Raw genomic sequence first — 44,859 nt, 5'->3', positions numbered from 1 at the left:
ATACCCACCCCACCGAAACGATGGAGCGGAGTACCAAAAAATTTGGCACTGACATTCATCGGCACACTGTTGAGTTCTCAAAGAACACGCACACATCATCACGTTCCGGACTACTGTCCGACCCGCTCCGGGGCAACTGTTCCAGCCTACTTCCGTTTGCTCACAGACGCAAATCTGTGTGAATTCCGGAACCAGGGGCGGCTCGAAACCTTACCAGAAGGTTTCGAACCAGTGAAATCTGCAGGCGCCTTCGTCCAACCTCGTTGTCCCGTTCCTTCCGGCCCGGGTCGGTGTCCGTGTCGCTCTGACCTGGAATAAGTTACGCGCACATCTCCCAGAACACCAAATCGCCAGGTCACCCGTTGTTTCCAATGCGTCACACCAGCCACCTGGTGGGTCAGGCCGAGCGTGTTCGGCGGGGTGCGTTGCGTCCGCTCACGGATAGTCCTACTTCTCGAGTAACGTGCACCGTTGAACCGAGCGAGGAAGGGTGCCGTGACGTCGACGGGGAACATGGTGGGGCTGTTCGCCGGTATCGGCGGTCTGGAGATCGGGCTCGGACACCACGGGTGGAGCACGGAACTTCTCTGCGAGATCGAACCCGGCGCTCAGGCGGTACTACGCGCCCGCTTCCCCGATGTTCCGCTTCATCCGGACGTGACCCGCCTCCGTTCCCTTCCCCGCGATACGGAAGTCGTCGCTGCCGGCTTCCCGTGCCAGGACCTTTCCCAGGCCGGCCGCACCGCCGGCATAACCGGGTCCAAGTCCGGACTCGTCGACGAGGTGTTCCGTCTCGTCAGACGTAAGAACGGGCCGCGCTGGATCGTCGTGGAGAACGTCCCCTTCATGTTGCAGCTCGGTCGAGGTGCGGCGATGCGTCACATCACCGATGCGTTCGAAGAACTCGGATACACGTGGGCGTATCGCGTGGTGGACGCCCGCGCATTCGGTCTTCCACAGCGCCGTCACCGCGTACTGATGGTCGCTTCACGGACGGACGATCCACGCACGGTCCTGTTCGGGGAGGACGCCGGAATGCCCGACGAAGGCAACCCCGACCTCTTTCCCTGCGGCTTCTACTGGACCGAAGGGGTGCGAGGTCTCGGCTGGGCGGTCAACGCTGTGCCCACACTCAAGGGTGGTTCGACGCTCGGTATCGCCAGTCCGCCGGCGGTGCGACTGCCGTCCGGTGAGATCGTGACGCCCGGCCTGACCGACGCGGAAAGGCTCCAGGGCTTCGACGCCGACTGGACCGCTCCCGCTGTCGAGGCCCCCGGCGTCCGGGCCGGGCATCGATGGCGTCTCGTCGGTAATGCCGTCAGCGTGCGGATGGCGTCGTGGGTGGGTCATCGGCTGAAGAACCCCATCGAGTACAGCCCCGATCACGAAACTCCGCTGCGCCCGAGCGACGCCTGGCCGACCGCGGCATGGGGTGCTCGCGGACGAGCCTTCCGGGTGCACGAGTCGCAGTGGCCGGTCCAGGCGCCCTACGAGGACCTCGGAGGTTTTCTCCTCGACGCCCGTCTGCTGTCTGCACGAGCGACCGCCGGTTTCCTTCGACGCGCGCGCTCCGGCAACCTGCGCTTCCTTCCAGGATTCCTCGACGACGTCGAGAACCACCTCGAACGCATGGGCGGATTCCCGCAGGTGGCGGCCTAAGGCGCGGTGATGGCGTCATCCGATCGGCCCGGGACGGATCCTCGCACCAGTGCGAGGATGAGCCGGCAGCGCCGACGCGACACCGTTCCCGAAGTGGCATTACGCAGAGAACTGCATCGTCGGGGTCGGCGGTTCTTCGTCGACCGGGCTCCGCTGCCCGGTTTGCGGCGACGAGCCGACCTGGTCTTCCCTCGTCACCGGCTCGCGGTCTATGTCGACGGTTGCTTCTGGCACAGTTGCCCGCAGCACGCGACCTACCCGAAGAACAACGCCGAATGGTGGTCGGCCAAGTTGGCGGCCAACGTGCAGCGCGACCGGGACACCGACACCCGCCTGCGGTCGGCGGGGTGGACGGTGGTGCGTGTCTGGGAGCACGAGGACCCTGCCGACGCCGCGACGCGCGTGGAGGATGCCCTGTCGGCGCCACCGGAAACGGATGTAGGGCCGGTGCAGGATGGTCCCCGCACCGGCCCGGATATCGATCCGCTCAGACCTTCGTGAGCTGGGCGTATCGCGAGATGTGCTGCTCGGCCGTGCCGAACTCGTACTCGATCGCGGTCAGCCGCTTGAAGTAGTGCCCGACGGCGAGCTCCTCCGTCATGCCCATACCGCCGTGCAGCTGGACGGCGTTCTGTCCGACGAAGCGCGCCGCACGGGCGACCGTCGCTTTCGCAGCCGAGACCGCCCGCGCCCTCGTGGCGTCGTCGCTGTCGAGGTGGAGGACCGCCAGGTACGCGGCGGACACCGCCTGCTCGACCTCCATGTACATGTCGACCATGCGGTGCTGGAGCGCCTGGAAGCTGCCGATGGGCTGACCGAACTGCTGACGTTGCTTGGCGTATTCGACGGTGTCGGCGAGTACCTTGCGCATGAGACCGACGGCTTCGGCTGCGACAGCGGCGATCGCCTCGTCGATTCCGCGGGAAATCGACGGCCACGCCCCACCTTCTGCTCCGAGCAGCGAGTCGGCAGGCAGGCGGAGACCCGAGAAGACCAGATCGGCGGCGCGTCGGTCGTCGATCGTGCGGTAGGAGTGGATCTCCACTCCGTCCGGCGGGTTTGCAGGATCGAAGTCCACCAGGAACAACGAGATGCCGTCGGTGTCGGTGCGCTCACCCGAGGTCCGGGCGGTCACGAGCAGGTGGGTCGCCAGAGGAGCACTGGTGACGACGGTCTTCTCGCCGTCGACAACCCATTCGTCGCCCTCACGACGCGCGCTCGTGGACACGTCGTGGAATACGTACCCGGAGGTGGGTTCCGTCGCGGCGAATGCGGTGACGGCGCCGCCGGCGGCGATCGCCTCGAGGACGGCACCGGCTCGATCGACCCCCGCGCGACCGAGCAACCCGCCCCCGAGGACGACCGTGTCGACGTACGGTTCGATGACGAGTGCATGCCCGAGTGCTTCGGACACGACCATCAGTTCGACCGGGCCGCCGCCCATCCCCCCTACCTCTTCAGGAAGCGTGGCACCGAGGATTCCCAGTTCCTCGGCGAATGCCCGCCACACCTCCGGTTGCCACCCTTCGCCGGTGGTCGCGACCTTCCGGCTTTGCGCCAGGTCGTAGCGACCTGCGAGGAACTTGGTGACCGAATCACGAAGGAGTTCCTGCTCCTTGCTCAAACCGAAGTCCATCAGAGCCCCAATGCTGCTTTGGCGAGAATGTTTCGCTGAATCTCGTTGCTGCCGGCGTAGATCGACCCGGCACGGTCGTTGAAGTAGCGCAGTGGTGCGACGGCCTGCCATTCCTCACCGCTGACGTAACCGTCGGCCGGCGGAACATAGTCGGCGACCGGACCGCCGGGTGCGGTGATGTGTGGTTGGTAGACGCGGCCGCGCGGGCCCGCCGCCTCGAGGGACAGCCGGGTGATCTTCTGGCTGAGCTCGGTACCGAGAATCTTGAGCATCGACGAAGCGGGACCGGGATCCTTGCCTGCCGACAACGCTGCGAGAGTGCGGTATTCGAGGATCTCGAGCACCTCGGTGCGGATACGGGCATCGGCGAGTTCGGCCGAGAACGCCGGGTCGTCGATGAGTTTGCCGCCGGACGGACCGGGCTGTTCGGCCGCGGCTGCGGCGATCCGCTCCGCCATCACCTGCAGGGCAGGAGCGGCTGCGGCACCCCCACGTTCGAAGATGAGCAGGTACTTCGCGACGGTCCAGCCGTCGTCGATCTTTCCGAGCACGTTCTTCTTCGGCACGCGCACGCCGTCGAAGAAGACCTGGTTCTGCACTTCCTCGCCGGAAGTCATGACCAGCGGCCGGATCTCGATGCCGGGCGAGGTCATGTCGATGAGCAGGAAGGTGATGCCCTGCTGCTTCCGTCCGGTCTTCGACGTCCTCACGAGGGCGAACATCCAGTTCGCTTCGGTGGCGTGAGTAGTCCAGATCTTGCTGCCGGTGACGATCAGGTCGTCTCCGTCGTCGACTGCCGCCATGCTGAGCGAGGCCAGGTCGGATCCGGCCTCGGGCTCGGAGTAACCCTGGCAGAAGAAGACCTCGCCGGTGAGGATCCGCGGAAGGAAGAAGTCCTTCTGCTCCTCGGTGCCGTACGCGACGATCGCGTGCGCCACCATTCGGATGCCCATGGGTGAGAGCGACGGCGCGCCGGCGAGGATGGACTCGCGGCTGAAGATGTAGTGCTGCGTCTGCGTCCAGTCGCATCCGCCGTACTCGACCGGCCAGGCAGGTGCCGCCCAACCACGTTCATGGAGGATGCGCTGCCACTCCATGCTCGCTTCGTGGTCGGAATACACGCTCGTCGCGAGTCGTCCGGCCCGCCGCAGTTCGGGCGTCAGCTTCTCTTCCAGAAACGAGCGCACCTCGTCCCTGAAGGCGGCGTCGGCCTCTGACCACGCTAGTTCCATGTCTTCTCCCCGCAGAGCGCGACGCCACTGCCGGGCCGTCGTGCGAATTGTCGTTAACTTTCCGAGCGTGGCCCAGAATCTACGTCCGGTCGATCGGCGTCGTCAATAGACGGATTTCATCCATGCGCGTCAGGAGGAGAAGGCCCCCCACCCGGAGACGGAACGTTCACTCGGCGTGCGGAAACCCCTGAGGAAGCCCGAGAGTTGGTGACTGCTGTCGCATTCTCTGCTAGAACGTTGTTCTTGAGAACGTAAACATCACTCTTTTCCGTGAAAGTCGACGGACAGAAGATTCGGAGGGCATGCCCGGTGAAGTTCTGGAGCGGAACTGCATTCATGAAGACTGCGGAGATGCCGGCGGTTGCGCGCATGCTCGACGAGGCAGGATTCCACGGCATGCTCGTCTCGGACCATCTGATCTACCCGAAGGAACTGAAGACGGTCTATCCCGGACACGAGAGCGGCAAGCCGTTCTGGTCGCCCGAGACGGAATGGCCGGACGCCTGGGTCCTGATCGGCGCAATGGCGGCCGTGACCGAGAAACTGCACTTCGGCAACAACGTCTACATCGCACCGTCACGTCCGATCCTGGAGGTCGCGAAGCAGGTCGGGACGGCTGCCGCAATCGCGGGCGGTCGCGTTTCCATCGGGTTGTCCGCAGGTTGGATGCGGGAAGAATTCGAACTTCTCGGTCAGGACTTCGACAACCGCGGTCCCCGGCTGAACGAGATGATCCGCGCCCTACGCGAGCTGTGGAAGGGCGGATGGGTCTCGTTCAGGGGCGAGTACTACGACATCCCGGAGATGACCATCGAGCCCCATCCGCCGGCTCCTGTGCCGATCCTGTGCGGTGGCGAGTCTGCGCCGGCACTCCGACGCGCGGCGCGCTACTGCGACGGCTGGGTCGGCACCGCCTACCCCATCGACGTGGCCGAACAGTGGATCGAGCGCATCAACGGATACCGCCGTGAGTACGGGCGCGAGAACGAGCCCTTCGAGTTCATCGTCGGATTGCGCGACGAACCGTCCCTCGAGTTGTACCGGAGAGCAGAAAAGATCGGGATCACCGGCGTCATGGTCTCCCCCTGGGCGAACTGGGAAGCCACCCACTCGGGGGATCACGATCATCTTCTCGGGACGGCCGAGCAGTACCGTGCACCGGTCGAGGACTTCGCAGAGGGGATCATCACAAAGCTTCTGTGAGAAGACGAGAAAACCCCACCGGCAGCACCGGTGGGGTTTTCGTATGTGCGCCCGAAGGGATTCGAACCCCTAACCTTCTGATCCGTAGTCAGATGCTCTATCCGTTGAGCTACGGGCGCGTGTGTATTCAATTGTCGTCGGTGAGGTTACACCAACTGGCGGAGGCGAGAGGATTTGAACCTCCGGTCCCCGGTAAGGGGGACAACTCATTAGCAGTGAGTCCCATTCGGCCGCTCTGGCACGCCTCCTCGGGGATTCGATGCTCTCGAACCGCCGGATCGAAACATTACACATGCCCCGAGGGGAAACGCAAAACGGCTGGTCAGAGCCTTGACGATGGGCAGTCTCCACCGAGGAGAGGACAGTCGCCCGGCCGCACTCGGCAGAGTGAGGCGCATAATCACCACGTGACTCCACGCACCCGCCCCGACCTCGAATCGATCCCCGCCTATGTCCCCGGCCGCTCGTTCCCGGGTGCGGTGAAGCTCGCCAGCAACGAGACGACGGTCGGTCCGCTTCCGAGCGTCCAGAAGGCGATCGCGGAGGCCGCGGCCGGCCTCAACCGCTATCCCGACAACGGCGCGACCGAACTCGTCGCCGCGCTGTCGCACCGGCTCGGCGTACCGCCGGAGCAGGTCGCCGTGGGCTGCGGGTCGGTGGGCCTGTGCCAGGAACTCGTGCAGATCACCTGCGACGCGGACGACGAGGTGGTCTTCTCGTGGCGTTCCTTCGAGGCGTATCCCATCATCACAGCCGTGGCCGGCGCGACGGCAGTGCGCGTGCCGAACACCCCGGATCACGGACACGACCTGAAGGCGATGCTCGCAGCGATCACCGACCGCACGCGGCTGATCTTCGTGTGCAATCCCAACAACCCCACCGGGTCGCTGCTGGGCAAGGTGGAGCTCGAACAGTTCCTCGACGCCGTCCCCGACCACATCGTCGTCGCGCTGGACGAGGCGTACTTCGAGTATGTCCGCCCCGAGCCCGGCGAGGATCTGGCCGACGGTCTCGAACTCGCCGAGGGGCGGCCCAACGTCGTCGTGCTCCGCACGTTCTCCAAGGCCTACGGCCTCGCCGGTCTGCGCGTCGGGTACGCGGTCGCAGACCCGTCCCTGGTGACCGCCCTGAGCAAGGTCCACACGCCCTTCTCCGTCAACTCGCTCGCTCAGAGGGCGGCCGTGGCTTCGCTCGAGGCCGCGAACGAACTGCTCACACGCACGGATGGTGTGGTCGCCGAACGGCAACGTGTCCGCAACGCACTTGTCGACGCGGGCTACGAGATGCCTCCGAGTGCAGCGAACTTCCTGTGGCTACCGCTGGGCGAGCGCTCCGCCGCATACGCGGAGGCGGCCGCCGAGGCGGGTGTGATCCTGCGCAATTTCACCGGTGAAGGAACTCGGGTGACGATCGGCGACCCGCACGAGAACGACCTGTTCCTCCACTTCGCAACCGGGCAGGGGCGGGCCCTCGCGGGCCTCGCCTGACGAGACCCAACCGTTACGGTCGAGTATCGGCTGCGTGACCCGTTCCTGACAGACTCGGACGATCGGATCGGACCGGGCCGGAGGAACCGCATGGGGGCTGACAAGGTGCGCCGTGCCCTGTCGGCTTGCGCCCTCGTCGGCTTTCTCGTCGCCACCGGTACGACGCCCGCAGGCGCCGCAGGCCCGGACACCGTCCCGCTCCGGGCGATCGCGTTCGGCGACCTTCACGGAAACCTGTTGCCGCCACAAGGGTTGCACAGCACGGTCATCCGATCGGACGGTGTCTCGGTTCCCGCGGGCGGTGCCGCCTATCTGGCTTCCTACGTCCGCCAACTCCGAGAACAGGCCGAGCACTCCGTGCTCTATGCCGTGGGTGACACCTGGGGCTCGTCCCCCCTCGAGTCCGGCTTGTTCCACGACGAGCCGACCATCTCCCTGCTCGACGAACTCGACGTCACCGCGGCGACGCTGGGAAATCACGAATTGGACCGCGGTTACGAGGAATTCACGCGTCTACGGGACGGTGGTTGCCATCCGCAGGAAGGCTGTCGCTACACCGACTCCTTCGAGGGCGCGAACTTCCCCATCCTGGGCGCCAACCTGACAACGGCAGACGGAGCACCCGCTGCACTTCCCTACAGCATCGATTACGTCGACGGTCTGCCTGTCGGGGTCATCGGGGTTCTCCCCAGCAACACACCCGACATCATCCGGCCCGACGCAATCGCCGGACTGCAATTCGAAGACGAGATCGTTTCCGTCAACCGCACTGCGGACCTCCTCGGATCCCTCGGCGTCCGCTCGATCATCGTTCTCTACAAAGGCGATATCGGCGTCATCGACGGTGACGATCCGTGTCCGAGCGGAGATCGTGGTGCGGCTGCGATAGCGACCTCGGTGTCCCCCGCGGTGGACCTCATCATCACCTCCGACGGCGACCGGCACTTCAACTGCACCTACACCGACCCGGCGGGCGAGCCACGCACTGTGGTGCAGGGTGCCTCGCACGGGCGCATCCTGTCCGTCGCCGATCTGGTCATCGACCGTCGGAGCCGCGAGGTGTTGCGCGACAGGACAGTCGTGTTCACTCAGATCGTCACGCACGACATAGAGCCGGATCCGACCACTCTCGAGTTCGTCGACCGGGCGGTGGAGAAATCTGCCGAGGTCGCAAACAGGCCGATCGCTCGCATCGACGCCGACATCACACGACGTGAAACCGCGAGTGGCGAGTCGGCATTGGGCAATCTCGTCGCCGACGCACAACTCGCGGCCACCCGGCACCTGGGCGCCCGGATCGCGCTGACCAACCCCGGAGGGTTACGCGGCGACCTTCTCACCGGAGACGGCACCGTCTCGTACCGGGAGACCTACGCCGTGCAGCCGTTCGGCAACATGCTGCAGGTGGTCGATCTCACCGGAGCCCAGCTCGACGCGGTGCTCGAGCAGCAGTTCCAGAAAGCCCCGGTCGGTTCGGACATCGAGCGGATCCTGGCCCCGTCACACAACCTGAACTACACCCTCGATCGCCTCGCGCCGCGAGGAGAACGTATCCGGGAGATCACCATCGACGGCGACCCCGTGGACCCCGAGCACATCTACAAGGTGGTGATGAACAGCTTCCTCGCCCAGGGCGGAGACGGTTTCACCGTGTGTGCGGAGGCACAGGTTCGAGCGGGCGCAGGGAAGGAACTCGACGCCCTCAACACCTATCTCGCCACCCGTTCCCCTGTGAAGCGCCCGGCTGCCGACCGCATCCGGCTCCACTGACCGGCGTGCTCGCGTGCACCCGACCGGTCAGCTCAGGCCGAGCGCGTTCTCGAGCGTCGGCCACGCGGCCTTGATGTCCTCCTGCCAGTAACTCCACGAATGCGTGCCCCACGGGCGATAGACCACCTCTGCCGGTATGCCCAACTGCTGCAGGCGCCGATCGTAGGTGATGGTGCACACGTAAGTGCCGATCTCGAGGGGGGAACCGACGCTGAGTGCCTCCTGGTCCGCCTCGAGATCGCCCGGGCCGAGCAGTCCGTTGCCGGTACTCAGGAAGACGTCCTTGCCGCGAAGCCGCTCGGCGAGCAGATAGGAGTCGTGCTCCTCCCACGTCCGGTCGTCGAGCGGACCCCACATGTTGTCGGGATTACCGCCCTTGTATGCAACCGTTCCGCGCACGGTGTCTCGGGAGGAGTCACGGGAGGTGTCGTAGCAACCACTCATCGCGGCCACACCCTGATAGAGATCGGGGTTGCGGGTGATCAACGACATCGCCGCCGTCGCCCCCATCGACAGTCCTGCGACCGCGTTGACGCCGTTGCCACTGAAACGGGCGTCGATCAGCGGTGGTAATTCCTCCGTCAGGAAGGTCTCCCACTTGTTGACCCCGAGGACAGGGTCGGGATTCTTCCAATCGGTGTAGTAACTTCCGGTACCCCCGACGGGGAGTACGACGTTGGTGTTCTTGTCGGCGAAGAACTCCTCGATGTCGGTTCGCTGCGTCCACGTGCTCTCACGGAACTCCGACTCTTCTCCGGCACTGACTCCGTCGAGCAGGTACAGCGTGGGGCGAGGACCGCCCCACTCCGGATGGAGCACCTGAACCTGTACGACCCGGTCCATCGCCGCCGAGTGGACGAACAGTTTCGTCTGCCTGTCGGACACACGCTCGGCGTGGTCGATCCTGGCCGCCACCGCCGGTTCGGCATGGGCGGTCACCACACCCGAGAACGACGCCGTCAGCGCCATCGCGACAGCCGCCGCAAACCTCTTCACCATCGAACTCCCGTTTCCCGACGACCTGGGGAGTGATCTCACCGTTCGTACCTGTACCCGGTCAAGCGAACATGCATGCGACCCTAATACCCATTCTCCGATTCGTGACGCATCGGTAGCCGGGACGACCACCCCGCTCCCGCCGGGCGGCGGGGCGGGGTGTGCAGGAACGGGATCAGCAGAGGTGGTGTACTTCCTGCACTCCGTAGACCGGGGTCGGGATCCCCTCGTAGCGCGCCTTCAATTGCAGCGCCAGATACAGGGAGTAATGCCGGGACTGGTGCAGGTTTCCTCCGTGGAACCACAGACCGTCCTGTTGCGTGGGCTTCCACATGTTGCGCTGCTCGCCCTCCCACGGACCGGGGTCCTTGGTGGTGCCCGAACCCAGTCCCCAGCACTTGCCGACCTTGTCGGCGACGTCCTGGGATATCAGGTCGGCCACCCAACCGTTCATCGACCCGTAGCCGGTCGCGTAGACGACGAGGTCGGCGTCGAGTTCGGTGCCGTCCTCGAGGATGACGGACGTCTCGGTGAGCTCACGGACGTCGCCGTGGGCCAACGCGATGTCGCCGTTCGCGACGAGTTCCGAAGCGCCGACGTCGATGTAGTACCCGGCGGCGCGGCGCAGATACTTCATGAACAGGCCGGAGCCGTCGTCGCCCCAGTCGTGCAGGAAACCGGCCTTCTCGAGCCGATCGTAGAAGTCGGCGTCGCGCTCGCGAATCCTGTCGTAGATGGGGATCTGGAATTCGTGCATGATCCGGTACGGCAGGGATGCGAACGTCAGGTCGGCCTTCTCGGTCGTCACGCCGGCGGCGAGGGCACGTTCGGAGTACAGGTCGCCGAGACCGAGTTCCATGAGCGATTCGGAGCGGACGACGTGCGTCGAAGACCGCTGCACCATGGTGACGTCCGCCCCGACCTCCCACAGTGCACCGCAGATGTCGTGCGCGCTGTTGTTCGCACCGATCACGACGACCTTCTTGCCGGCATAGGCATCCGGCCCCGGATGCGCACTGGAATGGTGCTGTTCTCCCCGAAATCGCTCCATCCCAGGGAACTCGGGGATGTTCGGCTTACCCGACATGCCGGTCGCGATCACCAGCTGTTTCGGGCGCAGCACCACCGGTTCGCCGTCGCGCAGGAGATGGACCGTCCACTCTCCCGTCGCCTCGTCGTAGCTCGCCGAAGTGCACTGGGAGTTCGACCAGTACGGGACCTCCATGACCCTCGTGTACATCTCGAGCCAGTCCGCGATCTTGTCCTTGGGCGCGAAGACCGGCCAGTTGTCGGGGAAAGGCAGGTACGGCATGTGGTCGTACCAGACGGGATCGTGGAGGCAGAGCGACTTGTAGCGGCCACGCCACTGGTCGCCGGGCCTATCCTGCTTGTCGAGCACGAGCGTAGGGACTCCGAGCTGGCGCATGCGTGCACCCAGTGCGATGCCACCCTGTCCACCGCCGATGATCACGACGTACGGCGGGCGCGTGTAACCGAGTTCGCGTTCTTCGATCTCGCGCTCCTCCGACCAGTTGATCCGATGCTTGTTCGCACCGTGATTCGTGCCGCGAGGGCGGCGCGTGCCCGTACTCTCCTCGTGCCCCTTCAGTTCCTGCATCGCGGTCAGCAATGTGAAGGCACGGTCTTCACCGGTCTCGTCGTCGCGCTTCAGGCGCAGATGACCGACGCCTCTGCCCACCGCGGTCTCGAACGCGATCCAGGCGCTGAGCACGCCGTCCTCGTCGGACGCGGGTTCGGTGGTGCGGAAGCCACTCGGATCGGTGTCGGCAAGTCGTGCGTGCAGCATGTCCGTCACACCCTCGCGCCCCTCGACGGTCTTGATGTTCCAGGTGAAGGCAACGAGATCACGCCAGAAGGAATCGGAGCCGAACAGACCGGCTGCGGTGGCGATGTTCCGCTGTGCGAGTGCGGTTTCGAAAGCACGTAACCAGGTGCCGACACGTTCGTCGGGGGTGGCGGATCCAGTGTTCGAGGGCTGTGCGAGGGTGTCCGTCATTCCGAGTCCTTTCCGAGTAGATGTGATCCAGGACACTCCTTCGATCGGATCGTGGCAAGCACTGCCTTCACGGACCCCCGGCGCATGTTTCTGCCCATCGAGGACCGGGAACGCACAAGTGCACCGAGTCGTCGAACATGATGGAGCCCGACATGACCGTTCTCGTCGTCACGGACAGTCCCGAAGGCCCGACCCAGAAGATCGCGCGTCTCGTCGCCGATGCACTGGCCGAGCGGGACATCGACGTCACCGTCGGGGATACCTCGGACCTCGAGCGTACGGAGGAATACGAAGGGATTGTCTTCGGTGGCGAAGTCGATGCCGGGGAGTACTCGCCGGATACGATCGAGATCCTCACGTCGCGGGCCTCCGGGCTGAGTCAGCAACTCGTGTGGCTGTTCGCAGTGGGTGACGAAAGCTCTCAGGACACACCGGATCTGATCTCCGAACTCGCGGCACTCGACTACCGCTCCTTCGATCCGTCGACCGGCGAGGACGAAGTGCGTTCGTGGGCGTCGTATATCGCCGACGAGATCGACGGACACAGCTGAACCCACACCCTCCCCGGAGCCGAGAGGGGCCATCATGCTCCACACGGATGTCGCACCGGGCGTGCATCGTCTCGCGCATGCCGACGTCAACGTCTATCTGATCGAGGACGAGGACGGAGTAACCGTCGTCGACACGGGTCTTCCCGCGACGGCCGGTCGCATCCAGGACGCCGTCGCGCGGATCGGCAGGCGTCCCGACGATGTGCGGGCGATAGTCCTCACCCATGCTCATTTCGACCACGTCGGTTCGGCGCAGCGCCTTCGGGAGCGTTGGCGGGTACCGGTGTGGGCGCACCGCGACGAGAAGTTTCTGGCCGCCCACCCCTACCGCTACCAGCACGAGCGCGCCCGCCTGCTGTATCCCGTCCGCTATCCCGCCTGCATTCCTGTGCTCGCGCGGATGACCGTGGCGGGAGCCCTGTGGGTACGCGGTATCGACGACGTGAAGATCTTCCACAGCGCCGAACCGCTCGACCTGCCGGGCCGGCCGGTTCCCCTCCATACCCCTGGCCACACCTACGGGCACTGCGCACTGCATCTGCCGGACCGCGACACTGTGATCGTCGGCGATGCAATCGTCACGCTCGACCCGTACACCGGGCGACACGGCCCGCAGATCGTCTCCGGTGCAGCGACGGCCGACAGTGAGACCGCGCTCGCGTCGCTGTCGGCGATCGCCGGTACCGGTGCGACCCATGTTCTCGTCGGCCACGGTGAGCCCTGGCATGCCGGAGCTGCCTCGGCCGTGGAACAAGCAGTACTCGCCGGACCGAGCTGAAGAAGCTCGCAAGGCAGAAGAAAAGCTCGCAGCCCCTGTGACTGTCCACGGGGGCTGCGAGCTTTGCTGCAGGCCTGCTGGCTTATGGCCCGAACTGCGGAAGCGGAGGGATTTGAACCCCCGTTGGTGTTACCCAAGCTCGCTTTCAAGGCGAGTGCATTCGGCCGCTCTGCCACGCTTCCGTGGCAGATCCTAACCGATTCGCGGTCTCAGCGATCGCCGAGCGTCTGCTCGACGCGCGTGAACACGCGAGCCAACATGTCGAGTTCGTCCGCAGACAGCAGGTCGATGAGGTGAGCCCGTACGTCGTCGACGTGGGTCGGGGCCGCCTCGCGCAGTCGTCGCCTGCCTTCGTCGGTGATGGTGGCGAGCACACCGCGGCCGTCGTCGGGGCACGAGCCGCGCACGACCATCCCTTCCTGCTCCATCCGCCGGATCTGGTGGGTGAGACGGCTACGGGAAGAGAGCACGCCGTCCGCGAGGTCGCTCATGCGCAGTGCGCCGTGGGGCGCTTCGGTGAGCATGACCAGGATCCGATATTCCGCCAACGACAATCGATGCCGATCGTTCAGCGAACGATTGAGGGCGCTCATGAGGCGGTTGTTGCCGTCCATGTAAAGGCGCCAGGCCTCCTGCTCCTTTGCGGTCAGCCACTTCGGTTCGTCGCGTTCGCCAGTCACCCCGGGAAGTCTATGCAGACTCTTCGAATGCGTTACTCCTCGGTAGTTCGGAGCCCGGGCGTGGACACGACCGGAGTGACCGCCCCCTCCCTGTACCGCACGCGATAGCGTCCAACACATGTATGCAATCGTCGCCACCGAGCCCGGTGGTCCTGAAGTTCTCCGGTGGACCGAGCAACCCGACCCGGACCTCGCTCCCGGTCACGTACTTCTCGATGTCGCGGCGACAGCGGTGAACCGCGCCGACCTGCTGCAACGACGGGGACTGTATCCGCCACCGCCCGGCGCCAGCGAGATCCTGGGCCTCGAATGCTCCGGTGTGATCTCCGACCTCGGCGACGGTGTGACCGGCTGGAAGATCGGCGATCGTGTCTGCGCCCTGCTCAGCGGCGGCGGCTACGCCGAGAAGGTCGCCGTGCCCGCCTCCCAGTTGCTGCCGGTGCCCAAGGGCATCGATCTCGCGGTCGCCGCATCACTTCCCGAGATCGCGTGCACCGTATGGTCCAACGTCGTGATGACGGCCGGCCTGACCCGCGGCGAGGTCCTGCTCGTCCACGGTGGCGGCGGCGGGATCGGAACACACGCCATCCAGGTGGGTAAGGCGCTCGGCGCGAAGGTGGCGGTCACCGCCTCGGCCGGCAAACTCGACAGGTGCCGCGAACTGGGCGCCGACCTGGCGATCGACTATCGCGAGCAGGACTTCGTCACCGAGGTCCGCAACGCTTTCGGCGGCGCCGACGTGGTGCTCGACAACATGGGCGCGAAATACCTGTCCCGGAACATCGACGTTCTCGCTCCCGATGGGCGTCTGGTCGTCATCGGCATGCAGGGCGGCACCAAGGGCGAACTGCACCTGGGCAAGCTCCTCGCCAAGCGCGGCCACGTCATCGCGACCGGTCTGCGCGGCCGACCCGACTCGGGGCCCTCGGGCAAGAGCGCGATCATCGACTCCGTGCGCGCGGGCCTGTGGCCGCTCATCGAGGAAGCGAAGGTTCATCCCGTCGTGCACGCCGAACTTCCCATCACCGAGGCCGCGCGGGCACACGAACTGCTCGACAGTCCCGAAACGGTCGGAAAGGTGGTGCTGCGGATCGACCGCGGCTAGAGGTTGCGAAGCTCCCGGACGAGCTGATCCACCTCGAAGCTCGTGGTGTAGGGGGCGAGGCCGATGCTCACTGCTCCCCCTTCGTCGCTGACGCCGAGGGAATCGAGGAGCCGGCTCGATCCGCGCACACTCGCCACCGTCGCGATGCGGCGGTCGGCGAGATGCGCGGCGACCTTCTCGGCCGGCACACCGTCGACGGTGAAGCTCAGCGTCGGGACACGGCTCGACGCGCGGCCGAGCACGATCACCCCGGTGAGGCTGTCGAGCTGCCGCATCAGGCGGTCGAACAGCACGTCCTGGTGGTTCTGCATCGAGCTGATCGAGACGTCGAGACGCTCGCGACGCGACCCGGTGGCGTCGTCGTCGAGGGATGCGAGGAAGTCGATGGATGCCGGCACCCCGGCGAGCAGACCGAACTGGTGGCCGCCCACTTCGAGGCGCTCGGCTCCACGCGCATGCGGGTTCAGCGACACCGCGGGCACCCGCTCGAGATGCGCGGGATCACTGAAGACGAGTGCGCCGATCTGCGGTCCGCCCCACGCGGCGATGTCGACGGTGAGGACGTCGGCTCCGAGATCTGAGACGTCGATGTGGGCGTAAGGGGCTGCACCGGCCGCATCGACGACCATGAGGCCACCCACTTCGTGGACGAGATCGGCGACGGCGCGCACGTCGGGCGCAGTGCCCACGATCGAGGAGGCCGCGGTGAGCGCCACGAGCCGGGTGGTCGGGGTGATGAGTTCCTCGTACTGCCAGGTGGGCAGTTCGCACGTCTCGATCTCCACCTCCGCCCACCGCACCTGCGCGCCGTAGCGGCTGGCGACCCGCAGCCACGGAGCGATGTTCGCTTCGTCGTCGAGTCGCGACAAGACCATGCCGGTGCCGAGTCCGAGGCGGGAGCTGAGCGCTTCGGCGAGCCAGGCGAGCAGCACCGCGTGGCTCGGGCCGAGGACGACCCCGGCCGGGTCTGCGCCCACCAGCTCCGCAATCGCGATGCGCGCATCCTCGAGAATCGCAGCACTTCGACGCGACGACAGGTGCCGTCCCGTCGCGGAGGCAGCCGAGTTCCTGAAAGCGGTGGACACGGTGCGTGACACCACGTCGGGGATCTGCATTCCGGCCCGCTGATCGAGGTGGATCCAACCGTCGCCGAGCGAGGGGATCAGCCCCCGGATCCGGGCAACGTCGTAAGCCATGGCAGACACTCTAGGTCCCCGCTGCAACAGTGATGTGGCGTGCCCGCATGTACCAGGCCTCTCGGTAGGCTCGATCGGGTACCCGTAATCCCGAGGAACCAGGGGCCACCGGGCGCCCTGGGGTGGCAAAGGGAAGAATGAAGCCATGACGCATCCGGACAACGACCAGGTTCTCGTAATCGGCCCCGACGGCCGGCCCGTCCGTGTCTCACGGGAGGAGGCGGCTCGTGTCGAAGCCGACACCGACGCGGACGGCAAAGCAGAAGCCGAGGGTGGAAGCGAATCACTGACCGACATGGTCGAGCAGCCGGCGAAGGTCATGCGGATCGGCACCATGATCAAACAGCTCCTCGAGGAAGTGAAAGCTGCGCCGCTCGACGACGCCAGCCGCACCCGGCTCAAGGACATCCACCTGTCGTCCATCCGTGAGCTCGGTCAGGGACTCGCCCCGGATCTCCGCGAAGAACTCGAGCGACTCGCCTTGCCGTTCAACGAGGAGTCCGTGCCGTCCGACGCGGAGCTGCGCATCGCGCAGGCGCAGCTCGTGGGCTGGCTCGAGGGTCTGTTCCACGGCATCCAGACCGCCCTGTTCGCCCAGCAGATGGCGGCTCGCGCTCAGCTCGAACAGATGCGTCAGGGTGCCCTGCCGCCGGGCGTCGTCCAGGGCGGTCGGGGTCCCCACGATCAGCCCCTTCCGAGTCAGACCCAGCCCGGCACCGGTCAGTACCTGTAGTCCCGAAGGGGGTACGCCCGGGACTTCGGTACCACTGCGACGGGTACGCTCGGGTCCCGTGTCAGCGTCTGGAGCAGCAACGTGAGTCGGGTCAGCATCGAAACGCGCGGCGCCTGCGTCGACTTTCCCATCTTCGACGCCAAGACCCGGTCCCTGAAGAAGGCGTTCCTGGGCAAGGCGGGTGGAGCGATCGGCCGCAACAACTCCGACGTCGTGGTCGTCGAGGCTCTGCGCGACATCACGATGTCGCTGAAGGAAGGCGATCGCGTCGGCCTCGTCGGCCATAACGGTGCCGGCAAGTCCACGCTGCTGCGTCTACTCTCGGGAATCTACGAACCCACGCGTGGCTCCGCGAGGGTGAAAGGCCGCGTCGCGCCGGTCTTCGACCTCGGCGTCGGCATGGACCCGGAGATCTCCGGCTACGAGAACATCATCATCCGCGGCATGTTCCTCGGGATGAGCCGCAAGCAGATGCTGGGCAAGGTCGACGAGATCGCCGAGTTCACCGAGCTGGGCGACTACCTCAACATGCCGCTGCGCACGTACTCGACCGGTATGCGTGTTCGTGTCGCGCTCGGCGTGGTCACCAGCATCGACCCCGAGATCCTGCTGCTCGACGAAGGCATCGGCGCCGTCGACGCGGAGTTCATGAAGAAGGCCCGCGTGCGCCTGCAGGATCTCGTCGCGCGCTCGGGCATCCTCGTGTTCGCCAGCCATTCCAACGAGTTCCTCGCGCAGCTGTGCGACCAGGCGATGTGGATCGATCACGGGCAGATCCGCGAGCAGGGCGACATCGAGCACGTGGTCCGCGCGTACGAAGGCGACGAAGCGGGCGACCACGTGCGCACGATCCTCCACGAGCTGGAGCGCGAGCGGAACACGAAAGCCGGTTCCGACACCGCCGCCTCGGCAGGTACGAACGGTGGCTGACGAACGGATCATCGGCGTCGTCGTGACGCATCGCCGTCGTGAACTGCTGGCCGACTCCTTGAAAGTACTTGCCTCGCAGTCCCGCCCGCTCGACCACCTCGTAGTGGTCGACAACGGCGACGAAGAGGCGGTCCGTGAGCTCGTCGAGGCGGTGGACCTGCCCACGAGCTATCTCGGGTCGAAGCACAATCTCGGTGGTGCGGGCGGCTTCGCTCTCGGCATCCTGTACGCCTTGTCGCTGGGAGCCGATCGTGTATGGCTCGCCGACGACGACGGCCGTCCCGAAGGCCCGGACGTCCTCGCCACACTGCTCGACTGCGCTCGGCGCAACGGCTTGGCCGAGGTGTCGCCCGTCGTGTGCGACATCGCGCAGCCCGACCGCCTCGCCTTCCCCCTGCGACGCGGCGTCGTGTGGCGTCGGTGGCGCCACGAACTCGGCGACGAAGACCTGTTGCCCGGCATCGCCTCGCTCTTCAACGGCGCGCTCTTCACGGCGGCGGCGATCGAGTCGGTGGGTGTCCCCGACCTGCGGTTGTTCGTCCGAGGCGACGAGGTCGAGGTACACCGGCGTCTCGTGCGCTCGGGGCTGCCGTTCGGCACGTGCCTGCAGACGGCATATCTGCATCCCGACGGATCCGACGAGTTCAAGCCGATCCTCGGCGGCCGGATGCACACGCAGTATCCGGACAACGACACCAAACGCTTCTTCACCTACCGCAATCGCGGCTACCTCCTGTCGCAGCCGGGCCTGCGCCGACTGTTGCCGCAGGAATGGGTTCGCTTCGGTTGGTACTTCCTCGTCACCCGCCGCGACCCGGCAGGACTGCGCGAATGGATCCGGCTGCGCAAACTCGGCCGCGAGGAGAAGTTCGAGCGGCCCTGACGTCACTGTCACCCGGATAGGACCTTCTCGAATCCCTACCTCCCAGCCTCTTCGACGCGAGGTATCGGGCTCAGTTCCTCGCGGCGACGATGATGGCGTGGATGATCCACACGGGCAGCCACGCTCCGCAGGTGATCGCGGTGAGCACCAGGTGCAGAAGGTGCGGGCAGTCGGCACGCTTGACGTTGTTGACCGTGACCTGCTGAACGGGCGCGTACGGCTGCGGAGGCGGATAGGGATAGGCCGGCTGCTGGGAGAAGTTCGGCTGTTGCTGCTCGTACAGTCTCCGCTGCTGATCTGCGAGCCGTCGCTGCTGTTCGTCGTGGGCCAGATGCCGATGATGTTCTTCCAGACGACGCGCGTGTTCCTCGCGTTCGTGGTGCTCTCTCCACGCGCGCAGACGGTTCAATTCCTCGAGTTCGCCGGGTTCCAGAGCGCGTTGGAATTTTGGACTCGGGTCCCGATTCCCCAGGGGATCGGTCATCAGTGGTCTCCTTCGAGTTCGCGATTTCCGCCGTAGAACAATCGGCACAAGGCGCGTCATTTGCCCGCTTTGCGGACTTTGCGTATTCGATCACTTGCGAATCGACCCGGTGCCACGACTCGTTACACCGCCGAACCCAGGGGACGGCCCGGCTCCGATGTGGTCAGGGGCGGACGGCAGGACACAATCCGGCAAATCCGACCACGCGCGTTGCCACTTCGCCTTACGCTGTCGCCACACTCGACCTCTGGAGTAGTGATGACCCCTCGTGCCACCACCCCGTCGACCCTCTGCGAAGCCTTTCAGACCACTGCCGCGGCCTATCCCGACAAGGTCGCACTGCGCACCCCCGACGATTCCGTCCGCTACACCTGGCGTCAGTACGCCGAACGCGTCGCCCGTCTCGCTGCAGGTCTCGCCGGACTCGGCGTGAGCCGAGGAGACACCGTCGGGATCATGCTCACCAATCGGCCCGAATTCCATCTCGTCGATACTGCGGCGATCCACCTCGGTGCCGTGCCGTTCTCGATCTACAACTCGCTGACCGCCGAACAGATCTCGTACGTGCTCGGCAACGCCGGGAACCGCGTGATGATCACCGAGGAGCAATTCGTTCCCGTCCTGCGGCAGGCGATCGGCGACACGAAGGTCGAGCACCTCGTGTGCGTCGACGGCAAACCCGAAGGCGTAATGTCCCTCGACGATCTCGAAGCCGCCGCCGACCCGGCGTTCGACTTCGACGCTTCCTGGAAGGCTGTGCAACCCTCCGACCTGCTGACCCTCATCTACACCTCCGGTACCACCGGGCCGCCGAAGGGGGTCGAACTCACCCACGCCAACCTGCTGGCCGAACTGGCGGCGACAACCACCTATCTGCCTACCGGACCGGACGACCGGATCCTGTCGTACCTACCCGACGCCCACATAGCCAACCGCTGGGGTTCGCACTACTCGAGTCTCTACAGCGGCATGCAGATCACCACGCTCGACGACCTCAAACAGGCCATCGCGGTGCTGCCCGGCCTCCGTCCCACGCTGTTCGGCGCCGTCCCGCAGGTTTGGTACAAGCTCAAGGCCGCGATCGACAAGACCCTCGCCGAAGAGTCCAGCCCCGTCAAGAAGAAGCTCGCGCTGTGGGCGATCGATGTCGGGCGTAAGCGAGCGCGACTGCAGTCCGACGGTAAACCCGTGCCACGCACGCTCGAAATCCAGCACGCGGTGGCCGACCGGCTGGTGCTGTCCGCGATTCGCGGCAAGCTCGGACTCGACGAGGTGCGCGCGGCCGTCACCGGCGCAGCGGCAATCTCACCAGAAGTGCTCGAATTCGTTTTGGCACTGGGAATTCCATGCTCGGAAGTGTGGGGAATGTCGGAAACCTCGTGCGTTGTCACGATGAACAGGCCGGGCGCCATCCGTATCGGCACCGTCGGGCAGGCCGTACCCTGCGCGACCATCAAGGTGGCCGACGACGGCGAACTGCTCGTCTCCGGACCGCTGCTCATGAAGGGTTACCGCAACGATCCCGACAAGACCTCGGAAGCAATCGATTCCGACGGGTGGCTGCACACGGGCGATATCGGTGAGATCGATGCGGACGGCTATGTCCGGCTGATCGACCGGAAGAAGGAGATCATCGTCAACGCGGCGGGGAAGAACATGTCGCCCGCCAACATCGAAGGTGCGTTGCGCGCTGCCTGCCCGATGCTCGGCGGCGCCGTCACCATCGGCAACGACCGTCCGTACAACGTCGCATTGCTCGCGCTCGACCCCGACGCCCTGGCCGTTTTCGCAGAACAACACGGGCTGAGCGGTAGCCACGAGGAGCTCGCGCAGAATCCTGTGGTCCTCGACTCGATCGCCAAGTCGGTGGAGGAGGCGAACAGCAAACTGTCGCGGGTCGAGCAGATCAAGAAGTACACGGTGCTGACGTCGGTCTGGGAACCCTCGGGCGACGAACTGACCCCGACGATGAAGCTCAAGCGCAAGCCGATCGACGCGAAGTACGCGGAGGAGATCGACAAGCTGTACGCCGACGCCTGACCCGATTCGTCGCCGCACTCTCGCCGAGCACCCCTGCACGGTCCTGCACCCGGATGTGCATAATGCACGGGACCGTTCAGGGGGAACGGCCGGCTCGACAGGGGGACAGCCGTGAACGACTGCGCCTGCGTCCCACATCGACCCGCAGCTCGACGGAAAGAGAATGCGTTGACGATGCGTACGTTCGTTTCGATCGCCCTCTCGGGCATGACGGTGGTTGCCCTGGCAGCCTGCGGCAGCAGCGCCTCGAGCGAGGGCGGGGAGGACGTCTACCTCGCCCGTCTCGGAGAGGCCGGGATCGACACCGGTGACCGCGATGCCGTGCTCGAAGTGGGTGAGAAGACCTGCGACCAACTCCAGGAGAACGCCGACAACACCGGCGAGGACGCGGCTGCGACGGATCTGGTCGTCGGCTTCACCGGGCCCTCCCGCGACGCCGGTTACGACGCCCTCGACGCGGTGACGATCAGCGTGGCGAGCGTGACGAGCCTGTGCCCGGATCTCCTGGGAGAAGACGCCTCCCGGGAGATCCAGAAGCAGTGGGACCAATTCGTGACCGGACGGAACACCTTGTCGGACTCACTCGGCGGTTGAGCGGGTCCTACCGCCGAGAATCCGTGAGCGAGGCGGTGTAATCCCCGACGATCTGCTCGGCGATGTCGCGCACCTTGACGTTACGGTGCTGAGAGAAGGCCACCAGCTTTTCGAAGGCGGTGTCGGCATCGCACTCGAAGGTGGCCATCATCAGCCCCACTGCTCTGCCGAGCGTCGAGCGCGTCTCCAATGCTGTTCGAAGCTGGTCGGATTCACGTTCGCTAGCCGCCAGAATCTGCTCACGCAGCCACGACAGCTCGAGGTTCACACGGATGCGAGCGACGAGCTCGTCGGGGTGAAAAGGTTTGGTGATGTAGTCGTCGGCGCCGGTGCGCAGACCACCGATCGCGGCTTCCGCACCGGCCCTGGCCGTGAGGAGGATGACCGGCAGCCGAGACATCGCGGGGTCCCTGCGGATCTCCCCGAGCAGCGCCACGCCGTCCCGGCCGGGGAGCATGATGTCGCTCAGAACGAGATGCGGGAGCCGCGACCGGAGTCGCTCGAGCGCGGTATCGCTGTCCGCCACCGCGTCCACGTGCCAGTTCTCCCGACGCAACAACTGCGTCAGGTAGTCACGCATGTCGGCGTTGTCCTCGATCACCAGGATCCGCGGCACCGACTCCGCGTCCTCGTCCTGTGGAGACGGCCCGCCGTGGGGGACGGTGTCCCTACCCCACTGGTCGGCTTCGCTCACGTACGGAGCGCTCAGATCCACCGGCACCGTTCCCGCCGAGGATTCCGACCCCGGACCGACGATGCGGGGAACGGACACAGTGAAAGTACTGCCTTGCCCGACCTCACTGGCCACGGTCACCGTCCCGTCGAGCGCTTCGACCCAGTCCGAGACGAGGGACAGGCCCAGCCCGATCCCTTCCTCACTGCGCCCGCCGTCTCGCTCGATGCGATGGAACCGGTGGAAGACGCGATCGAGTTCCGCCTCCGGTATGCCCAAGCCCGTGTCGACGACCTTCAGCACCAGTCGATCGTCCTCCACGTCCAATTCCACATCGATGGATCCGGCAGGGGTGTACTTGACGGCATTCGAGAGCAGATTGAGGACGATATGGGCCCACAGCTGGGGATCGAGCTGGATCGGCTCCGCTGCAGCATCCGAGACCCGGCAGGTCAGAGCGAGGCCCGCGCGGTGCGCCGCATCGGCGAACAGGTCCACACATTCGGCTGTGAGCGCCGCCGGATCGGTCGGCTGCAGGTCCTTGTTCGACGCATCGGCTTCCACACGGGTCACCTCGAGCAACGCGTCGACAAGTCGTTGCAGCCTGAGTGCGGCCCGCTGGGCGGCTTCCAGCGTGTGCCTCTGAGCCTCGGTCAATGCCGTGGCCTCGCCGAGCACACTCTGCAGCGGACCGAGAAGCAGCGTCAGCGGTGTGCGGAACTCGTGGCTGATCGATTCGAGGAAACGAGTCTTGGCTGCGTCCAGTGCTGCGAATGCATCGGCTCGGCGGCGCTCGGCGTCCATTGCCTCCGCATCCCGCAGCAGACCCGAGATCTTGGTGGCGACGAGGTCGACGAAGTCGGCATAGGCAGCGTCGAACACCCGATAGGCGCTCAGACCAATCGCGAGAACGCCGAACGGAGCTTCGCGTCCGGGAGCCTTCAACGGTGCGAGCAGGATTCGGTCGACCGGATGATCGCCGAGGGCTCGCTGCGGGTCGAGCAGATCGGGGCACCGCTCGGCGACGCCGGAGACGATGATCGGTTCGGATTCCGTGACCGCTCTCGTCAGCAGAACGTCCCGGTCCGGTCCGAGAAGGGAGTCCGACGCGTTCGGCCTTGTTCCGAGCGATGCGGACTGTGTCCAGGCCCGTCGAGGCTTGCCGGGGTCCACCACCCGTGTGTCGAGGAAGATCGCCGCCAAGGGGATATCCGCGTAACTCGGAGCGAGGACATCCAGCGCGGAACGACAAGTATCGGTCACGGATGCTCCCGAATCGGTGATCGCCACCGTCCCCAGACAACTCAGCGCCTCCAACCGACGCTCACCGAGTATCTGCGCCGTGACGTCGCTGGTCGCTACGAACACCCCTGCCACCTTGCCGGACTCGTCGCGGATCGGACTGTAGGAGAAGGTCCAGTAGGTCTCCTCCACATATCCGTGACGCTGCATGAACAGCAGTTCTTTCTCGGCGAAGGTCGCGGTGCCGCCCATCGCCCGTTCGACGCGAGAACCGACTTCGTCCCACACTTCGGGCCAGCATTCGGGGGCCGGTTGAGCAACCGCCGCGGGATACTTGTCGCCGAGAACGGGGATGATCGCGTCGTTGAAGATCTGCACCAGCTGCGGCCCCCACCACAACAGCATCGGCACTTCCGAGGGCAACACCGTTCGTACTGCCATGCGTAACTCCGCCGGCCAGGACTCGACCGGCCCCAAGGGAGTGGCCGACCAGTCGGTGTTCCGGAATCGTTCTCGGCTCTCTCCCGGTCCCGCGAACAAGCGATCCGCCGACCAGGCCTCTTCCGAATCAGCTGTCGCCGCCATCCCCTCGCCCCTGTCTCCGGCACCCGAGCACACACACAAGTGGCATTCTCCCCCGAGATCGTGCGGACCGAGACATAAGGAAGACATACGACGAACGAATACGTACGAGGACGAGTTGTGTGGATGCGGCCCCGCAATCCGGGGCTGGATCCACTCAAGTCCCCATGCAACGAGCGCGAGGAGCGACAGCAACACCGTCCTCGATCACGTCTGCTTCGGTCGATCGGGGTCGTCGAACCCGCGCGGCCCGGGTGCATTGAGACCGTAGCGAACTCCCACCATCCGGATCGTGAAGCACAGCGCCGCGGCGGCGAGCGCCGGCAGCAGGGTCGGTATGTCGAGGCTCGCGCAGACGACGATGACGCTCGCCGCGACCATCGCCGGAATGGCGTAGAGATCACTGTTCAACACCACAGGAACGCGCCGGATCAGCACGTCGCGCAATGTGCCGCCACCGACGCCGGTGATCGTGCCGAGGATGATCGCCTGCACCGGGCCGAGGCCGAAGTCGAGTGCCTTCACCGCTCCGGTGACGGCGAACAGGCTCAGGCCCGCCGCGTCGAACATTGTGATGGGTGCGGACAGACGCTCGAGTTTGCGGGCGAAGAACGCGAGGAGACTGCCGGCCGCGGCAACGGCGAGATATCGCCAGTCACTGAACGTCGCGGGTGGCAGGTCGTCGATGAGGATGTCGCGGATGATGCCGCCGCCCAGCGCTGTGATCATTCCGAGCGTCACGACCCCGACGATGTCGATCCGGATGACGCGGACGGCGGTGAGCGCTCCGTTGAGCGCGAACGCGAACGTGCCGAGCAGGTCGAGCGCGAGCAGCAACGTACTCTGCGCGTTCAGGTCCACGCGTCCCCCCGTCCGTCATGCCTCGTCGAAGAATGTCAGCGCCGCGACGACCAGCGCAGCCGTTCCGGTGTCGAGGGTGGGCTGGATCGGCGGCGCGAACTTCGCCGAGTGGTTGACCGGCACATCGTCGGCAACGCGTCCTTCGGTTTCGGCCTGCCGATAGAGATCGGGATCGGTCCCGCCGATCCCCCAGTAGGTATACGGGATGCCGAGGGCACGCGGGATGTCGCTGAAGTCCTCGCTCGCTGTCAGCAGCGGAAGTTCGCCGGCGTCCTCCCCGAAGTGGTGATCGAATGCGGCCGCCACACGCTCGGTGACCGCAGGGTCGTTGTCGGTCATCGGGTACTGGTCGAGCAACTCGAATTCGGGAGGTCGCGGCGAGCGGGAAGCGTCGCATTCGGCGACGACGATCCGCTTCACCGCGGCGAGAATCGCGCGCCTGGTGTCCTCGTCGTAGGTGCGGATGTTGAGCAAGATCGTCGCCCTGTCCGGGATGACGTTGCTCTTCGTTCCGGCCTGGACACTGCCGACGGTGAGCACGACCGGCTCCCCAGGTTGCGTCTCGCGGGCGATGATCGTCTGCAATCTGACGACGATCATCGCGGCGAGTACGACCGGGTCGATACCGGCCTGCGGCATCGACCCGTGTGCGCCTCGGCCGTGGACGGTGATTCGCATGCTGTCCGCGGCCGAGAGGGTCGGGCCACTGCGCGTACCGACGAGGCCGGCAGGGAAGGCGAGCACATGCTGGCACAACGCCACATCGGCCTTCCCGGCGATCTCGGCGAGCCCGTCGTCCACCATGCGCTGAGCGCCGTCCGCGACCTCTTCCCCGGGCTGGAACACCGCGACGAGCCTGCCCCGCCACTGTTCGGTGGACCGGGCCAGCAGTTCCACCGCACCGACCAGGCATGCGACGTGCACGTCGTGGCCGCACGCGTGCATCACGGGAGTCTCGTTTCCGGCCGCGTCCGTCGCCGTCGCCGCGCTGGCGTAGTCCAGGCCCGTCTCCTCCCGGACCGGCAGGGCATCCATATCAGCACGCAGCAGCACCCCCGGGCCGTCACCGTTCTGCAGGACACCGACGACGCCAGTGCCACCCACATGGGTGTGCACCTCGCATCCTGCGGCGTGCAATCGCTCGACGACCTCGGCCGCGGTGCGCGTCTCCCGATGCGACAACTCCGGATGGGCGTGCAGGTCGCGGTACAAGTTCTCCTGATTCGCGCGGATCTCGTCCAACTGCTGCAGGACCGACGCCATGAGTCCTCCCGATACTCGGTGCGATCGACGGCACGATCCGGATACCGCACAGGACCGGTCTCGACACTCCGTGCACTTCTCGTCGAGAAGTTTGCGCAGAATCGACCGGATCTGCGCACCCGCCGAGGTCCCGCTCACCCCGCGCCCGCACAGAGCAATTTCCGGCGCGGGTAGGCTCGGGATCCGTGTCTGATGCCCTCACCGTCGACGACGAACCCATCGAGTCGTCCTCACGCTCGTTCCGGCGCGCGTTCCAGGATCTGCGCGAAGGCTTCAACCACCGTGAACTGTGGTTGCTGCTCGGCTGGCAGGACATCAAACAGCGCTACCGGCGGTCGGTCCTCGGGCCGATCTGGATCACCATTGCGACGGGTGTCACGGCGATCGCAATGGGTGTGCTGTACGGCACCCTGTTCAACCTCGACGTGCCCGAATTCCTCCCGTACGTCGCGCTCGGCTTCATCATCTGGAACCTGATCCAGGGGTCGATCCTCGAGGGCGCGGACGTGTTCATGTCCAACGAGGGCCTGATCAAACAGCTGCCCACGCCGCTGAGCGTGCACGTCTACCGACTGGTGTGGCGGCAGATGATCCTGTTCGCGCACAACATCGTCATCTACATCGGCATCCTCATCGTCTTCCCCCGCCAGCTGCACTGGACGGCGCTCGCGGCGATCCCCGCCCTCGCACTGATCGCCATCAACGCCGTGTGGGTGTCACTGGTCTTCGGCATCCTCGCGACCCGGTACCGCGACATCGCCCCGCTGCTCAGCAGCATCGTCCAGCTGCTGTTCTTCATGACGCCGATCATCTGGACGGAGAAGACCCTCGAGGGCACCGGCAACGAGGACCGGGCGCGGATCGCCGAGATCAACCCGCTCTACCACTTCCTCGACATCGTGCGGACACCGCTGCTCGGCGGCGACCAGCAGCTCTACCACTGGGTCATCGTCCTGATCATCACCGTCGTCGGCTGGGGTATCGCCCTGCTCGCGATGCGCAACTACCGCTCACGCGTCGCCTACTGGGTCTGAGCCGGTTCTAGCCGGATCAGCTGGGACCGGTGGATCGGTTCCCTGTCGGTGATCCGGAAACCCGCGGACTCGAGCGCCCGGTAGGTCTCGGTGTCGGTGAACCGGTGGGGCTCGAAGCGCCACCACACGTTGTTCGGATGCCACACCCGGAAGCCGGTCTCCCGCTCCCCGTCGGCGACCACCCACAGCACCTCGCATCGCGCCGCCGCACGGTCGGCGAGTTCGGACGGCGAGGCGTCGGTCGACCACAGGTTGACGCGGTCGACGGCATCACGGCCGAGGCCCACGTCGTCGAGACCCTCCAGCGCGTCGGGCCGGGCATCCACGACCGCGCGCAGTGACGTCGGGGCCCACGAGACGCGCGGCTCGAACGCGACGCAGTCCCCGGGTTCGGAGCGTTCGATCAGCCGGTCGGCGATCGCGCTGTAATCCATCCCGCCCGGCTTGCCGAACAGTTGCCGCTGCTGCACATAGGCGGGAGCCGCCGTGACGGCGACGGCCGTGAGCACCACCAGCATCGACCACCACTGCGTGGCGACGCGGGCGGCGGCCCAGCCGACGAGCAGGACCATCGCGGGAACGGTGAACGCGAGATACCGCTCGAGGTACATGTTCTCCGCGAGGAGTGAATACACCAACAGCAAAGCCATCGGCACCGCGAAACCCGGCACCGCGAGCCACAGCAGGGTGCGCTCCCCCGGAAGCACTCCCCTGCGGGCGGCGACGATCACTCCGGCGACGGTGATCGCCGCGCAGAGTGCGGCCGTCCCCGGGGCCTGCGGGAACCACTGGTCGAGAGCGATCGTGCGGACGATCATCGAGTCGAGCGGCGGAATCCACGCCACCTGCTTCGCCTGCGAGAACGCGAGCAGCACGAACGGCGCCGAGAGCGCGATCCCCATCCCGGCGGCAAATACGAATGCGGCCCGCTCACGGGCACGAGCAGCGACGGTGACGGCGTGGGCCACCACGACCGTCGCGGCGTACACGAACATCATCGTCGCGATCGGCAGCGCGAGGGCGTAGAGCACCCACCAGCGTCGGCGGCCGGTCGTGCACGCGAGCGCGACCAGCAGCGACAGCACCGCGACCAGCGCCGCGGCGAACGCATAGGACCGCGCTTCGGTCGCCGCCCAGGTCACCCGTGGAGACAGGGCGAACAGCACTCCGGCCGCGAACCCCACGCGACGACCCGCCAGCACCTGGCCGGTCGCCGTGACGGCGGCGGCGCCCACACCCAGGGCCACCGCACCAGGAATGCGGGCGGTGAATTCGTCGACGCCCACCAGGGCGAACCAGTAGTGCAGCAGCAGGTTGTGCAGGCCGTGGACCGCATCGATCCGGGTGTGTACGCGGAGCAGGTCGTCCACCGGCCGATCTGCGGCCGAGATCGTGGCGGCTTCGTCCCACCACAGCGAGGGAACCCAGGAGAAAGCCCCCGCCACGAGCACGGTCGCAACCCCGACGAGCAGGGGAAGCGACCATGCCTTCACGGGCTAGCCGTCGATGCCGTACAGCCGTGCCCAGTTCTCACGGCTCGTGAGCTTGGGCAGTGCCTCCTGCCATACCGTCTTCATCCGGGGCGCTTCCTTGCGGAGTTGCCAGCACACCTTCGCGGCCTGCTTCGCGAGGTCGACGGCGGTGTCCTTGTCGCGATGACGCACCCGCACGGCGTTCTGCGAGGCGTCGGTGACGACCGCCTTGTCGAACAGCGACACGTGCCACCACGACGCGAAGTGTGCGGGCACGGTGACCGATCGGCGGTCGACCTTGCCGGCGAACTGCTGCACCGCGCGCTTGAGCAACACGAGGCCCTCGCGCTTCTCGTCGGGCTCGAACTCCCACACCGACATCTGCGTGTGCGGATCGGATTCCTTGCCCACCTGTGCGGCCGGCAGGGGTTTCGTCTCGGGATAGCGGTCACGCAACTCGCGCAGTTCCTTCAGGACCGACTGTCCACCGTCGTAGAGGAAGTCGGGGCCGGCGAGGAAGTCCTCCGCTGCCTTGATGAAGGTCGCGGCGAGACCGTACTGCATCGAGACGATGAGCTCACCGATCTTGCGGAAGAGGTACTTCGCAATGTCGGTGCCGTCGAAGCGACCGTAGATGGACGAGACGATCAGGCCGTTGCGGATGCTGAAATAGCGCGCCCAGTCGTCGTAGTCCTTGAGGTAGAAGTCCGCGTGCCACACACCCGCGTTGGGGAGAGTGACAGTGGGGTGACCCGCGAACCGGGCGCGAATGCCGTACTCGATGTCGTCCCACTGGAAGAACAGCGGGATGGGCAGTCCGCAGTCGGCGATGATCTCGGCGGGCAGCAGGCAGGTCCACCAGCCGTTCCAACCGGCGTCGAAACGCATGTCCTGCTTCTTCTTCACGAGATCGATACCCATGCGCGCGCCCGGAGTCAGTGCGCCTGCGGTGATCTCGTCGAGCACCTCGCGCTCGGCGGAGACGTGCAGGACCTGCGGGTTGCTCAGCGACAGCATCTGAGCGCCGGCGATCGTCGGCTGCACCGTCATGTTCGCGAAAGCGTTGAGCCGCAACACGGTTTCGGGCTCGCACAGGATGTCGTCGTCCATGAGAATGACGTTGGCGTGCTGGGCATTGGCCGATCCGGTGATCTCGTACATACCACGTGAGAATCCGCCCGCACCACCGAGATTCGGCTGCGTCAGATAGATCAGCTTGTCACCGAGCTTGTCGGCGACCTCCGCGAACGCCGTGCGCGACCGCACCTGGTCGGTGCCCTGGTCGACGATGCACACCGCTTCGATGTCGGCCATCGCGCCGTCGTCCGAGGCGAGTGTGCCCACCGTGACCGTGCAATCGTCGGCGCGGTTGAAGGTGCAGATCACCACGGCAGCGGGACGCAGATGCTCGGGAGCGGGCACCGTCCAGCGCGCGTCGGAGACGAGCACCGAACCGTTGGTGGCCTCGACCGAGAACCACATCGCGCCGCCGTCGACGAACCGCTCGACGGGAAGTTCGAGGTCGAGCTCACCCGAGCCCGACACCGTCTCGACCTTGACGATCCGCTCGCGTCCCCGGGCGTCGGACGCCCACACGGTGAACTTCGCGGTGCCGGAGCACCCGTAGGTGAGCTGCAGGTTCACCGTCTTCACGTCGGTCCAGCGCTGCCAGAACGACGCCGGGAAGCGTCCGAAATAGGTGTTGGTGTGCGCGGAGGCACCGTCGCCGAGTTGCAGCCCGTACCGATCGGAGGCGGCACTGCCCTTGGTCTGGACGTACATCTTCTCCGGCACACGCGGCGACAGGGATGCGAAGACGCCCCGCTGCGCAATCAGCCGATCACGTCGTACCGGCTCGATGAGGACCTCGTTCAGCGTGTCCGCGTCGTGTCCGATCGTGCTTGTGTCGCCGGCAGCTGCCTGCTCCATCGGGCTTACTCCCCGCTCGTGGTCGATCCGCTGTTTTCGATGCGACAGTAGCAGCGGAAACAGGATCGACTCGCTTGTGCACACCCTGCGACACAGAATCGGGACATTCGCGAATCGCGCCCGGATCATCCCCGACGCAGCAGGTTATCCACCCAGAACACGTTCGGTGCGACCGTAAGCGGCCTCCGTCGCGCTCTTCTGTGGCATCCACCACTGTTCGTGGGTGCGGTACCAGTCGATGGTGGCGGCCAGGCCCGCACGGAAGTCGCGGTAACGGGGCTGCCAGCCCAGTTCGGTGCGCAGCCGGGTCGCGTCGATGGCGTAGCGCAGGTCGTGGCCGGGCCGATCGGTGACGAAATCGAACTCGTCGCGGTTGCGGCCGCACAGTTCGAGGACGGTTTCGACGACGGTGCGGTTGTCGGTCTCGCCGTCCGCGCCGATCAGGTAGGTCTCGCCGATGACGCCCTTGTCGATGATCGTCCACACCGCGCTGTTGTGGTCGTCGACGTGGATCCAGTCGCGCACGTTGGCGCCGGAGCCGTACAGCTTGGGCCGCACCCCGGTGAGCACATTGGTGATCTGCCGGGGAATGAACTTCTCCACGTGCTGGTAGGGCCCGTAGTTGTTGGAGCAGTTCGAGATGGTCGCGCGGACGCCGAACGAGCGCACCCAGGCGCGCACCAGCAGATCCGAGCCGGCCTTGGTCGACGAATACGGGCTCGACGGGTTGTAGGCGGTGGTCTCGGTGAAGCGCGCGGGGTCGTCGAGCGCGAGGTCGCCGTAGACCTCGTCGGTGGAGATGTGGTGATAGCGCACGTCGTGGGCGCGTACGGCCTCGAGCAGGGTGAAGGTGCCCACGAGGTTGGTGTGCACGAAGGGTGCCGGATTCGCCAGCGAGTTGTCGTTGTGCGATTCGGCGGCGAAGTGCACCACCAGGTCGGTGCCGGCGACGAGCCGGTGCACGAGGTCGGCGTCGGCGATGTCGCCTTCGACGAAGGTGATCTTCTCGGCGACGGGGTCGAGGGAGGCGCGGTTGCCGGCGTAGGTGAGCTTGTCGAGCACGGTGACCTGCACATCGGGTCGTTCCGCGACGGTCTGATGCACGAAATTCGCGCCGATGAATCCGGCGCCGCCGGTGACGAGCAACCTCATTGGCGCAAGCCTACTCATGGGAGACTGTCCGGCATGCGCGGAATCATCCTCGCGGGTGGGACGGGCTCGCGTCTGCATCCGATCACCCAGGCCGTGAGCAAGCAGCTTGTGCCCGTCTACGACAAGCCGATGATCTACTACCCGCTCTCGACGCTCATGCTCGCCGGGATCCGCGACATCCTCATGATCACGACCCCGCACGACGCCGACCAGTTCCGGTGGTTGCTCGGCGACGGCTCGCAGTTCGGGGTGAACATCACCTACACGATCCAGCCGTCGCCCGACGGTCTGGCCCAGGCGTTCGTGCTCGGCGCCGACCACATCGGCACCGAGCCTGTAGCACTGATCCTCGGCGACAACATCTTCTACGGCGCAGGTCTGGGCACGCAGCTCAAACGGTTCGCCGCCGTCGACGGCGGCGCGGTCTTCGCGTACCGCGTCTCCGACCCGTCGGCCTACGGGGTGATCGAGTTCGACGCCACCGGCCGCGCCTTGTCGCTCGAGGAGAAACCCTGCGATCCGAAGTCGAACTTCGCGGTGCCGGGGCTGTACTTCTACGACAACGACGTCGTCGGGATCGCTCGGTCGCTGAAGCCCTCGGCACGCGGCGAACTCGAGATCACCGACGTCAACCGCACCTATCTCGAAGCGGGAAAACTGCAGGTCGAAGTGCTGCCGCGCGGCACGGCCTGGCTCGACACCGGCACCTTCGATTCCCTGCTCGACGCGTCGAACTACGTGCGCACCATCGAACAACGTCAGGGACTGAAGATCGGTGTTCCCGAGGAAGTCGCGTGGCGACTCGGCTTCATCGACGACGAGCAGTTGCGCGTCGCTGCGCAGCCCCTGATGAAGTCGGGATACGGCAGATATCTGCTCGATCTGCTCGAACGAGGAAAGGACCGCTAGGTGCAGTACCGCGAGTTGAAGGTCGCCGGGGCGTGGGAGATCACGCCGAAGCAGTTCGGCGACGACCGGGGTGTTTTCCTCGAATGGTTCAAGCAGGAAACCTTCACCGGCGCCTCGGGACGCTCACTGGATCTGGCGCAGGCGAACTGCTCGGTCTCCGCCGCCGGGGTATTGCGGGGCATTCACTACGCGGACGTCCCTCCCGGACAGGCGAAGTACGTCACGTGCGTGTCGGGGTCGGTGCTCGACGCCGTCGTCGATCTGCGCGTGGGCTCGCCGACATTCGGGCAGTGGGATTCGGTACTGCTCGACACGAAGGACCGTCGCGCAATCTTCCTATCCGAGGGCCTCGGCCACGGTTTCCTTGCCCTCGAAGACAATTCGACCGTCGTCTACCTGTGCTCGACGGGTTACGACCCCGAACGCGAGCACGAAGTGCACCCGTTGGACCCGGAGATCGGGATCGACTGGCCCACAACCGGGCCCGACGGCACGTCGCTGTCCTACGAACTGTCCGCCAAGGACCGGGCCGCGCCGACGCTCGCCGAAGCGCGCGAGGCGAGTCGTCTCCCCCGCTTCTGAGATTTGTGTGGATTCACCCCCGCTTTCCGGGGTTGGATCCACACAAATCGATCGGTGCGGAACCTGAGCGGTCGCTACCGCGTCGAACCGGGTATGAGTCTGCGAAACGCGTACCGCATCATGTCCGTCCAGGACGGCGTCATTACTCGCGCACAAGCACTGGCAGGCGGGATGAGTGCCTCCGCCGTCGATCGCCGGGTCGAGAACGGTGATTGGTTCCTCCTCGCCCGCAGCGTCTATATGCGTGCCGACCGGGAACGCACGCCGGCCGTGGCCCTACGAGCAGCGGTCTACGCGGCGGGGCCGGAAGCCGCGGCCTGGGGCCCGAGCGCCGCGTGGTGGCACGGCCTGCTCGACCGCGCGCCTTCTCTCCGCTATGTGACCGTGCCGCAGAAACGTACCCTTGCGAAACGCAACGGGGTGCGGGTGCGTCGACGCGACCTTCCGCGACGTGACGTCGTCGTGATGCGCGGCCTTCCTGTCACCGCGGTGCCCCTGACGGTGCTCGAAGCCGCCGTCGAACTACCGACGGGGTCGGTGCTCATGGACCGCGCGTTGCAGCGTCACACCTCGCTGCCCGCACTCGAGCAGGCCCATCGAAGGAATCTCGGGAGACATGGCGCTCCCCGCGCCGCTCGTCTGCTGTGCTCGGCGCGCGAAGGTGGCCACTCGCATGCCGAACGTATCTTCTACCGATTGCTCCGCCGCGCAGGGTTCACCGGCTGGCGAGCACACGCGATGAGCTGTGGGTTCGAAATCGACGTGGTGTTCGATGCGGAGCGGGTCGCGATCGAGATCGACGGGTGGGCCTGGCACCGCGATGCGGAACGACACCGGCGCGACGCCGAGCGGCAGAACGTCCTGATCAACGCGGGCTGGCACGTGCTGCGGTTCACCTGGCACGCGATCACCCAGGAGCCCGACGAAGTGGTGCAGCAGATCCGTCAGGCGTTGAATCGGACTTCGGTGGGGTGAACCCCGCTGAGCGGGGGCGGAGCCACCTGGATCAACGGAGCCGGAAGATCACGGCCCTTTGGACGACGAAGTTGATCACCGTCGCAACGCCCTGGGCGACGACGAAGGCGAACGGGGTGACCCACCACGCGTCGCCCAGCGAGTCGTTGAGGATGCCGTTGATACCGACCTGCGCGGCGAAGGTCACCGCGTACAGGACGACGACGGCGACGAACCGCACCCGGCTGGGCGGCGCCTTGAACGTCCAGCGCCGGTTGATCAGGTAGGCGGTCGTGGTGCCGGCAACGAACGACAGGGCCTTCGCGAGGTCGCGGGTCACGCCCAGCGCCATGAGCAGCACGTACAGCCCGTAGTCGACGATCGCCGAGAAACCGCCGGTCACCACGAATCGCACCAGCTGCGTCTTCAGGTCCAGCGACTCGTCGGCCGTCGAATCGGTCAACGGCAGTTCGGGCGCCAGCGGGGCGTGGTGCTCCGGCAACGGCTGCAGGTGATCGTGGGATTCCGGCACGCAGACGAGCGTAACTCTCGTGAGGAACAGCATCTTGCCGGGTGACCAGGACACACGGGTAGCCTTTACCCCGATGTCTACGACAGCTACGGAGCAGGCGAGCGAGCCGCTCCCCACCCAGACCCGCACCCTGACAGGCTGGGGGCGCACCGCGCCGACCACCGCAGAGGTGCTGTCCACTCCCGACGTCGAAGTGATCGCGAAGGCCGTCGCACGGGTCGCGGAAGACAACGAGTCGAAGCCGTCGCACCTGCGTCGCGGGGTCATCGCACGCGGACTCGGGCGCTCCTACGGCGATCCGGCACAGAACGCCGGCGGGCTCGTCGTCGACATGACGGCGCTGAACAAGATCCACAGCATCGACCGCGAGTCGCGGCGTGTGGTGGTGGACGGCGGCGTCGACCTCGACCAGCTGATGCGCGCCGCGCTGCCGTTCGGACTGTGGGTTCCGGTTCTGCCGGGCACGCGCCAGGTGACGATCGGTGGTGCGATCGGCTCCGACATCCACGGTAAGAACCACCACAGCGCGGGCAGCTTCGGAAACCACGTCAAGTCCATCGACCTGCTCACGGCCGACGGTCAGGTCCGCACGTGCACGCCCACCGGACGCAACGCGAAGCTGTTCTGGGCCACGGTCGGCGGTATGGGTCTGACGGGCATCATCCTGCGAGCGACGATCGAGATGACCCCCACCGAGACGGCGTACTTCATCGCCGACGGTGTGGTCACCTCCACGCTCGACGAGACGATCGCCGTGCACAGCGACGGCTCCGAGGAGAACTACGACTACTCGAGCGCCTGGTTCGACGCGGTCGCGGCGCCGCCCAAGCTCGGACGCGCGGCGATCTCGCGGGGCTCACTCGCCAAGCTCGATCAGCTGCCCGCGAAACTGCAGAAGGATCCGCTGAAGTTCGACGCGCCGACGCTGCTGACCTTCCCCGACATCTTCCCGAACGGTCTCGCGAACAAGTACACCTTCTCGGCGGTGGGCGAGGTCTGGTACCGGAAGTCGGGCAACTACACCGGCAAGGTGCAGAATCTGACGCAGTTCTACCACCCGCTCGACATGTTCGGCGAGTGGAACCGCGCCTACGGTTCGAAGGGCTTCCTGCAGTACCAGTTCGTGGTGCCGCCGGAGTCCGTCGACGAATTCAAGCGCATCATCGTCGACATCCAGAAGTCGGGGCACTACTCCTTCCTCAACGTGTTCAAGTTGTTCGGTGAGGGCAACAAGGCGCCGCTGAGCTTCCCGATGAAGGGCTGGAACATCTGCGTCGACTTCCCGATCAAGGCGGGCCTGAACGAGTTCGTGCGCGAACTCGACAAGCGCGTCCTCGAGTTCGGTGGTCGCCTCTACACCGCGAAGGATTCCCGGACCGACGCGGAGACCTTCCACGCCATGTACCCGCGGATCGGCGAGTGGCTCAAGGTTCGCCGCTCCGTCGACCCCACGAACGTCTTCGCCTCCGATATGTCCAGAAGGTTGGAACTCCACTGATGATCAACGCTGTCGGCAATCCCCAGACCCTGCTGCTGCTCGGTGGCACCTCCGAGATCGGCCTGGCCATCGTCGAGGAGTACCTGCACAAGGCACCGGCCCGCGTGATCCTCGCCGCCCTGCCCGGCGACCCGCGGCGTGAGGACGCCGTCGCTCAGGTGAAGACCGCCGGCGCGACGCAGGTCGATCTCATCGACTTCGATGCACTGGACACCGCGAGCCACCCGCAGGTGATCGAGCAGGCATGGAAAGACGGCGACGTCGATGTCGCCGTCGTCGCGTTCGGTCTCGACGCCGACGCCGAGGAACTGTGGCAGAACCAGCGCAAGGCCGTGCAGGTGGTGGGTGTCAACTACACCGCCGCGGTGTCCGTGGGTGTGCTGCTCGGCGAGAAGATGAAGGCGCAGGGCTTCGGCCGCATCATCGCGATGTCGTCGGTGGCCGGCGAGCGTGTCAAGCGCGCGAACTTCGTCTACGGCTCCAGCAAGGCCGGCCTCGACGGCTTCTACCTCGGACTCGGCGAGGCGCTGCGTCCCTTCGGTCCGCGGGTGACCGTCGTTCGTCCGGGTCAGGTGCGCACGCAGTTCAGTGCGCACGTCGACGAGGCCCCGCTGACCGTGAACAAGGAGGACGTCGCGAAGCTGGCGGTAGCGGCGTCCGATCGCGGCAAGGAGATCGTCTGGGCACCGGGCACCTTCCGGTTCGTGATGATCGTGCTGCGGCACCTGCCGCGCGCCGTGTTCCGCAAGCTGCCCATCTGACCCACCGTCCACGGCGGTGGTATCAGTAGGCTCGGGTCCCGTGAGAGACGCGAGCACCACCATTCCCGTCGCCCCGCTTCGAAAGATCGCGACGACCGCAGGCCACCTCGTGGTGGCGGTGGTCGTCGCGATCGTCGTTTCCGCGGTGGGACTGTTCGCATTCGAACGGGTGCAGTGGCCGGCGTTCAATTCGTCGAACGTCACCCAGGCCGTGACGACCGTCATGCAGTTCGCAGCACTCGCAGCCCTGGGCCTGTCGGTGTACCTGCTGCGGCGGCGCAAGTGGGTACCGGGAGCGCGCGTGCTGTCGTGGGCGGCGCTGTCCGGCCTGGTCACCGCGACACTCGGTATGCCCCTCGCCGCGACCCGCCTGTACTTGCACGGCATCTCCGTCGACCAGGAGTTCCGCACCCAGTTCCTCACCCGCCTGACCGACAGTCCCGCCCTGCACGACATGAACTACGCCGACCTGCCGTCGTTCTATCCGGCCGGATGGTTCTGGATGGGTGGCCGCGTCGCGAACCTGCTGGGAATGGACGGCTGGGAAGCGTTCAAGCCTTATGCGATCGGCTCGCTGGCGGTCGCATCGGTCGTCGCGCTGGTGCTGTGGTCCGAACTCGTGCGGTCCGACCTCGCTGTGCTCGCGGCCACGGCGACGACACTGGTCGTGCTGGCCTACGGCTCGCCGGAACCGTACGGAGCGGTGATCGCCGTGCTGGTGGCGCCCGCGCTGGTGTTGGCGTGGGGCGCCTTCCTGCCCGCTTCCACCGGTGACGGGGGACGGCAAGGGTGGGGCGCCGTCGTGGGCACGGGGTTGTTCCTCGGCATCGCGGCGACCTTCTACACCCTCTATCTCGGCATCGCGGCATTCGCGGTGACGGTGATGGCCGTCGTCGCGGCGTATCTCGCGCGTCGCGCTGCGGGTTCGTGGCGTGCCACTGTTCCCGTGCTGCTGCGACTGGCCGCGATGGCCGCGATCGCGATGCTCGTCGCTCTGATCGTGTGGGCACCTTTCGTGTTCGAGGTGCTCGCCGGCAACACGCCCTCCGGATCCGGTACCGCCACGCACTATCTTCCCGAGGCGGGCGCGCAACTGCCGTTGCCGATGTTCCACATGTCCCTGATCGGCCTGCTGTCGTTGCTCGGCACGGTCTGGCTCGTCGGCAGGGCGTCGTCGTCGCACCGGGCCCAGGCACTCGGGCTCGGGGTGATCGCCGTGTACCTGTGGTACCTCGCGTCGATGGCATTGACCGCGATGGGCAACACCCTGCTCGCGTTCCGGCTCGAGGTGATCCTGCTGGTCCTCCTCGCCGCTGCGGGTGCGTTCGCCTTCGTCGAGTTCTCCCGCTGGATCAGTCTGGTGACCAGCGACAACCCGCGCGTGCGGAGGGTGCTCGTCGCGGTGGGCGCACTCGGCGCTCTGGCATTCACCCAGAACATTCCGCAGGTGCTGGCAAGCGAGATCACCGTCGCCTACACCGACACCGACGGCGACGGTGAGCGCGCCGATCAGCGACCGGCAGGTGCCGCCGCGTACTACGCCGAGGTCGACGATGTTCTCGTCTCACAACTGGGCGGCGAACGCGACGATCATGTGGTCCTCACCGCGGACACGACCTTCCTCGCCTACTATCCGTATTTCGGATTCCAGGCCCTGACGTCGCATTACGCCAACCCGTTGGCAGATTTCTCGGGCCGCGCCGCAGCCATCGAGGAGTGGGCCGAGTTCTCGTCGCCCGACGAACTGTTCGCTGCCTGGGAGGAGCTGCCGTGGCAAGCCCCCGACGCCATCGTCTTCCGACAGGGCGCCGAGGGATACACGCTGCGTCTGGCCGAGGACGTCTACCCGAACGATCCCAACGTCCGCCGGTTCACGGTGACCTTCCCCAAGGAACTGTTCGACGACCCGCGTTTCACCGTGACCGAGGTGGGACCGTTCGTCGTCGTCACCGTGAACGACGAATCGGCATGATGCGCCGAACCCCGCTGTCGCGCAACCACAATCCGCCCCACACGAAGATGCCGGTATAGACCGGGAACAAGGTCGTGCTCACGATCGGCTGTTCGGTGAGCAGATTCGTCGCGACGGCACCGCCGAGATAACCGGTGAGCAGTACCGCACCGAGAATCGCGGTCGGCGGCAGGACGTAGGCGATCAGGCAGACGAGAAGGACGATGCCGAAGACCCGGTTGAGGCTCGGGTCGAAACCGAGATCGGCCATGGCTTCCTGCACCTGCGTGACGTTCAGGAGGTGAATGATCGAATCCCACAGCAGAAACAGGACGACGAGGCCGCTGACGATCAGACCTGCGATGCGAGCGGCGCGCGAGGGTGCGCCGACAGCTGACGCCGATGTGGAGTAGGTGGTCGAACGTGTGGAGATCATGACGTGCTCCGATGGTCGAAGGGTGCGAACACCTGTATCGACCCGCATCCGTCCGGAAACTCATCGTGCGGGTAGCCGGGAGGCCAGCAGTTCTGCGAGATGGGTTCCGCGACGCGTCGTGAGGTCGTCGAGCTGGGTGCGGCACGAGTACCCGTCGGCGAGGATCACTGCGTCGTCCGGGGCGGTCTCGACCGCGGGCAGCAACTGGGTGCGAGCGACGGCCACCGACACCTCGTAGTGACCACGTTCGACCCCGAAGTTCCCGGCCAGCCCACAGCAGCCGCCGAGCCGCTGCACCTGAGCGCCTGCACGTCGCAGCAGAGCGGCATCGGCACCCCACCCCATGACGGCGTGGTGATGGCAGTGAGGCTGCGCGACGATCCGTGTTCCGTCCAGCGACGGCGGTTCCCAGCCGGTGAGGAGTTCGGACAGGGTCGTGGTGGTCTCGGCGACGACACGAGCGGGGGCGGAGCCGAGGAGTTCGACCGCGTCGGAACGGAGGACCGCGGTGCACGACGGTTCGAGCCCGACGATCGGCATGCCGCTGCGGAAGAGTTCTGCGACGGTGCGGCCCAGAATCTTTCGCGCCGCGTCGAGCTGACCCGTGGTTATCCACGTCAGTGCGCAGCATCGGGGTTCATCGGTCACGTGGACGCGGTAGCCGGCGGCTTCGAGCACCCGCACGGCAGCGGCACCGATCTCCGGGGTGAAGTACTCGGTGAAGGTGTCCACGAACAGCAGCACCGGTTCGCCCGTGCGGGAGCGTTCCGGGAGGGTGTCGGCGAACCACTTGCGGAAGGTACGCGTCGCGAAGGTGGGGACACGGCGGCGCCGATCGAGTCCGGCGACCCTCAGTCCGAGGGGAGCGACACCCGGGATGCGGGTCAGGCTGTTGACCACCCGCGGTGCGCGGGAGGCGATCGCCGCCCACTGCGGCAGCCTGCCCAGTCCGTAATGGGAGGCAGGCCGACGCCGTCCCCGGTAGGTCTGGTGCAACACTTCGGATTTGAAGGTCGCCATGTCCACTCCGGTCGGGCAGTCGGACAGGCACCCCTTGCACGACAGGCACAGGTCGAGTGCCTCGTGCACCTCCGGTGACTCCCACGACTCGTCGACGAGGTGGCCGTTGAGCATCTCCTGCAGCACCCGGGCACGCCCACGGGTGGAGTGCTTCTCCTCGCGGGTCGCGAGGAAGGACGGGCACATCACTCCACCGGTGCCGGTGTTGTCGGCGCGGCACTTACCGACCCCGGTACATCGATGTACTGCCTGCGTGAAGTCGCCACCGTCGCCGAGATAGCGAAAGGCCAAGCCGTCGCGAATCTTCCGTGCCGCCGGGACGCGCAGGTCGGCGTCGAGGGGTCGCGGGTCGACGAGCACTCCGGGATTGAGGACGTCGTCGGGATCGAAGACCGATTTCACCGCACCGAACAAGGCGAGCGCGTCGGGCGAGTACATCACGGGCAACAGTTCGCTGCGGGCACGCCCGTCGCCGTGTTCCCCCGACATCGACCCTCCGTACTCCGCGACGAGTTTTCCTGCATCGAAAAGGAACTCGCGGAACAGCCCGGGAACCTCGAGAGGGATGTCGAGGCGGATGTGGATGCAACCGTCGGCGAAGTGCCCGTACGGATAACCGGTGATGTCGTATCCGGCGAGCAGTTCCTCGAAGTCGCGGAGATAGTCGCCGACGCGCTCGGGCGGGACGGCGGCGTCCTCCCACCCGGCGTGGGCGGGCAGTCCGCGCGGACTCCTCGCCGACAGGCCCGAGCCGTCTTCCCGAATCCGCCACAGCGCGGCGGCCCGCGCCGGATCCTCGATCTGCAGCACGTCCATTGCCGCGGCGGCCTTCGCAAGGGCGCATGCCCGGCCGCGCACCTCACCGAGATCGTCACCGGCCAGTTCGACGAACAGCCATGCCGCACCCGCCGGCAACGGCGGTACCGCGTCCGGTCCGCGCCGGGACCGGACGACGTCGACGATCCTCGAATCGAGACCCTCGCACGCCGTGGGACGGAAACCCAGTAGGCCGTAGGCCGCGTTCCCGGCGGCGACGATGTCGGGATATCCCAGAACGACCATCGTGCGGAAGGTGGGATCGGCGACCAACTTCACCGTCGCCTCCGTGGTGATCCCGAGCGTGCCCTCACTCCCGACGAACAGCTTCCGGACGTCGAATCCGTTCTCCGGCAACAGGTGTTCGAGGGCGTAACCTGATACCTGCCGGCCGAAGCGGCCGAATTCGGTGCGGATGGTGGCGAGATCGCGCGCGACGATCTCCTGCAGCGGCCCGAGCATCGGGTCCTCGCCGGGCAGCGACAGCGGATGACCGGTGCCGGTGAGCACCTCGAGGGCGACGACGTTGTCAGACGTGCGCCCGTATCCGAGCGCGCGCGCCCCGCACGCGTTGTTGCCGATCATTCCGCCGATCGTGCAGCGGTTGTGGGTGGACGGATCGGGACCGAACCGCAGTCCGTGCGGTGCCGCAGCACGCTGAAGTTCGGCCTGCACCACCCCCGGCTCTACCCGGGCGGTCCGCGTCTCCGGGTCGACGGACAGCACGCGATTCAGATGGCGTGAGAAGTCGAGCACGACGCCGGGACCGACGGCATTGCCCGCAAGCGAGGTGCCGGTACCGCGCGAGGTGAGCGGCACCCCTTCGCGCCGGCACACCTCGAGAGTCGCTGCCACCTCGTCGACGGACCGGGGGCGCACCACGGCCTGCGGTGGGACGCGGTACAGCGACGCGTCGGACGAGTACAGCGCACGCGTGGTCGAGTCGTCGCAGACCTCCCCGATGCCCGCTCCGCGCAGAGAGTGCCCGATCGGGGTCGAGGTTTTCATAGACAGCGATGCTAGTGGCGGGGACGCTCCACCGGAGGCTGTCGGACAGAACGACAGCGGTCGGCAGCCGCGGCGTGCAAGTGGTGCGGACCCGCCGCGCGAGACCGTTCGCCTAGCATCGAGGCTTGTGTCAGCCGATACCGCTTCGCCCGGGAACACCGATTCGTCCGATCCGATGTCGCGCCTGCGCACGACACGGATCGTCGCCGTGGTGTCGGGTCTGCTCGGCTTCGTGCTGGCGCTGAGTATTCCCTTTCTTCCCGTCCGGCAGGAGACCAGCGAGCTTCGGTGGCCGCAGAGCGGCACCCTCGACAGTGTCGAGGCACCGCTGATCACCTACGCTCCGCTCACTCTGCGCGTGAGCGTGCCGTGCGCAGCGGCGGAGCAGCTCGGGCCCGAGGGGGGCACCCTCGTCGCGACCATTCCGTCCGCATCCCCGGACGCGACCGCCGAAGGCCTCGTGATCCGCGCAGTACCCGGTGAGGACGGCGCCCCCGCAACGATCGAGGCCGTACTGCGCAACTCGGTACTCGTCTCGGTGCCGCTCGACTCGCCGTGCACGGCCGTGACAGTCGCCTCCAACTCCGAACTCACCGCCGCCGAGATCGTGGGCGCGGAGCCCCCGGTAACGGTCGAGGTCGAGGGTGACGAGCGCCCCCAGATGGTGGGGGTCTTCAGCGACCTCACCGGTCCCGCGGATGCCTTCGGATCGAACGACGGCGACGCATCCGAACGGTTGTCCGTGCGCGCCGAGCTCGACTCCCGTTTCAGCTCGACCCCCACTGTCGTGAAGCTTCTCGCGATGGTCGTGTGCGCGCTCGCGACACTGATCTCCCTCGTCGCCCTGCATCGGCTCGACGGGATCGACCGTCGCCGCGCGCGCCGGTTCCTGCCGGCCCACTGGTGGCGGTTCACCTTCGTCGACGCGGTGGTCGTGGGCACCCTGTTGCTCTGGCACATCGTCGGCGCGAACACTTCGGACGACGGCTACATCCTCAACATGGCCCGGGTGTCCGGGGACGCCGGCTACATGGCGAACTACTACCGCTGGTTCGGTGTGCCCGAGGCGCCGTTCGGCTGGTTCTACGACGTGCTCGTGGTATTCACGCAGATCTCGACGTCGAGTGTGTGGATGCGCCTGCCCACGCTGGTCGCTGCGATCCTGTGCTGGATGGTCATCAGCCGTGAGGTCATCCCCCGGCTCGGTGTCGCCGTCCGACACAGCAGGGTCTCGCTGTGGACCGCCGGACTGGTCTTCCTCGCTTTCTGGTTGCCCTACAACAACGGCCTGCGACCCGAACCGATCATCGCGGTCGGCGCGCTGCTGACCTGGTGCTCGGTCGAACGCGCCATCGCGACCGGACGCATGCTGCCCGCTGCGATCGCGGTGCTGATCGCCGCCTTCTCGCTGGCCGCCGGCCCCACCGGTCTGATCGCGGTGGCCGCACTCGTCGCCGGGTTGCGCCCGCTGGTGAAGGCGCTCATGTCACGCCGGCATCTCGTCGGCGTCGTCGCGCCCCTCGCACCGATCCTCGCGTCGGGCACCGTCGTGCTCATCGCCGTCTTCGCCGACCAGACACTGGCGTCGGTCCTCGAAGCGACGCGCGTGCGCTCGGCGGTCGGCCCGAACGTGCCGTGGTTCGACGAGCGACTGCGCTGGGACGCATTGCTCACGGTCTCCCCGGACGGTTCGCTCGCGCGCCGGTTCGGTGTGTTCGTGATGCTGCTGTGCGTCGTCGTGTGCGTGATGTTGATCCTGCGCAGGGGGCGTATTCCCGGAACGGCGATCGGGCCGTCGCGCCGGATCCTCGGCATCGTCTTCGCGTCGCTGCTGCTCATGATGCTCACGCCCACGAAGTGGACGCACCACTTCGGTGTGTACGCCGGCCTGGCCGCCTCGGTGGCAGCACTCGCCGCCATCGGAGTGGGTTCGGTCGGTATCCGGTCGGCCCGCAACCGGGCGCTGTTCACCGCCGGAGTGCTGTTCGTCCTGGCGATGGCGTTCACCGGGTCGAACGGCTGGTGGTACGTGTCGAGCTACGGCATCCCGTGGTGGGACAAGCCGCCGTCGATCTCCGGGTATGCCTTCTCCACCGCACTGCTCGGACTGACGGTGCTCGCGTTGCTCGCCGCCGGGTGGTTCCACCTGCGCGAGCCGTTCACCACTCCCCGCCCCGATCGGGGCGGTCCGGTGCGGGCACTGGCGTCGG

37 protein-coding genes and 3 tRNA genes (1 of these 40 cut by a window edge) are annotated in these 44,859 nt (G+C 66.3%); 21 read left to right on the top strand and 19 right to left on the bottom strand.

Annotated features, from left to right (window positions below):
• Positions 1 to 513 precede the first annotated feature (513 nt).
• A complete protein-coding gene (gene dcm, locus ABZ789_RS05715) occupies positions 514 to 1,659 on the top strand; it encodes a DNA (cytosine-5-)-methyltransferase (RefSeq protein WP_358420243.1) in 1,146 nt (381 codons plus the stop codon).
• 9 nt (positions 1,660 to 1,668) lie between these two features.
• Positions 1,669 to 2,160 (top strand): very short patch repair endonuclease, encoded by a 492-nt coding sequence (locus ABZ789_RS05710; RefSeq protein WP_358420167.1) that lies wholly within the window; start codon positions 1,669 to 1,671, stop codon positions 2,158 to 2,160.
• Here the strand turns inward: ABZ789_RS05710 and ABZ789_RS05705 are convergent.
• Positions 2,147 to 3,295 (bottom strand): acyl-CoA dehydrogenase family protein, encoded by a 1,149-nt coding sequence (locus tag ABZ789_RS05705; protein ID WP_358420164.1) that lies wholly within the window; start codon positions 3,293 to 3,295, stop codon positions 2,147 to 2,149. The genes ABZ789_RS05710 and ABZ789_RS05705 overlap by 14 nt on opposite strands.
• Positions 3,295 to 4,527: an acyl-CoA dehydrogenase family protein gene (locus ABZ789_RS05700; protein WP_358420161.1), complete on the bottom strand. Its 1,233-nt coding sequence runs from the start codon at positions 4,525 to 4,527 to the stop codon at positions 3,295 to 3,297. Before ABZ789_RS05700 ends, ABZ789_RS05705 begins: the two co-directional genes overlap by 1 nt.
• A gap of 309 nt (positions 4,528 to 4,836) precedes the next feature.
• Between ABZ789_RS05700 and ABZ789_RS05695 the strand changes: the two genes are divergently transcribed.
• The gene (locus ABZ789_RS05695; RefSeq protein WP_358420158.1) at positions 4,837 to 5,730 is read left to right on the top strand and encodes a TIGR03619 family F420-dependent LLM class oxidoreductase; all 894 of its coding nucleotides are present in this window, start codon (positions 4,837 to 4,839) and stop codon (positions 5,728 to 5,730) included.
• 46 nt (positions 5,731 to 5,776) lie between these two features.
• Here the strand turns inward: ABZ789_RS05695 and ABZ789_RS05690 are convergent.
• Positions 5,777 to 5,849: transfer RNA gene (locus ABZ789_RS05690), tRNA-Arg, on the bottom strand.
• Positions 5,850 to 5,886: 37 nt separating this feature from the next.
• Positions 5,887 to 5,978: transfer RNA gene (locus tag ABZ789_RS05685), tRNA-Ser, on the bottom strand.
• Between the two features lie 159 nt (positions 5,979 to 6,137).
• Here ABZ789_RS05685 and hisC point away from each other — a divergent pair.
• Both hisC and ABZ789_RS05675 read left to right on the top strand, forming a co-directional pair.
• Positions 6,138 to 7,217: a histidinol-phosphate transaminase gene (gene hisC, locus ABZ789_RS05680; RefSeq protein WP_358420155.1), complete on the top strand. Its 1,080-nt coding sequence runs from the start codon at positions 6,138 to 6,140 to the stop codon at positions 7,215 to 7,217.
• Positions 7,218 to 7,307: 90 nt separating this feature from the next.
• Positions 7,308 to 8,987, top strand: a complete 1,680-nt coding sequence (locus ABZ789_RS05675) for a bifunctional UDP-sugar hydrolase/5'-nucleotidase (protein WP_358420152.1) — start codon at positions 7,308 to 7,310, stop codon at positions 8,985 to 8,987.
• A 27-nt stretch (positions 8,988 to 9,014) separates the two neighbouring features.
• Here the strand turns inward: ABZ789_RS05675 and ABZ789_RS05670 are convergent, their stop codons facing one another.
• Together ABZ789_RS05670 and ABZ789_RS05665 are read right to left on the bottom strand one after the other, a co-directional pair.
• Complete coding sequence (locus tag ABZ789_RS05670) at positions 9,015 to 9,986, bottom strand: alpha/beta hydrolase family protein (protein ID WP_358420149.1); 972 nt, start codon at positions 9,984 to 9,986, stop codon at positions 9,015 to 9,017.
• A gap of 172 nt (positions 9,987 to 10,158) precedes the next feature.
• Positions 10,159 to 12,000 carry an NAD(P)/FAD-dependent oxidoreductase gene (locus tag ABZ789_RS05665; RefSeq protein ID WP_358420146.1) on the bottom strand — a complete coding sequence of 614 codons (1,842 nt, stop codon included), beginning with the start codon at positions 11,998 to 12,000 and terminating at the stop codon, positions 10,159 to 10,161.
• Between the two features lie 152 nt (positions 12,001 to 12,152).
• Between ABZ789_RS05665 and ABZ789_RS05660 the strand changes: the two genes are divergently transcribed.
• Together ABZ789_RS05660 and ABZ789_RS05655 are read left to right on the top strand one after the other, a co-directional pair.
• The gene (locus ABZ789_RS05660; RefSeq protein WP_358420143.1) at positions 12,153 to 12,551 is read left to right on the top strand and encodes a flavodoxin domain-containing protein; all 399 of its coding nucleotides are present in this window, start codon (positions 12,153 to 12,155) and stop codon (positions 12,549 to 12,551) included.
• Between the two features lie 34 nt (positions 12,552 to 12,585).
• Complete coding sequence (locus ABZ789_RS05655) at positions 12,586 to 13,329, top strand: MBL fold metallo-hydrolase (protein ID WP_358420141.1); 744 nt, start codon at positions 12,586 to 12,588, stop codon at positions 13,327 to 13,329.
• A 97-nt stretch (positions 13,330 to 13,426) separates the two neighbouring features.
• On the opposite strand, the gene ABZ789_RS05650 is transcribed toward ABZ789_RS05655, so the two are convergent.
• Positions 13,427 to 13,511 (bottom strand) — tRNA-Ser (locus ABZ789_RS05650).
• A 27-nt stretch (positions 13,512 to 13,538) separates the two neighbouring features.
• Positions 13,539 to 14,009 (bottom strand): MarR family transcriptional regulator, encoded by a 471-nt coding sequence (locus tag ABZ789_RS05645; RefSeq protein WP_358420138.1) that lies wholly within the window; start codon positions 14,007 to 14,009, stop codon positions 13,539 to 13,541.
• 118 nt (positions 14,010 to 14,127) lie between these two features.
• On the opposite strand from ABZ789_RS05645, the gene ABZ789_RS05640 reads away from it, so the two are divergent.
• The gene (locus ABZ789_RS05640) at positions 14,128 to 15,114 is read left to right on the top strand and encodes an NAD(P)H-quinone oxidoreductase (RefSeq protein ID WP_358420135.1); all 987 of its coding nucleotides are present in this window, start codon (positions 14,128 to 14,130) and stop codon (positions 15,112 to 15,114) included.
• On the opposite strand, the gene ABZ789_RS05635 is transcribed toward ABZ789_RS05640, so the two are convergent.
• Positions 15,111 to 16,310 carry a cysteine desulfurase-like protein gene (locus ABZ789_RS05635; RefSeq protein WP_358420133.1) on the bottom strand — a complete coding sequence of 400 codons (1,200 nt, stop codon included), beginning with the start codon at positions 16,308 to 16,310 and terminating at the stop codon, positions 15,111 to 15,113. The genes ABZ789_RS05640 and ABZ789_RS05635 overlap by 4 nt on opposite strands.
• 145 nt (positions 16,311 to 16,455) lie before the next feature.
• Between ABZ789_RS05635 and ABZ789_RS05630 the strand changes: the two genes are divergently transcribed.
• The 3 genes from ABZ789_RS05630 (at position 16,456) to ABZ789_RS05620 (ending at position 18,856) form a co-directional block, all read left to right on the top strand.
• Positions 16,456 to 17,043 (top strand): bacterial proteasome activator family protein, encoded by a 588-nt coding sequence (locus tag ABZ789_RS05630; RefSeq protein ID WP_358420130.1) that lies wholly within the window; start codon positions 16,456 to 16,458, stop codon positions 17,041 to 17,043.
• Positions 17,044 to 17,124: 81 nt separating this feature from the next.
• A complete protein-coding gene (locus ABZ789_RS05625) occupies positions 17,125 to 17,973 on the top strand; it encodes an ABC transporter ATP-binding protein (RefSeq protein WP_358420127.1) in 849 nt (282 codons plus the stop codon).
• Positions 17,966 to 18,856 carry a glycosyltransferase family 2 protein gene (locus ABZ789_RS05620; RefSeq protein WP_358420124.1) on the top strand — a complete coding sequence of 297 codons (891 nt, stop codon included), beginning with the start codon at positions 17,966 to 17,968 and terminating at the stop codon, positions 18,854 to 18,856. The genes ABZ789_RS05625 and ABZ789_RS05620 overlap by 8 nt, the downstream gene beginning before the upstream one ends.
• A gap of 70 nt (positions 18,857 to 18,926) precedes the next feature.
• Here the strand turns inward: ABZ789_RS05620 and ABZ789_RS05615 are convergent, their stop codons facing one another.
• Entirely contained in the window at positions 18,927 to 19,340 is a 414-nt protein-coding gene (locus tag ABZ789_RS05615; RefSeq protein ID WP_358420121.1) for a hypothetical protein, read from the bottom strand.
• Between the two features lie 258 nt (positions 19,341 to 19,598).
• Here ABZ789_RS05615 and ABZ789_RS05610 point away from each other — a divergent pair, with 258 nt between their 5' ends.
• Both ABZ789_RS05610 and ABZ789_RS05605 read left to right on the top strand, forming a co-directional pair.
• Complete coding sequence (locus tag ABZ789_RS05610) at positions 19,599 to 21,380, top strand: long-chain fatty acid--CoA ligase (RefSeq protein ID WP_358420118.1); 1,782 nt, start codon at positions 19,599 to 19,601, stop codon at positions 21,378 to 21,380.
• 174 nt (positions 21,381 to 21,554) lie between these two features.
• Positions 21,555 to 21,974, top strand: coding sequence for a DUF732 domain-containing protein (locus ABZ789_RS05605; protein ID WP_358420115.1), 420 nt, complete (start codon positions 21,555 to 21,557; stop codon positions 21,972 to 21,974).
• A 7-nt stretch (positions 21,975 to 21,981) separates the two neighbouring features.
• Here the strand turns inward: ABZ789_RS05605 and ABZ789_RS05600 are convergent, their stop codons facing one another.
• The 3 genes from ABZ789_RS05600 to ABZ789_RS05590 form a co-directional block, all read right to left on the bottom strand.
• On the bottom strand, positions 21,982 to 24,330 hold the full coding sequence (locus ABZ789_RS05600) for a response regulator (RefSeq protein ID WP_358420112.1): 2,349 nt from the start codon (positions 24,328 to 24,330) through the stop codon (positions 21,982 to 21,984).
• 348 nt (positions 24,331 to 24,678) lie between these two features.
• On the bottom strand, positions 24,679 to 25,326 hold the full coding sequence (locus ABZ789_RS05595; protein ID WP_358420240.1) for a TRIC cation channel family protein: 648 nt from the start codon (positions 25,324 to 25,326) through the stop codon (positions 24,679 to 24,681).
• A 21-nt stretch (positions 25,327 to 25,347) separates the two neighbouring features.
• On the bottom strand, positions 25,348 to 26,595 hold the full coding sequence (locus tag ABZ789_RS05590; RefSeq protein ID WP_358420109.1) for an amidohydrolase: 1,248 nt from the start codon (positions 26,593 to 26,595) through the stop codon (positions 25,348 to 25,350).
• A 185-nt stretch (positions 26,596 to 26,780) separates the two neighbouring features.
• Between ABZ789_RS05590 and ABZ789_RS05585 the strand changes: the two genes are divergently transcribed.
• The gene (locus ABZ789_RS05585) at positions 26,781 to 27,629 is read left to right on the top strand and encodes an ABC transporter permease (protein ID WP_358420107.1); all 849 of its coding nucleotides are present in this window, start codon (positions 26,781 to 26,783) and stop codon (positions 27,627 to 27,629) included.
• Here ABZ789_RS05585 and ABZ789_RS05580 read toward each other — a convergent pair.
• The 3 genes from ABZ789_RS05580 to rfbB all read right to left on the bottom strand — a co-directional run bounded on the left by ABZ789_RS05580 (position 27,617) and on the right by rfbB (position 32,182).
• Entirely contained in the window at positions 27,617 to 29,122 is a 1,506-nt protein-coding gene (locus ABZ789_RS05580; protein WP_358420104.1) for a glycosyltransferase family 39 protein, read from the bottom strand. The two genes, ABZ789_RS05585 and ABZ789_RS05580, sit on opposite strands and share 13 nt — an antisense overlap.
• Before the next feature lie 3 nt (positions 29,123 to 29,125).
• Positions 29,126 to 31,030, bottom strand: a complete 1,905-nt coding sequence (locus tag ABZ789_RS05575) for a glycosyltransferase (protein WP_358420101.1) — start codon at positions 31,028 to 31,030, stop codon at positions 29,126 to 29,128.
• A gap of 144 nt (positions 31,031 to 31,174) precedes the next feature.
• Positions 31,175 to 32,182: a dTDP-glucose 4,6-dehydratase gene (rfbB, locus tag ABZ789_RS05570; protein ID WP_358420098.1), complete on the bottom strand. Its 1,008-nt coding sequence runs from the start codon at positions 32,180 to 32,182 to the stop codon at positions 31,175 to 31,177.
• Positions 32,183 to 32,215: 33 nt separating this feature from the next.
• On the opposite strand from rfbB, the gene rfbA reads away from it, so the two are divergent.
• The 3 genes from rfbA to ABZ789_RS05555 are packed head-to-tail and all read left to right on the top strand — an operon-like array spanning position 32,216 to position 34,648.
• On the top strand, positions 32,216 to 33,091 hold the full coding sequence (gene rfbA, locus ABZ789_RS05565; protein WP_358420095.1) for a glucose-1-phosphate thymidylyltransferase RfbA: 876 nt from the start codon (positions 32,216 to 32,218) through the stop codon (positions 33,089 to 33,091).
• The gene (rfbC, locus tag ABZ789_RS05560; RefSeq protein ID WP_358420092.1) at positions 33,092 to 33,673 is read left to right on the top strand and encodes a dTDP-4-dehydrorhamnose 3,5-epimerase; all 582 of its coding nucleotides are present in this window, start codon (positions 33,092 to 33,094) and stop codon (positions 33,671 to 33,673) included.
• Positions 33,674 to 33,727: 54 nt separating this feature from the next.
• Positions 33,728 to 34,648, top strand: coding sequence for a DUF559 domain-containing protein (locus ABZ789_RS05555; RefSeq protein WP_358420089.1), 921 nt, complete (start codon positions 33,728 to 33,730; stop codon positions 34,646 to 34,648).
• A 31-nt stretch (positions 34,649 to 34,679) separates the two neighbouring features.
• Here the strand turns inward: ABZ789_RS05555 and ABZ789_RS05550 are convergent, their stop codons facing one another.
• On the bottom strand, positions 34,680 to 35,213 hold the full coding sequence (locus ABZ789_RS05550) for a GtrA family protein (protein WP_358420087.1): 534 nt from the start codon (positions 35,211 to 35,213) through the stop codon (positions 34,680 to 34,682).
• Between the two features lie 19 nt (positions 35,214 to 35,232).
• Here ABZ789_RS05550 and ABZ789_RS05545 point away from each other — a divergent pair, with 19 nt between their 5' ends.
• The 3 genes from ABZ789_RS05545 to ABZ789_RS05535 all read left to right on the top strand — a co-directional run bounded on the left by ABZ789_RS05545 (position 35,233) and on the right by ABZ789_RS05535 (position 39,390).
• Positions 35,233 to 36,657: an FAD-binding oxidoreductase gene (locus tag ABZ789_RS05545; protein WP_358420084.1), complete on the top strand. Its 1,425-nt coding sequence runs from the start codon at positions 35,233 to 35,235 to the stop codon at positions 36,655 to 36,657.
• On the top strand, positions 36,657 to 37,418 hold the full coding sequence (locus ABZ789_RS05540) for a decaprenylphospho-beta-D-erythro-pentofuranosid-2-ulose 2-reductase (protein WP_358420081.1): 762 nt from the start codon (positions 36,657 to 36,659) through the stop codon (positions 37,416 to 37,418). The genes ABZ789_RS05545 and ABZ789_RS05540 overlap by 1 nt, the downstream gene beginning before the upstream one ends.
• A 61-nt stretch (positions 37,419 to 37,479) precedes the next feature.
• On the top strand, positions 37,480 to 39,390 hold the full coding sequence (locus ABZ789_RS05535; RefSeq protein ID WP_358420237.1) for a galactan 5-O-arabinofuranosyltransferase: 1,911 nt from the start codon (positions 37,480 to 37,482) through the stop codon (positions 39,388 to 39,390).
• On the opposite strand, the gene ABZ789_RS05530 is transcribed toward ABZ789_RS05535, so the two are convergent.
• Together ABZ789_RS05530 and ABZ789_RS05525 are read right to left on the bottom strand one after the other, a co-directional pair.
• Positions 39,365 to 39,805 (bottom strand): DoxX family protein, encoded by a 441-nt coding sequence (locus tag ABZ789_RS05530; protein ID WP_358420078.1) that lies wholly within the window; start codon positions 39,803 to 39,805, stop codon positions 39,365 to 39,367. The two genes, ABZ789_RS05535 and ABZ789_RS05530, sit on opposite strands and share 26 nt — an antisense overlap.
• Positions 39,806 to 39,865: 60 nt before the next feature.
• Positions 39,866 to 42,649: an FAD-binding protein gene (locus ABZ789_RS05525; protein WP_358420075.1), complete on the bottom strand. Its 2,784-nt coding sequence runs from the start codon at positions 42,647 to 42,649 to the stop codon at positions 39,866 to 39,868.
• A gap of 175 nt (positions 42,650 to 42,824) precedes the next feature.
• Between ABZ789_RS05525 and ABZ789_RS05520 the strand changes: the two genes are divergently transcribed.
• Positions 42,825 to 44,859, top strand: the 5' portion of a protein-coding gene (locus ABZ789_RS05520; RefSeq protein WP_358420234.1) for an arabinosyltransferase domain-containing protein. It continues 1,214 nt past the right edge of the window; only the first 2,035 of its 3,249 coding nucleotides appear in the window; its start codon is at positions 42,825 to 42,827; the stop codon falls past the right edge of the window.

Origin of the sequence: Rhodococcus sp. NPDC047139, from assembly GCF_040643435.1 — a bacterium.
GTDB lineage: Bacteria > Actinomycetota > Actinomycetes > Mycobacteriales > Mycobacteriaceae > Rhodococcus.
The sequence above is the reverse complement of the archived record's forward strand: the minus strand, read 5'-3'. Positions and strand labels throughout refer to the sequence as shown.

Bases quoted from the DNA above. Each gene is read 5' to 3' on its own strand.
- dcm (WP_358420243.1), top strand. From the start codon at position 514: ATGGTGGGGCTGTTCGCCGGTATCGGCGGTCTGGAGATCGGGCTCGGA.
- ABZ789_RS05710 (WP_358420167.1), top strand. From the start codon at position 1,669: ATGGCGTCATCCGATCGGCCCGGGACGGATCCTCGCACCAGTGCGAGG.
- ABZ789_RS05705 (WP_358420164.1), bottom strand. From the start codon at position 3,295: ATGGACTTCGGTTTGAGCAAGGAGCAGGAACTCCTTCGTGATTCGGTC.
- ABZ789_RS05700 (WP_358420161.1), bottom strand. From the start codon at position 4,527: ATGGAACTAGCGTGGTCAGAGGCCGACGCCGCCTTCAGGGACGAGGTG.
- ABZ789_RS05675 (WP_358420152.1), top strand. From the start codon at position 7,308: ATGGGGGCTGACAAGGTGCGCCGTGCCCTGTCGGCTTGCGCCCTCGTC.
- ABZ789_RS05670 (WP_358420149.1), bottom strand. From the start codon at position 9,986: ATGGTGAAGAGGTTTGCGGCGGCTGTCGCGATGGCGCTGACGGCGTCG.
- ABZ789_RS05665 (WP_358420146.1), bottom strand. From the start codon at position 12,000: ATGACGGACACCCTCGCACAGCCCTCGAACACTGGATCCGCCACCCCC.
- ABZ789_RS05660 (WP_358420143.1), top strand. From the start codon at position 12,153: ATGACCGTTCTCGTCGTCACGGACAGTCCCGAAGGCCCGACCCAGAAG.
- ABZ789_RS05655 (WP_358420141.1), top strand. From the start codon at position 12,586: ATGCTCCACACGGATGTCGCACCGGGCGTGCATCGTCTCGCGCATGCC.
- ABZ789_RS05640 (WP_358420135.1), top strand. From the start codon at position 14,128: ATGTATGCAATCGTCGCCACCGAGCCCGGTGGTCCTGAAGTTCTCCGG.
- ABZ789_RS05635 (WP_358420133.1), bottom strand. From the start codon at position 16,310: ATGGCTTACGACGTTGCCCGGATCCGGGGGCTGATCCCCTCGCTCGGC.
- ABZ789_RS05630 (WP_358420130.1), top strand. From the start codon at position 16,456: ATGACGCATCCGGACAACGACCAGGTTCTCGTAATCGGCCCCGACGGC.
- ABZ789_RS05615 (WP_358420121.1), bottom strand. From the start codon at position 19,340: ATGACCGATCCCCTGGGGAATCGGGACCCGAGTCCAAAATTCCAACGC.
- ABZ789_RS05610 (WP_358420118.1), top strand. From the start codon at position 19,599: ATGACCCCTCGTGCCACCACCCCGTCGACCCTCTGCGAAGCCTTTCAG.
- ABZ789_RS05605 (WP_358420115.1), top strand. From the start codon at position 21,555: ATGCGTACGTTCGTTTCGATCGCCCTCTCGGGCATGACGGTGGTTGCC.
- ABZ789_RS05600 (WP_358420112.1), bottom strand. From the start codon at position 24,330: ATGGCAGTACGAACGGTGTTGCCCTCGGAAGTGCCGATGCTGTTGTGG.
- ABZ789_RS05590 (WP_358420109.1), bottom strand. From the start codon at position 26,595: ATGGCGTCGGTCCTGCAGCAGTTGGACGAGATCCGCGCGAATCAGGAG.
- ABZ789_RS05575 (WP_358420101.1), bottom strand. From the start codon at position 31,030: ATGGAGCAGGCAGCTGCCGGCGACACAAGCACGATCGGACACGACGCG.
- rfbB (WP_358420098.1), bottom strand. From the start codon at position 32,182: ATGAGGTTGCTCGTCACCGGCGGCGCCGGATTCATCGGCGCGAATTTC.
- rfbA (WP_358420095.1), top strand. From the start codon at position 32,216: ATGCGCGGAATCATCCTCGCGGGTGGGACGGGCTCGCGTCTGCATCCG.
- ABZ789_RS05545 (WP_358420084.1), top strand. From the start codon at position 35,233: ATGTCTACGACAGCTACGGAGCAGGCGAGCGAGCCGCTCCCCACCCAG.
- ABZ789_RS05540 (WP_358420081.1), top strand. From the start codon at position 36,657: ATGATCAACGCTGTCGGCAATCCCCAGACCCTGCTGCTGCTCGGTGGC.
- ABZ789_RS05530 (WP_358420078.1), bottom strand. From the start codon at position 39,805: ATGATCTCCACACGTTCGACCACCTACTCCACATCGGCGTCAGCTGTC.
- ABZ789_RS05525 (WP_358420075.1), bottom strand. From the start codon at position 42,649: ATGAAAACCTCGACCCCGATCGGGCACTCTCTGCGCGGAGCGGGCATC.